The 56816-nt window shown below is 68.6% G+C and carries 48 protein-coding genes (2 of these 48 running past the window's edge); 28 read left to right on the forward strand and 20 right to left on the reverse strand.

The window, feature by feature from the left end:
* A protein-coding gene (locus WG898_RS10660) for a GntR family transcriptional regulator (protein ID WP_339602765.1) crosses the window boundary here: on the reverse strand, window positions 1-363 show its 5' portion. The gene continues 321 nt to the left of window position 1, outside the view; 363 of the gene's 684 nt are visible here — the first part of the coding sequence; its start codon is at window positions 361-363; its stop codon lies off the left edge, out of view.
* 52 nt (window positions 364-415) lie between these two features.
* Between WG898_RS10660 and uraH the strand changes: the two genes are divergently transcribed.
* On the forward strand, window positions 416-769 hold the full coding sequence (gene uraH / locus WG898_RS10665; RefSeq protein WP_339602766.1) for a hydroxyisourate hydrolase: 354 nt from the start codon (window positions 416-418) through the stop codon (window positions 767-769).
* Complete coding sequence (xdhC, locus tag WG898_RS10670; protein WP_339602767.1) at window positions 769-1590, forward strand: xanthine dehydrogenase accessory protein XdhC; 822 nt, start codon at window positions 769-771, stop codon at window positions 1588-1590. Before uraH ends, xdhC begins: the two co-directional genes overlap by 1 nt.
* Here the strand turns inward: xdhC and WG898_RS10675 are convergent.
* Together WG898_RS10675 and WG898_RS10680 are read right to left on the reverse strand one after the other, a co-directional pair.
* Complete coding sequence (locus tag WG898_RS10675) at window positions 1587-2636, reverse strand: methyltransferase (protein ID WP_339602768.1); 1050 nt, start codon at window positions 2634-2636, stop codon at window positions 1587-1589. The genes xdhC and WG898_RS10675 overlap by 4 nt on opposite strands.
* Window positions 2633-3604 carry a Bug family tripartite tricarboxylate transporter substrate binding protein gene (locus WG898_RS10680; protein WP_339602769.1) on the reverse strand — a complete coding sequence of 324 codons (972 nt, stop codon included), beginning with the start codon at window positions 3602-3604 and terminating at the stop codon, window positions 2633-2635. Before WG898_RS10680 ends, WG898_RS10675 begins: the two co-directional genes overlap by 4 nt.
* Window positions 3605-3724: 120 nt before the next feature.
* Here WG898_RS10680 and WG898_RS10685 point away from each other — a divergent pair, with 120 nt between their 5' ends.
* Both WG898_RS10685 and WG898_RS10690 read left to right on the forward strand, forming a co-directional pair.
* Complete coding sequence (locus tag WG898_RS10685; protein ID WP_339602770.1) at window positions 3725-4744, forward strand: LysR substrate-binding domain-containing protein; 1020 nt, start codon at window positions 3725-3727, stop codon at window positions 4742-4744.
* A gap of 156 nt (window positions 4745-4900) precedes the next feature.
* On the forward strand, window positions 4901-5227 hold the full coding sequence (locus WG898_RS10690) for a YkgJ family cysteine cluster protein (RefSeq protein WP_339602771.1): 327 nt from the start codon (window positions 4901-4903) through the stop codon (window positions 5225-5227).
* Here WG898_RS10690 and WG898_RS10695 read toward each other — a convergent pair.
* A complete protein-coding gene (locus WG898_RS10695; RefSeq protein ID WP_339602772.1) occupies window positions 5219-6532 on the reverse strand; it encodes an MFS transporter in 1314 nt (437 codons plus the stop codon). The genes WG898_RS10690 and WG898_RS10695 overlap by 9 nt on opposite strands.
* A 53-nt stretch (window positions 6533-6585) precedes the next feature.
* Window positions 6586-7245 (reverse strand): ArsR/SmtB family transcription factor, encoded by a 660-nt coding sequence (locus WG898_RS10700; protein WP_339602773.1) that lies wholly within the window; start codon window positions 7243-7245, stop codon window positions 6586-6588.
* Window positions 7246-7357: 112 nt separating this feature from the next.
* On the opposite strand from WG898_RS10700, the gene WG898_RS10705 reads away from it, so the two are divergent.
* The gene (locus WG898_RS10705; RefSeq protein ID WP_339602774.1) at window positions 7358-7969 is read left to right on the forward strand and encodes a hypothetical protein; all 612 of its coding nucleotides are present in this window, start codon (window positions 7358-7360) and stop codon (window positions 7967-7969) included.
* Here WG898_RS10705 and WG898_RS10710 read toward each other — a convergent pair.
* Complete coding sequence (locus WG898_RS10710) at window positions 7952-8995, reverse strand: Cj0069 family protein (RefSeq protein WP_339602775.1); 1044 nt, start codon at window positions 8993-8995, stop codon at window positions 7952-7954. The genes WG898_RS10705 and WG898_RS10710 overlap by 18 nt on opposite strands.
* Window positions 8996-9423: 428 nt before the next feature.
* The gene (locus WG898_RS10715) at window positions 9424-10506 is read right to left on the reverse strand and encodes an alkene reductase (protein ID WP_339602776.1); all 1083 of its coding nucleotides are present in this window, start codon (window positions 10504-10506) and stop codon (window positions 9424-9426) included.
* A 130-nt stretch (window positions 10507-10636) separates the two neighbouring features.
* Between WG898_RS10715 and WG898_RS10720 the strand changes: the two genes are divergently transcribed.
* From WG898_RS10720 to WG898_RS10735, 4 genes are all read left to right on the forward strand, one after another.
* On the forward strand, window positions 10637-11515 hold the full coding sequence (locus WG898_RS10720) for a LysR family transcriptional regulator (RefSeq protein WP_339602777.1): 879 nt from the start codon (window positions 10637-10639) through the stop codon (window positions 11513-11515).
* 46 nt (window positions 11516-11561) lie between these two features.
* Entirely contained in the window at window positions 11562-11738 is a 177-nt protein-coding gene (locus WG898_RS10725; protein WP_339602778.1) for a hypothetical protein, read from the forward strand.
* A 120-nt stretch (window positions 11739-11858) separates the two neighbouring features.
* A complete protein-coding gene (locus WG898_RS10730) occupies window positions 11859-13049 on the forward strand; it encodes a urate hydroxylase PuuD (protein ID WP_339602962.1) in 1191 nt (396 codons plus the stop codon).
* A 1-nt stretch (window position 13050) separates the two neighbouring features.
* Window positions 13051-14340: a glycerate kinase type-2 family protein gene (locus tag WG898_RS10735; protein WP_339602779.1), complete on the forward strand. Its 1290-nt coding sequence runs from the start codon at window positions 13051-13053 to the stop codon at window positions 14338-14340.
* On the opposite strand, the gene WG898_RS10740 is transcribed toward WG898_RS10735, so the two are convergent.
* Window positions 14337-14903 carry a hemerythrin domain-containing protein gene (locus WG898_RS10740; RefSeq protein ID WP_339602780.1) on the reverse strand — a complete coding sequence of 189 codons (567 nt, stop codon included), beginning with the start codon at window positions 14901-14903 and terminating at the stop codon, window positions 14337-14339. The genes WG898_RS10735 and WG898_RS10740 overlap by 4 nt on opposite strands.
* Window positions 14904-15051: 148 nt before the next feature.
* Here WG898_RS10740 and WG898_RS10745 point away from each other — a divergent pair, with 148 nt between their 5' ends.
* The gene (locus WG898_RS10745; protein ID WP_339602781.1) at window positions 15052-15801 is read left to right on the forward strand and encodes a Crp/Fnr family transcriptional regulator; all 750 of its coding nucleotides are present in this window, start codon (window positions 15052-15054) and stop codon (window positions 15799-15801) included.
* Here WG898_RS10745 and WG898_RS10750 read toward each other — a convergent pair.
* Window positions 15755-17863, reverse strand: a complete 2109-nt coding sequence (locus WG898_RS10750; protein WP_339602782.1) for an ATP-binding protein — start codon at window positions 17861-17863, stop codon at window positions 15755-15757. The genes WG898_RS10745 and WG898_RS10750 overlap by 47 nt on opposite strands.
* 208 nt (window positions 17864-18071) lie before the next feature.
* Here WG898_RS10750 and WG898_RS10755 point away from each other — a divergent pair, with 208 nt between their 5' ends.
* From WG898_RS10755 to WG898_RS10765, 3 genes are read left to right on the forward strand one after another with little or no spacing between them, the layout of a single operon-like run.
* The gene (locus WG898_RS10755; protein WP_339602783.1) at window positions 18072-18902 is read left to right on the forward strand and encodes an HDOD domain-containing protein; all 831 of its coding nucleotides are present in this window, start codon (window positions 18072-18074) and stop codon (window positions 18900-18902) included.
* A gap of 9 nt (window positions 18903-18911) precedes the next feature.
* Window positions 18912-21887 (forward strand): two-component regulator propeller domain-containing protein, encoded by a 2976-nt coding sequence (locus WG898_RS10760; protein WP_339602784.1) that lies wholly within the window; start codon window positions 18912-18914, stop codon window positions 21885-21887.
* 23 nt (window positions 21888-21910) lie between these two features.
* Complete coding sequence (locus WG898_RS10765; RefSeq protein WP_339602785.1) at window positions 21911-22126, forward strand: hypothetical protein; 216 nt, start codon at window positions 21911-21913, stop codon at window positions 22124-22126.
* A gap of 9 nt (window positions 22127-22135) precedes the next feature.
* On the opposite strand, the gene WG898_RS10770 is transcribed toward WG898_RS10765, so the two are convergent.
* Window positions 22136-26095: a PEP-CTERM sorting domain-containing protein gene (locus WG898_RS10770; RefSeq protein ID WP_339602786.1), complete on the reverse strand. Its 3960-nt coding sequence runs from the start codon at window positions 26093-26095 to the stop codon at window positions 22136-22138.
* A 118-nt stretch (window positions 26096-26213) separates the two neighbouring features.
* Here WG898_RS10770 and WG898_RS10775 point away from each other — a divergent pair, with 118 nt between their 5' ends.
* Window positions 26214-27386 carry a helix-turn-helix transcriptional regulator gene (locus WG898_RS10775; protein ID WP_339602787.1) on the forward strand — a complete coding sequence of 391 codons (1173 nt, stop codon included), beginning with the start codon at window positions 26214-26216 and terminating at the stop codon, window positions 27384-27386.
* Between the two features lie 52 nt (window positions 27387-27438).
* Here WG898_RS10775 and WG898_RS10780 read toward each other — a convergent pair whose 3' ends face one another.
* The 3 genes from WG898_RS10780 to WG898_RS10790 all read right to left on the reverse strand — a co-directional run bounded on the left by WG898_RS10780 (window position 27439) and on the right by WG898_RS10790 (window position 29410).
* Window positions 27439-28572: a DSD1 family PLP-dependent enzyme gene (locus WG898_RS10780; RefSeq protein WP_339602788.1), complete on the reverse strand. Its 1134-nt coding sequence runs from the start codon at window positions 28570-28572 to the stop codon at window positions 27439-27441.
* A 293-nt stretch (window positions 28573-28865) separates the two neighbouring features.
* Window positions 28866-29090: a hypothetical protein gene (locus WG898_RS10785; RefSeq protein ID WP_339602789.1), complete on the reverse strand. Its 225-nt coding sequence runs from the start codon at window positions 29088-29090 to the stop codon at window positions 28866-28868.
* A 41-nt stretch (window positions 29091-29131) separates the two neighbouring features.
* On the reverse strand, window positions 29132-29410 hold the full coding sequence (locus WG898_RS10790) for a hypothetical protein (RefSeq protein ID WP_339602790.1): 279 nt from the start codon (window positions 29408-29410) through the stop codon (window positions 29132-29134).
* Window positions 29411-29574: 164 nt separating this feature from the next.
* Here WG898_RS10790 and WG898_RS10795 point away from each other — a divergent pair, with 164 nt between their 5' ends.
* Both WG898_RS10795 and WG898_RS10800 read left to right on the forward strand, forming a co-directional pair.
* On the forward strand, window positions 29575-30768 hold the full coding sequence (locus tag WG898_RS10795) for a WD40/YVTN/BNR-like repeat-containing protein (RefSeq protein WP_339602791.1): 1194 nt from the start codon (window positions 29575-29577) through the stop codon (window positions 30766-30768).
* Window positions 30765-31022 carry a MoaD/ThiS family protein gene (locus WG898_RS10800; RefSeq protein ID WP_339602792.1) on the forward strand — a complete coding sequence of 86 codons (258 nt, stop codon included), beginning with the start codon at window positions 30765-30767 and terminating at the stop codon, window positions 31020-31022. The genes WG898_RS10795 and WG898_RS10800 overlap by 4 nt, the downstream gene beginning before the upstream one ends.
* 158 nt (window positions 31023-31180) lie before the next feature.
* Here the strand turns inward: WG898_RS10800 and WG898_RS10805 are convergent, their stop codons facing one another.
* Window positions 31181-31696 carry a DUF1801 domain-containing protein gene (locus tag WG898_RS10805; RefSeq protein WP_339602793.1) on the reverse strand — a complete coding sequence of 172 codons (516 nt, stop codon included), beginning with the start codon at window positions 31694-31696 and terminating at the stop codon, window positions 31181-31183.
* 338 nt (window positions 31697-32034) lie between these two features.
* On the opposite strand from WG898_RS10805, the gene WG898_RS10810 reads away from it, so the two are divergent.
* Complete coding sequence (locus WG898_RS10810; RefSeq protein ID WP_339602794.1) at window positions 32035-33474, forward strand: cytochrome P450; 1440 nt, start codon at window positions 32035-32037, stop codon at window positions 33472-33474.
* Between the two features lie 87 nt (window positions 33475-33561).
* A complete protein-coding gene (locus WG898_RS10815; protein WP_339602795.1) occupies window positions 33562-33918 on the forward strand; it encodes a c-type cytochrome in 357 nt (118 codons plus the stop codon).
* Window positions 33919-33940: 22 nt separating this feature from the next.
* Here the strand turns inward: WG898_RS10815 and xdhB are convergent, their stop codons facing one another.
* Window positions 33941-36283, reverse strand: coding sequence for a xanthine dehydrogenase molybdopterin binding subunit (gene xdhB / locus WG898_RS10820; RefSeq protein WP_339602796.1), 2343 nt, complete (start codon window positions 36281-36283; stop codon window positions 33941-33943).
* Window positions 36280-37809: a xanthine dehydrogenase small subunit gene (gene xdhA, locus WG898_RS10825; RefSeq protein ID WP_339602797.1), complete on the reverse strand. Its 1530-nt coding sequence runs from the start codon at window positions 37807-37809 to the stop codon at window positions 36280-36282. Before xdhA ends, xdhB begins: the two co-directional genes overlap by 4 nt.
* A gap of 91 nt (window positions 37810-37900) precedes the next feature.
* On the opposite strand from xdhA, the gene WG898_RS10830 reads away from it, so the two are divergent.
* The 6 genes from WG898_RS10830 to WG898_RS10855 are packed head-to-tail and all read left to right on the forward strand — an operon-like array spanning window position 37901 to window position 44986.
* Window positions 37901-38878, forward strand: a complete 978-nt coding sequence (locus WG898_RS10830) for a LysR family transcriptional regulator (RefSeq protein ID WP_339602798.1) — start codon at window positions 37901-37903, stop codon at window positions 38876-38878.
* 4 nt (window positions 38879-38882) lie between these two features.
* Complete coding sequence (gene guaD / locus WG898_RS10835) at window positions 38883-40202, forward strand: guanine deaminase (RefSeq protein ID WP_339602799.1); 1320 nt, start codon at window positions 38883-38885, stop codon at window positions 40200-40202.
* Window positions 40199-41731 (forward strand): ABC transporter ATP-binding protein, encoded by a 1533-nt coding sequence (locus WG898_RS10840; RefSeq protein ID WP_339602800.1) that lies wholly within the window; start codon window positions 40199-40201, stop codon window positions 41729-41731. Before guaD ends, WG898_RS10840 begins: the two co-directional genes overlap by 4 nt.
* On the forward strand, window positions 41718-42860 hold the full coding sequence (locus tag WG898_RS10845) for an ABC transporter permease (protein WP_339602801.1): 1143 nt from the start codon (window positions 41718-41720) through the stop codon (window positions 42858-42860). Before WG898_RS10840 ends, WG898_RS10845 begins: the two co-directional genes overlap by 14 nt.
* 4 nt (window positions 42861-42864) lie before the next feature.
* Complete coding sequence (locus WG898_RS10850; protein WP_339602802.1) at window positions 42865-43785, forward strand: ABC transporter permease; 921 nt, start codon at window positions 42865-42867, stop codon at window positions 43783-43785.
* A gap of 40 nt (window positions 43786-43825) precedes the next feature.
* Window positions 43826-44986 carry a BMP family ABC transporter substrate-binding protein gene (locus WG898_RS10855; protein WP_339602803.1) on the forward strand — a complete coding sequence of 387 codons (1161 nt, stop codon included), beginning with the start codon at window positions 43826-43828 and terminating at the stop codon, window positions 44984-44986.
* Between the two features lie 214 nt (window positions 44987-45200).
* Here WG898_RS10855 and WG898_RS10860 read toward each other — a convergent pair whose 3' ends face one another.
* On the reverse strand, window positions 45201-47351 hold the full coding sequence (locus WG898_RS10860; RefSeq protein WP_339602804.1) for a diguanylate cyclase: 2151 nt from the start codon (window positions 47349-47351) through the stop codon (window positions 45201-45203).
* Between the two features lie 176 nt (window positions 47352-47527).
* Between WG898_RS10860 and WG898_RS10865 the strand changes: the two genes are divergently transcribed.
* Complete coding sequence (locus WG898_RS10865; RefSeq protein ID WP_339602805.1) at window positions 47528-47929, forward strand: cold-shock protein; 402 nt, start codon at window positions 47528-47530, stop codon at window positions 47927-47929.
* On the opposite strand, the gene WG898_RS10870 is transcribed toward WG898_RS10865, so the two are convergent.
* Window positions 47926-50181, reverse strand: a complete 2256-nt coding sequence (locus WG898_RS10870; protein ID WP_339602806.1) for a TonB-dependent receptor plug domain-containing protein — start codon at window positions 50179-50181, stop codon at window positions 47926-47928. The genes WG898_RS10865 and WG898_RS10870 overlap by 4 nt on opposite strands.
* Window positions 50182-50320: 139 nt before the next feature.
* On the reverse strand, window positions 50321-51901 hold the full coding sequence (locus tag WG898_RS10875; RefSeq protein WP_339602807.1) for a serine hydrolase domain-containing protein: 1581 nt from the start codon (window positions 51899-51901) through the stop codon (window positions 50321-50323).
* A gap of 96 nt (window positions 51902-51997) precedes the next feature.
* Here WG898_RS10875 and WG898_RS10880 point away from each other — a divergent pair, with 96 nt between their 5' ends.
* On the forward strand, window positions 51998-53659 hold the full coding sequence (locus WG898_RS10880) for a DUF1800 domain-containing protein (protein ID WP_339602808.1): 1662 nt from the start codon (window positions 51998-52000) through the stop codon (window positions 53657-53659).
* A gap of 1 nt (window position 53660) precedes the next feature.
* Window positions 53661-55004 carry a DUF1501 domain-containing protein gene (locus WG898_RS10885; protein ID WP_339602809.1) on the forward strand — a complete coding sequence of 448 codons (1344 nt, stop codon included), beginning with the start codon at window positions 53661-53663 and terminating at the stop codon, window positions 55002-55004.
* 6 nt (window positions 55005-55010) lie between these two features.
* Here the strand turns inward: WG898_RS10885 and rsgA are convergent, their stop codons facing one another.
* A complete protein-coding gene (gene rsgA / locus WG898_RS10890; protein WP_339602810.1) occupies window positions 55011-56105 on the reverse strand; it encodes a ribosome small subunit-dependent GTPase A in 1095 nt (364 codons plus the stop codon).
* Between the two features lie 522 nt (window positions 56106-56627).
* Between rsgA and WG898_RS10895 the strand changes: the two genes are divergently transcribed.
* Window positions 56628-56816, forward strand: the beginning of a protein-coding gene (locus WG898_RS10895) for an MFS transporter (RefSeq protein WP_339602811.1). The gene runs 999 nt beyond the window's last position; only the first 189 of its 1188 coding nucleotides appear in the window; its start codon is at window positions 56628-56630; its stop codon lies off the right edge, out of view.

A 56816-nucleotide genomic window follows, 5' to 3' on the forward strand; every position in this document is an offset into this window, starting at 1 on the left:
GGCACGCTCCCGCTTCAGGTGGGCGCGCAGCAGCTTGATCTGCGCCGGCGTGATGCGCTTGCAGAGGCTGGCGAGCATCTGCGTCTCCAGCATCTGCCGCACCTCGAAGACCTGGCGCGCCTCTGCCACGCTGGGTTCGGCCACATAGGCGCCACGCGCCGGCGTGAGGGTGACGAGGCGGTCGCGGCTGAGCTGGTTGAGGGCCTGGCGCACCAGGGTGCGCGAGACGCCGTAGATCTCCGCCAGCTTCTGCTCGGCCAGCTTGGTGCCTGGCATCAGGCGGCGCTCGACGATGGCCTCGGTGATGGAGGCGGCGATGCGCTCCGTGCTGCTGTCTGGTGTGGCGGCGCTGCTGCTTATCATGATGTGTGCAGAAGTGTATACACTTTGCGCCAAGTTGAACGGAACAAAGACCATGGGCAAACTCACCACCCACGTGCTCGACACCATGCATGGCAGCCCGGCCGCGGGCATGGCGGTCACGCTCTACCGGCTGGCGCATGGGCAGGCCGAATTGCTGAAGCGGCTGACGCTCAACCACGACGGCCGCGCCGATGCGCCGCTGCTGGAGGGCGCGGACCTGCAACCCGGCCGTTACCGCCTGGTGTTCGGCGTGGAGGCCTATTTCCGCACCCGCGGCGTGGCATTGCCCGAGCCGGCCTTTCTGGGCGAGGTGCCGCTGGACTTCGGCATTGCCGACGCGGCCTCGCATTACCACGTGCCGCTGCTGGCGAGCCCCTGGGCCTACTCGACCTACCGAGGCAGCTGATGCGCGATTGGCAGCGCCTGGCCGCCACGCTGGCGCGCGAAGCCGCGGTGCTGGTGACGGTCGCGCAAGTGCAGGGCAGCGGGCCGCGCGAGGTGGGGGCCTGGATGGCGGTGACCGCTGCGGGCCTTCCGATCGGCACCATCGGTGGCGGGCATCTGGAGTACGAGGGCCTGGCGCAGGCGCGCGCCCTGCTGGTGCGCGGCGCCGTCGGGCCGGCGGAGGAACAGCGCTATGCCCTGGGTCCCAGCCTGGGCCAATGCTGCGGCGGCGTGGTGCGGCTGCGCTACGAATGGCTGGGCCCGGCCGACATTGCAGGCCTGCGCGCGCGCCTGGGCAGCGAGCACGGCTGGCTGCCGGTGGCGCTATTCGGCGGCGGCCATGTCGGCCGTGCCATCGTCGAGGTATTGGCGCGCCTGCCGATGCGGGTGCACTGGATCGACAGCCGTGGTGACGAGGTGTTCCCGGCCGAGCTGCCCGAGAACTGCCGTGCCGAGTACTCCGACCCGGTGCAGGCCGCCGTGCAAGACCTGACCCCGGGCAGCCATGTGCTGATCATGAGCTTCAGCCATGCCGAAGACCTGGACGTGGTTGCGGCCTGCCTCGTACGCCAACGCGCGCGCGCCGATCTGCCCTATGTGGGCCTGATAGGCAGCCGAAGCAAATGGGCCAGCTTCCGCCAGCGCCTGCTGGCGCGCGGCTTTGCCGAGGCCGAGCTGGCGCATATCACCTCGCCGATCGGCGTGCCGGGCATTGCGGGCAAGCAGCCCGAGGTGATCGCGGTGGCGGTGGCGGCGCAGCTGTTGGCCTGCCCAGCCTCCTAGCGCCGCCTGGCCTCGATGACCGAGAACTCGTGCGGCGTCGGGAACATGTCGGCGATCTCGAAGCCGGCGGGCGTGAGCAGATCGCGGTATTCGCGCAGGGAACGTTCGCGTCCACCCAGGCCGGCCAGCATGTTCAGATCGGTGCGCACCAGGGCCTCGTCGTGCACGGTGGGTCGCATGCGCTCGGCGCGTACGCGCTCGACCAGCAACAGCCGTGCTTCCGGCAGGGCCGCTTCGGCACAGCATGCCAGCACGCGGCGGCAAGCCGCGTCGTCCCAGTTGTGCAGGATGCTCTTGAGCAGGTAGCGGTCGGCATGCGGCGGCAGCGCCGCGAAGAAGTCGCCGGCGACGAAGCGGGCGCGCCCCGACAAACCCTGGGCCCGCAGCAGCGCCAGTGCGCCTGGCTCGGCGTGCTCGCGGTCGAACACGATCAGCTGCAGCTGCGGGTGCGCGGTCGCGATGGCTGCGCCCAGCGTGCCGGAGCCACCGCCCACGTCCACCAGGCTGCGCGCGCCATGCCAGCTTTCGAGCCGCGCCACCGCCGGCGCCACCAGCGAGGTCATGCCGGCCATGGCCTCGTGAAAGATCGAAGCCGCGTCGGGATGTCCGTCGAGAAAGTGATAGTGGCTGTGGCCGGTCTGGCGTGCGCGGGCGCTGTGTCCGGTGCGCACGCTGTAGCTCAGCTCGCCCCACATTGGCCAGAGCGGGCCGCCCCACCACAGGGCCATGGCGCGCATGCTGACGCCGCCATCCGGCGGATGGCGGCACAGCGCCGCGCCGGCGGCCGTCAGCTCGAAGCCGCCGTCGCGCCGCTGGCGGCAGACCCGCAGCACGCACAGCGCACGCAGCAGGCGCGCCAGCGCGTCGGCGTCGCATTGGCAGGCCTGGGCCAGGGCAGCGAGCGGGGCGCAGCCCTCGGCCAGGCGCTCCGGCAGCTCCAGCTGCACGGCGCTGTAGAGGGCCTGGCTGCGCCAGCAGGCGGTGATCTGTCTGACCAGCTGTTGCCTAGCGCTCGCGTTGCGCGGGCTCAGATCGGGCGCATTCATTCCTGGGGGATCTCGTAGTCGCGCACGAACTGCCGCCACGCGGCGCTTGCGGACTCGATGGCAGCACCCATTTGCTGGGGCGTTCCACCGCTGACGCGAAAGCCCTGGGCCTCCAGGGCCGTGCGCAGGGCAGGCTCGCCGAGCGCGCGGTTGACCTCGGCGGCGAGGGCCGCGGCCAGCTCCGGCGATGTGCCTGGAGGCGCGACCAGGCCGTTCCAGGTCGGCAGGCTGGCGGTGGTGATGCCGCTTTCGGCCATCGACGGCACGCCCGGCACCATCTCGGCGCGATCGGGCAGGGTGGCCAGCAGGCGCAGCTTGCCGCTGCGTACATGCGGCAGCGCCGGGGCCAGCGGGCCGATATTGAACTGCAATTCGCCGCCGATCAGGTCGGGCATCAGCTGCGCACCGCCCTTGTAGGGCACGCGCAAGGCCTTCACGCCCGCCGCACGCAGGTAATGCTCGGTCACCATGTACTCGCCGAGCACGCCGGTGCCGTAGGCCAGTTGGCCGGGGTGGGTCTTCAGGTGGGCGCTGAGCTCGGCCAAGCTGTTGACGGGCAGCCTGGGGTTGACGAACACGCCGTAGACCAGGTTCACCACCGGCACCACCGGTACGAACTCGGCCATGGACCGGATGGGCGATGCCTTCACCAGCAGGGGCATGCCCGTCATCGACGACTGCGCCCACAGCAGCGTCAGGCCGTCGGCCGGCGCCGTGAGCACCGCCTGCACCGCGGGTGCGCCATTGCCGCCCGGCTTGTTCTCCACCAGCACCTGGCGCCCCATGGACTTGGCCAGGGACTGCGCGATCAGCCTTGCGGCCGTGTCCGACGCGCCGCCGGCGGGCGTGGCCACCACGATCTTCAGCGGCTGCGTCGTGGGCGGCAGCGGCTGAGCCGGCAGCGGCTTGGATGAGCACAGCGCCAGCACATACAAGAAGCTGGTGAGCAGGGATCGACGCATGGGCATGAGCAGACTCCAGAAAGCGTTCGGTGCTGCCACTGTAGGCAGGCTGGGCGCACCGGGAAAGCCGCCCGCGGCTGTATCTGGCGTTAACCTTTGCTTATGGGCTGGACGAAGGCGGACAAGATGGACAAGCTCAAGGCGCTGGCGTACTTTGTGGCGGCGGCCGAGGAAGGCAGCTTGGCGCGTGCGGCCACGCGCCTGGAAATCAGCGTGCCGGCCGTGCAGAAGTTGGTGGGCGCATTGGAGGCCAGCCTGGGTCTGCTGCTGCTGGAACGCAGCGCCCGCGGGGTACGGCTGACACCCTGCGGCATCGACTACCTGGATCGATGCCGCAGCCTGCTGGCCGAAGCGGAGGAACTGGGCCACGCGGAGCGGCGCATGCGCGGCGCGGGTGAGCGCATCAGCGGCCATCTGGCGGTGGCTGCGCACCCGCAGCTGGCGCATCATGTGCTGCTGCCGGCACTGCCGCGCTTCCATGCGATGCACCCCGAGGTCGAGATCGATTTCCGCGCCGTCAACCGCATTGGCGATATCGATGCGCTGAGCGCCGACGTGCTGCTGCTGCACGGCTGGCCGGAGGTGCCGGCGGACTATGTGCACCGCAAGCTGGGCGGCGCGCGCAGCCTGATCATGGCGGCGCCCGAGCATTGGGCCCTGCACGGTGTGCCGCAGCATCCCTCGGCGCTGGCGGGCTACACCTGCCTGCTGATGCGCAACCCGGCCGGCATCTTGCTGGATCTCTGGGAGTTCAAGCGGGGCGAGCAGATGGTGCAGGTGCAGGCGCGCGGCTGGATGTCCAGCAATGCCCGCGAGGCCACCCTGGATCTGGTGCTGGCGGGCCACGGTGTCGGCCGTTTTGCCGAGCTGACCACGCGCGAGCATGTCCAGTCTGGGCGCCTGGTGCCGGTGCTGCTGGACTGGGAGGTGCAGGGCGGTCCGCCGGTGAACCTGCTGTTCAAGGGGAGCGCGCGCCGCACGCCGCGCCTGCGCGCCTTTGTCGATTTCACCCTGCAGTGCCTGCGCGATCTGCAGGTGCAGAGCGAGCCCGGTCTGCCTGCCGCCGCCACCGAGCGCCCCGCATGGCATGTGCGCGGCTACGGACGTGCCTCGGCGACGGTGCGGCGCGCCAGACGCAGCGGCTGACACTGCTTGCGGCCATCGGTGGCGACCCGCATGGCGGCAGCCGAGGAAGCCATGGCGACCGGGCGCAGCCCTGGGCCTCGGAACTCCTAGAATTCCGCCCGCCGGGCGTGTGGACGCCTGTTGAGGCCGGCGTCAAGGGCGCGGCCAAATTCTGCAATGGCTGAAGAACGCCGTAGCCCCAGCGACACCAACAACAATCCCTGCATCAGTTGCGGCGCCTGTTGCGCGCATTTCCGCGTCTCGTTCTACTGGGCCGAGGCCGCCGAGCTGGGCATCCCCGATGCGCTCACCGAGCGCGTAAGCCCGCTTTACAGCTGCATGGCAGGCACCCACAGCAAGACGCCGCGCTGCGCTGCCCTGCAGGGCGAGATCGGCACTGCGGTGGCTTGCAGCGTCTATGCGCAGCGCCCCTCGCCCTGCCGCGAGGTGCTGGCTGGCGATGCCAAATGCCTGGCGGCGCGCAGGCGCCATGGGCTAGGGTAAGTTCGCCGGGTTCAGGCCCGGATGGGTTTCTTCGCCGAACATCTGCAGTACCAGGCCCGAGAGCCCCATGGCAATCGCCACAAACCAGAACGCGGACTCGATGCCGCCGCCCAGTGCCGCCGCAGCGCCCAGGCCCAGCGCACCCAGGCCATAGCCCAGGTCACGCCAGAAGCGGTAGATGCCGATCGCCGAGGCGCGCCAGTTCGGGTGCGCTATGTCGGCCACGGCCGCGCTGAGGTTGGGGTAGAGCATCGCCATGCCCAGGCCGGCCAGCGCCGCCGCCATGCTCCACCACAGGCTGCCCGCGCCCAGCGGCAGCAGCGCCACACCGGCAGCGCAAATCCACATGCCCCAGGTGTTGAGTGGCTGGCGACCAACGCGATCGGACAACCTGCCGGTGACGAGCTGCGCGATACCCCAGGTGAAACCATAGACCCCGACGATCCAGCCGATGCCGGGCAGGCCGACGCCATGCTGGTGCAGGTAGACCGGCCAGAACACCCACACCAGCGCGTCAACGAACTTCTCCACCAGGCCGGCCTGGCAGAGCGCCGCCATGCGACGGTCGCGCCAGCTCATCATGGCAAATACCTCCGCACTGCCCGGCCGCGGGCTCAGGCCGGCTGGGTAGCGCGGGCGCGCTGCTGGCCTGCCTGGGGCGGCCGCTGCTGCTACTTGCTTCAGTTCGGCGTGAGCCCAGGGCATTGTTTCCAGCACGGCCAGCCAGGCCAGCAGCGTGGCCAGACCGATCACCGCCGCACCAAAGTACAAGAGGCCGGCGCGCGGACCCAGCCAGGCCGCGACATAGCCGGTGGCAATCGCCGCCAGCGCCACGCCCACATAGCCCGCGAACTCGTTGAGCCCGATCACCAGGCCGCGCTGGTCGGCGCGGGTGATGTCGAGCTTGGCAGTCTGCGTCATCGACCAGGCGAGACCCTGGTTGACGCCCAGCAGCACCGTGGCCAGCACGATCCAGCCCCAGCTCGGTGCCCAGTAGACGAGCGGCGGGATCGGCAGCGCCACGAGCCAGCCCAGCAGCAGCACCCGGCGCCGGCCGAGCCGTTCGGCCAGGCGGCCCGCCACGAAGTTCATCACGCCCTTGACGAAGCCGAAGGCCACGACGAAGGCCACCAGCAGCATGAAGGAGCCGCGCGGAACCCCGAACTCGCTTTCGGCCAGGGCCGGCACGACGTTGCGCATCATCCCTATGGTCATGCCCACCAGCAGCACCTGCAGCAGCTGCTGCGCCACTTGAGCGAGGTTGGCGCGCACGCCGTAGTGCAGGGCTTTTTCTTCTTCTTGCATCAGGGGAGCTCGGAAGTTATGACGCTGCCTTGCAAAGTGGGTGGGCGCCGGTTTCAGATGCTGGTCTCGACGGGCAAGCCGCGCGCCCGCCATTCGGCCACGCCCTCACTCAGATGCAGGGCCTGGCGGCCCTTCTTGCGCAGCAGGGCCACGGCGTCCCGCGCCATCAGGCAGAAGGGGCCACGGCAATAGGCGACGATGGGCAGGCCCTTGGGCAGGTCCGCGAGGCGCTTCTTCAGCTCGCCGACCGGCATCGAACGCGCATGCGGCAGGTGAGCGACGTCGTATTCCTGCTGCGGGCGCACGTCCAGGATCAGCACCTCACCCGCGGCGGCCTTCTTCAGCAAGGTTGCCTCGTTCATGCCGTGCAGCGCGTCTTGGTGTTCGACGATGCCGCTCAGCGCCAGCTGCAGTTCCGCCAAGCGCTCTTGCGCCAGCGTGCGCAGATGCACCCAGAGGTCCGCCACGCTGGTGCTGGCAAGCCGATACACCACGTACTTGCCGTCCCTGCTGGTATCGACCAGCCGCGCCTGGCGCAGCTCCTTCAGGTGGGCGCTGGCCAGCTTGACGCTGATGTCCGCCTGGGCGGCCAGCGTCTCGACGGTCTTCTCGCCCTGACATAGCAACTCGATCAACTCCAGCCGCTTTGGGCTGGCCACGGCCTTGCCAAGGCGCGCGACTTGCTCGTAGAGCTGGTTCTTCAGTTCTCTCATGCTGACATTCTAATCATCATTGGAATGACAGCATGCAAGGCCCCACTGGCCTGCCCACCTCGTTCGCATGCAGAATCGCCGGCAATCATGAATCGACGCCGTGGAGACATGCATGACGACCAACAACAAGTTCTCGACCGCTGTGGCCGCCGCCGCGCTGTTGTGTGGTTTGAGCTTGTGCGGGCTTGCGCAGGCGGCCGATGCCAAGCCCGATCCCCTGGCGGCGCTGGCGCGCTTCATCGGGGAATGGACGGGTGTCAGCAGCGGCGAGCCGGGCGATGGCGAGGTCACGCGCAGCTATCGCTACCTCATGAACAAGCGCTATGTCCAGGAGACCAACATCTCCCGCTACCCGGCGCAGGCCAAGAACAAGTCGGGTGAGGTACACGAGCACCTGAGCATGTTCAGCCACGACAAGGCGCGCAAGCTGATCGTGCTGCGACAGTTCCATGTCGAAGGCTTCGTCAACACCTTTCGCCAGGCGCTGCCGACCGAGGGGGTCGAAGGCAAGGCGACCCTGGTCTTCGATAGTGAAGCCTTCGAGAACCTCAGCAGCAGCTGGCAGGCTCGCGAGAGCTACGAATTCCTGTCCGACGACGAGTTCATCGAGGTCTTCGAGCTGGCGCCACCGGGCAAGCCCTTTTCGGTCTACAGCCGCAGTCACTTCAGGCGTAAGCCGAGCGCTGATCAACAGCTCCCCAGCCTCTCAGGCTCCCGACCCTGACGTCCCCAGCCTCCGCTTCACCGCCGCCACCAGCGGCGCAACGGCCGACGGCGGGAAGGGCGACACGCTGCTTACATTGACCTCGCACAGTACATAGCGCTCAGAATCACCGTCCGCGTGTTCGCCCAGCAGGAAGTCGCAGTCCCACAGCATCGGCAGCTGCGTGCGCGCCAGGCCGACGCTGGCGCGCAGCTGCTCGACCCAGCCGCCTTCCAGCAGGCGCCGCAGCGGCTGGAACTGAGGCAGATCGGCCGCATGGTAGAGGCGCGGGCCGGGCGTGGGTGCTGGCTCGCCGGGCTGTCCCGGCGAGCACGGGTAAAGCGCATTGACGGCCTGGTGGCCAAAGCCGGCGACGCGGTCTTCGACCAGGTAGGCGCGCACCATGCCCTCCACCAGGCGCGGCTGCCAGGCCTGGTCGATCATGTGGCCGCCGTTCTCGGGCTCGAAGTAAGCGGCCAGGCGCTGCTGCAGCGCGGCGAGGTCGAGCCGCTCTTCCTCGCTGCCGCGCAGCGCGTGGCGCACCTTCAGCAGCGCCGTGCCCGGCAGCTGCTCGACGCGCCAGACACCCATGCCGCTGTGGCCGCGGTACTGCTTGAGCACGCGCGCGCCGCGCCGCAGGCGTGCCGGCAGCTCGGCGGCCAGCTGCGCCAGGCTGTCCACGCGCACCGCGTCGCTGCCGAAAGGCAGCTCGCGCACGGCCAGCAGCACATCCTTGGTGCCCAGCTTGAGGATGGTGTCGGGATGCGTGCTGACGAAGACGCCGGCCTCAGCGGCCTCGCTCAGCAGGGCGTCGAGCCGGTCGCGCCGGCGCCCTGACTCGATCGGATTGCACCAGACCAGCACGCCGTCGACGCCGCGCAGCTGCCCGGCCACCTCGTCGGCGAACTCGTCGCTGTAGACCGCCGGTTGGGCCGCGACACCGGCCGCGGCGAAGGCCTCGAAGAGCGCCGCAAAGCGGCTTTCCTTGGGGTCGCTGCGATCGCGTGCCGCGCGGTCACCGGGGTAGAGCAGGGCGATGGATGGCATGGCGGCCTCCTGGGCTCAGGCATGACTTTTCGACCACCGGCAGCAGCTGGTCGTCGGTGTTGGCCACCCGCATGCTGCCGTGCAGGCATGAGCGCCAGCAGCGCATGCGCACGGTGACGTTTTCCGTGGGCGGCGAAGGAAGCAGCGTTAGCCGTTTCATGATGGTAGATTATACGACCCAGTGTAGTAATGTCTACTAACAGGGTGGTCGCCGCCGCTGCGGCTCAACATCAAACTGGCAACGCCAAACGCTGCCGGCCTGCCCAGAATCTTGGCCGTCTTGGCCAACCTCAGCGCGTTACCGATGGTGCTGGATTGCATAGGGGCGCCGGGCCCGCTGGGCGATGTGCTTGCTGGTCCTGCCTGCAAGCATCGTTGCCCCTCGGGGGGGGCGCGGGCAAGGTACTCCTTGGACGAGGGGGTTCATCTCAGGCGGTGGCGCCTTCCTCGGCCAGGCTGGGGTAGTCGATGTAGCCGGCATCGCCACCGCCGAAGAAGCTGTTGCGATCCGCGTCGTTCAGCGGTGCGGCAAGCTTCAACCGTTCGACGAAATCCGGGTTGGCCAACACCATCTGGCCGTAGGACTCCAGCTCGGCCAGGCCGCTGCCGATGTCCGCGCCAATCTGCTCGCGCGGCCGGCCCGGGCGGTTCAGCACCAGGGGGCCGCTCCAGCGCTGGCGGATGTCGGTGAGCAGGGCTTCGTCGCCCTGGTGCATGAGGTGCAGGTAGGCCAGCCCGAGTTGGTTCAGCTCGCTCACCAGGTGGCGGTACAGCGCCGGGCCCTCGCTGCCTTCGTCGATGCCCCACAGCGTCGTGCCGGGCGAGAGGCGGATGGCGGTGCGGTCGGCGCCGATCTCCGCGGCAATGGCCTGGGTCACCTCGATCGCGAAGCGGGCGCGGTTCTCGACCGCGCCGCCGTAGGCATCGCTGCGGGTGTTGGCGCTGGGGGCCAGGAATTGCTGGATCAGATAGGCGTTGGCGCCATGGATCTCCACGCCGTCGGCGCCGGCCTCGATCGCGCGTCGTGCGGCAAGGCGGAAGTCGGCGATGGTCTGGCGGATCTCGTCCAGCGTCAGCGCGCGCGGCTCTGGGGCCGGCTGCATGCCGCTGGGCGTGAACATCTGCGCGCCCGAGGCGATCGCCGACGGCGCGACCGGCTGGCGGTGGTGCGGCGTGTTGTCGGGGTGAGAGAGGCGGCCGGCATGCATCAGCTGGATGAAGAGCCGGCCGCCGCGCGCATGCACGGCCTCGCTCACGGTGCGCCAGCCCTTCACATGGGCGTCGGTGTAGATGCCGGGCGTCATCAGGTAGCCCTGGCCGTCGTCGGAGGGCTGCGTACCTTCGCTGACGATCAAGCCGACGCTGGTGCGCTGGGCATAGTAGGCGGCGGCGGATGGGCCGGGCGTGCCATCGTACGCGGCGCGGGAGCGGGTCATCGGCGCCATGACCAGGCGGTTGGCCAGGGTGTAGCGGCCGACTTTGACGGAGGCGAATGCTGATGCTGATGTCATGTGGATCTCGCTGGGGTGGGGCAGTGGGGGTGAGGGCTCGGGTGCGAAGGCTCGCATCTTGTATTAATCTGTCTGTGGGATAAATATGCCTATTTGAGATGCATTGATCCGAAATTGGAGCAATAAGCAGATGGAGCTCTTGAATGACATGGCGCTCTTCGTCGAGGTGGTGAAGGCCAGGGGCTTCCGGGGAGCCGCCGAGGCCACGGGGGTACCGAACTCGACGCTGTCGCGACGCATCGGCCTGCTGGAAAAGGCCGTGGGCTTGCGCCTGCTGCACCGCACCACACGCAAGGTGGAGCTGACCGAGGCGGGTCAGCTGTACTACGAGCGATGCCGGCGCATCGTCGAAGAGGCGCGTCTCGCCCATGAGCAGCTCGGCGACATGCTGGCACAACCCAGCGGCGTGCTGCGCGCCTCGCTGCCGGTGGACTTCGCCAACATCCACCTGGCGCCCATCATCACCGCCTTTGCCGAGCGCTATCCGGGCATCAGCTTCGAGCTGGACCTGACGCCACGGCGGGTCGATCTGGTCACCGAGCCGTTTGATGTGGCGATACGCATGGGCGAGCAACCGAGCTCGAACCTGGTGGCGCGCCAGATCGCCATGCTGTCGGCCCAGCTCTATGCCTCGCCGCGCTACCTGGAGCGCTGCGGCGAGCCCATCAGCCCCGAGGCGCTGTCGCAGCATGAGTGCCTGGCTTTTCCCAAGGTCGAGCATTGGACGCTGCAGCAGGGCGACGCCACGGCGCAGGTCCGCATCGGGGGGCGCTTCGTGGCCAACGGCGTGGGCATGCTGCGCCGCCTGGCCACGCTGGACCAGGGCGTGGTGCTGCTGCCGCGTACCGCGGTGGCCGCCGACCTCGAGGCCGGCCGCTTGCGGCCGCTGCTGGCGGACTGGCATGCCAAGCCGCTGCCCGTCTATGCGCTCACCGAGACGCGGCTGCTGCCCGCCAAGACGCAGCGCTTCATCGAGTTCGTGCGCGACAGGCTGGCGGAGATGGTTTGAGAGTGCGGCCGCTCTCGCCGAGCAGGTGAGCCCGCTCTGCAGCTGCATGGCCGGCACCCACAGCAAGACGCTGCGCTGCGTCGCCCTGCAGGGCGAGATCGGTGGCGCGGTGGCCCGCAGCGTCTACGCCCAGCGCCCCTCGGCCTGCCACGAGGTGAATGCCGGCGACGCCAAGTACCAGACAGCGCGCCGACGTCACGGGCTGCCGCTCCTGGTCGCCTAAAACTGTATACACTTTGGCCGCAGTCGCAGCGGCGCCGGGCGCGGCCATCGAGGCCCGGAAGGCGCGACCCTCAGCAGCCCACAGCGCCCGCCTGTGGTGGGCCGCATGCTGGAGACCCGCTTGGAAGCCTATCTGCTCGACTGGGCCAATCTGCTGCTGCGTTGGCTGCACCTCGTCACCGTGATCGCCTGGATAGGCGCATCCTTTTACTTCGTCTGGCTGGACAACCACCTCAGCAAACCCGAGGCCCCCGAGCTGTTGGCGCGTGGCGTCGACGGTGAGCTCTGGGCCGTGCATGGCGGCGGTTTCTACAACCCGCAGAAGTACATGGTGGCACCGGCCAATCTGCCCCAGCATCTGCACTGGTTCTACTGGGAAAGCTACTGGACCTGGATGAGCGGCTTTGCGCTCTTCGTGCTGCTCTATCTCTTCAACGCCGAGAGCTTTCTGATCGACCGCCGTGTGCATGACTGGAGCGCGCCGGCCGCGGTGGCAGGCGCCTTGGGCTTTCTGGCGGCCGGATGGCTCTTCTACGACCAAATCTGCCGCCGCTTTGGTCACACCAAGGCTGGCGCCATCGGCAATGACGGCCTGGTGCTGGGCCTGATCGCCGCCTTCGTGGCCGCCGCCACCTGGGCCGCCTGCCAGCTGTTTGCCGGCCGCGCCGCCTTCCTGCTGATGGGCGCGATGATCGCCACCATCATGAGCGCGAATGTGTTCTTCTGGATCATCCCCGGCCAGAAGCAGGTGATCGCCGACATGCGCGCCGGCCGGCCGGTGGATCCTGTTTACGGCCAGCGCGGCAAGCAGCGCAGCGTGCACAACACCTACTTCGGCCTGCCGGTGCTGATCGCGATGCTGAGCAACCATTACGGCATGCTCTTCAACCATGCGCTGAACTGGTTAACGCTGATCGTGTTGATGGCGGTGGGCGTACTGGTGCGTACCTGGTTCGTGAAGCGTCATCATCGTCAGGGTTTGGGCGTGAATGCCTGGGGCCTGATCGTCGCCGCGCTCCTGCTCCTGGCCGGGCTGATCGCCTGGATGGCGCCGGCACCCCGGCCCGTGATGCCGACCCCCAGCCTGGCGCAGGTGCAGGCGATCGTGCAGCAGCGCTGCGCGCAATGCCATAACGCGCAGCTGGCGCAGAAGGGCGTGCAGCTGCACACGCCCGAGCTGATCCAGGCCAACGCTGCCGCGCTCTACCAGCAGGCGGTGCTGCAAAAAACCATGCCGCTGGGCAATGCCACCGGCATCAGCGAGGACGAGCGCGCCCTGCTGGGGCGCTGGTTCGAAAGCCGGGGGCGTTGAGATGCCGGCCGAGCTGCCTGCCCGCGAGCTGCTGCGCCAGCTCTTCGACGCCGCGGTGGCGCGCGCCCAGCCGGCGCAGCTGATGGCCGACCAGTTGCCGCCGCCCCCGCAGCACGGCCGCACCCTGGTGCTGGGGGCCGGCAAGGCCGGTGGCGCAATGGCTCAAGCGCTGGACGCGCTGTGGCCCGCCGATGCGCCGCTCAGCGGCCTGGTGGTGACGCGCTACGGCCATATCCCGCCTGCGGCCCGCCCCGGGCGCATAGCGGTGGTGGAGGCCGCCCACCCGGTGCCCGATGCGGCGGGTGAACGGGCCGCGGCGGCCATGCTGGCCTTGACGCAAGACCTGACCCCGGACGATCTGGTGATCTGTCTGATCTCGGGCGGCGCCTCGGCGCTGCTGAGCCTGCCGGCGCCGGGCCTGAGCCTGGCCGACAAGCAGGCGGTGAACCGCGCCCTGCTGGCGAGCGGCGCCAGCATCGCCGAGATCAACTGCGTGCGCAAACATCTTTCGGCCATCAAGGGCGGACGGCTGGCGGCGGCCTGCCATCCCGCGCAAGTTCTGACCCTGCTGATCAGCGATGTGCCCGGTGACGACCCGGCGGTGATAGGCTCCGGCCCCACCGTGCCCGACCCCACGAGCTGTGCCGAGGCGCTGGCTGTTTGTGCGCGCCACGGCATCACCCTGCCGCAGGCCGCGCTGGCCGGCTTGCAGAGCGGCGCGCTGGAAACGCCCAAGCCCGGCGCCGCCTGCTTCCAGGGCCAGACCCTGCACATGTTGGCCACGCCGCGCATGAGCCTGGAGGCGGCGGCGGCCCGCGCGCACGCGCTGGGCCTGGCGGCGCATATCCTGTCCGACGAGATCGAGGGCGAGTCGCGCGAGATCGGCGCCATGCATGCGGCGCTGGCGCGCTCGGTGGCCCGGCATGGCACGCCGTTTCGCTCGCCCTGCGTGATCCTGTCCGGCGGCGAGACCACGGTGACGGTGCGCAACAGCGCCGGCCGCGGCGGCCGTGCCAGCGAGTTCGCGCTGGGCTGCGCGCTCGCCCTGCAGGGCCAGGCCGGCGTGCATGTGCTGGCCGCCGACACCGACGGCATCGACGGTGTGCAGGACAACGCCGGCGCCTTTGTCGCGCCCGACACCCTGGCGCGCGCCGCGGCGCTGGGCCTGAAGGGCCGCGAGCAGCTGGACCGCAACAATGCCTACGGCTTCTTCGCCGCGCTGGGCGATCTGCTCGTGACCGGGCCGACCTACACGAATGTGAACGACTTCCGGGCCTTGTTGATTGCTTAGAGGATAAGCCCGCGCCGCGCCGCCATCTCGCGCCCCATCTCGGCCTGCGCAGGCTCCGCCAGCAGGGCCGCGGCGGCCGGGAACACCAGGCCGTCCTCGGTACGCAGATGGGCGTCGTGCAGGCGCACGAAGCGGGTTGCCGCCGGGGCCAGGTCTTGCAGCAGATGCGAGTCCAGCGGGCCATTCAGTGGGCCGTCGGGCAGGCTTGCCAGCTCTTGCAGCGGCCGGCGCAGCGCCTGCCAGGCGGCAGCGATCTGCACATGCTGTTGGCGCAGCTCGGCGCAGGCCTGTTTCAGCCCGGCATCGCCGCCGGCCTCCAGCGCCGGGAACACATGCAGCTCCTCGTCCTGGTGGTGCAGCGGCGCCGCCACGTCGAAGTAGCGCAGCACATCGCGCGCGGCGCTGCGTGCGGCCTCGTCGCAGGCCTGCTGCTCCTGCAGATGCGCAAGCAGCCGCTCCAGCAGATCCAGGCTGCGCTGCACTCGCTCATGGCAGGCGCCCAGCAGCTCGAAGGGCTGTGCATAGCTGCTGCCGGGCTGCAGGGCCGGTGTGCCTGAACTCATGGCGGATTTGGGCTGAATCAAGGGCATGCGGGGATTCTCCCCGGCCTGCGGGGCGCTGGGCGCCCGAATGTGGGGGGTTTGATGCAACGCAAGGACGCCGTGCTGACCCTGGCCCACATTGCGAATCATCTCAGCACAGAACGACATCGTGGACAGTCTCAACCTCACAGCGGCGCGCCCGGCGCGCAAACCGGTGACCGGCTCGGTAGCGGTTGCCGATCTACGGCTCGGCGCCGCCGAGTGGCAGGCGGTGCTGGGTGGCGAGAGCCTGGGCAGCGCCGAGTTGCAGGCCCTCAACGCCATGGCCCAGCTGCAGCAGTTGGCGGTGGGCAGCATGGTATTCACTCGGCATCAGCCGGCCGAGTACCTGGTGGCGGTGGTGGACGGCGCGGTGGGTCTCGGCCTGGCACGCGACGATGCACCCTTCCATCTGGAGCATACGGTGCGCGGCCCGCACTGGCTGGACGTTAGCAGCGCCTGGCTGGGCGGCGGTTACGGCCAGGACGCGCGGGTGGTGAACGAGGCGCTGGTCTTGCGGCTGCCGGTGGAGGGCATGCGTCAGCTGATCGCGCGCCAGCCCGACATGTTGGACCGCCTGCTGGTGGCGCTGGCGCAGAACGTACACAGCCTGACCGGCGTCACCCATGACCTGATGCACAAGGACGCCGAGAAGCGCCTGGCCGCCTGGCTGCTGCAGCGCGCGGTGCCCGAGGCCGAAGGCGGCGCGGCGATCTCGCTGAAGGAACGCAAGCGCGACATCGCGGCCCAGCTGGCGATTACACCGGAGACGCTGTCGCGCATGATGCGTCAACTCAACCGCAAGGGCGTGATCGAGGTACAGGGCTACAGCGTCAAGGTCCTGTGCCTGACGGCGCTGCAGGCGCTGGCGCGCGATTAGGCAGTGGCGCCTCGGCCGGAAACAGCACGCGCACGCAGGTGCCGCTGGGCCAGGCCGCATCGACGCTGAGTCGGCCGCCCAGCTGTTCCTGCACCAGCACCTGCACCACATGCAGGCCCAGGCCGGCGTGGCCATGGGCGCGCGCCGTCGTCATGAAGGGCGTGAACACCTGCCCGCGCAGCTCGCTGGCGATGCCGCGGCCGTTGTCCTGCACGCACAGTTCCAGGCCCTCGGCCTCGCGGGCCAGCCTGACTTCGATGGCCGGCGCCGCCGGCAGGGGCGGCTCGAAGGCATGGGTGAGGGCGTTGTCGATGAGCTGGTCCAGGATGCGCAACAGTGCGCCCGGATAGCTGTCGACCTTGCCGATGGTCTGCAGCTGCGCCCGCATCGCCACGCCGCTTGCGCCGGCGCTGCCCTGCCAGCGCTGTAGCGCCTGCTCGATCTGCCGCCGCGGGTCGAAGCGCTGGCGCGGCTCCGGCATCTGTTGCACCGACAGCTCCTTGAAGCGCTGCACCAGATCGGCGGCGCGCGTCAGCGCCTTGTGGCCCAGCAGATGGCTGCTGTCCAGCAGGGCCAGGAATTCGTGCAGCTCGGCGCGCTTGAGCTGGCCGTCAGCAAGCCGGCGGCGCAGATCGGCGGTGGCGTCGGCCTCGGTGGAGAGGGCCAGCAGGGCATTGCCCAGCGGGGTATTGAGCTCATGCGCCACGCCCACCACGATATGCGCCATCGCCGCCTGACGCTCCTGGTGCGCCAGGGCCTGCAGGGTCTGGTGCAGCTGCTCGCTGCGTTCGCGCACGCGCCGCTCCAGCTCGTCATGTGCTTGCTGCAGCGCGGCCTCGGTGGCCTGGCGGATCGAGGCCTCGGCGCGCAGCTGGTCAAGAGTGAGGGTCAGTTCTTGATGGCGCTGCGCCAGCGCGGCCTGCAGCTCGTTGCCATGTTGTTGCAGCAGATCGTTTTGCACCCGCAGCCGCGAGAGCGAGAGCGCATCGGCCAGCAGGCGTGAGCTGAGCTCCTGGCGCTGGCGGTTGCGCCGCTCTTGCAGGGCCTGCAGCTCAAGCTGGGCCTGGTAGGCCAGCTTGTCGAGCCCGGCCTCATGCGCCGTGCTCACCAGCAGCTCGGCCACGCGCAGCTGCAGCATGCCCAGATAGCTGTTGATGCTGACGTCGCGAAACTCCGCGAGGATGGTCTGGAATCCTTGCATCGCTCGGTCGCGCTCGCCCTCGCCGAGGGCGATGAGGGCCTCGATATAGGCCATCCAGCTGGCCTGCTCTGCGCGGCTGCGCGCGCTGCTGCCTTCCAAGCCGGGGGGCCATACCAGATCCAGCAGGCCCTGCATGCGGCGCAAATACTGGCGCGCCAGCGTCAGGTCGCCGCGTCGCGCATGGCCGATGGCGAGGTTCACCGCGGCGCGATAACAGGCATGGGGCTGGCCGCCGGCCTCGGCATCCTGCTGCGAGCGCGCATGCCAATACAGGCTGGCATCGCGGTGCGCCGCCACATCGCCGGCGCCCGCCTCGGCCAGGAAGTAATGCGCCGAGCCCAGCTGGCTGCACACCAGCTGACGCAGCTCGGCGTCGTCAAGCGTCTCGGCCCGTGGCTGCAGCAGCGCGATGGCCTCAGCCTGCAGGCCGCAACGTAGCAAGGCATTGGCGGTGCTCAGGTCCAGCAGTACCCGCGCTTCGCCGTCATGCTCGCTCTGCAGCCAGGCGCGCGCGCGCTCAAAGGCGCTGAGGGCGGGTTCCTCCAGGCCCAGGCGGCCGAACACCTCGCCCAGGGTGATGGCAATCTCGGCGCAGGTGGCGGGCGCCAGCGTGCGGTTGGTGAGCTTGTCCAGGCGCTGCGCCTCGGCCACGCAGTCCAGCGCCACCGCGGGCGCGGACATGGCACGCAGCCGCAGATCCAGTGCCTGCACCGCCAGCTGGGCCGAGGCGGGATCGGGCTGCGAGGCCGCCTGGTCCTGGCACAGGGCGAGCTGGTGCCAGGCCTGGGCGGGGCGGCCCATCAGGATGTCGCGCCGCGCGCGCGCCAGCAGGTCCGCAAAGGCCGGGGCGGAGCTGGGCAAGGCGGCGGGATCGGTTGGCGCGGACATACTCGTGTGGCGGGCACCGGAGTGTCTTGCCGAGTGTAGGGCCGGCCTGGCTTGGGCGCTGGCCTGGCGATGCGGCTTGCACCCCGGGTTTTGCCTCGTTCTTCGGCGCTTTGGACCGGGCCCGCACACCCTTAGACTGGTACCAAGCAGCCTCTACCATCACCCCAGCCAGGAGCGACATGTGACCTCTGCCGCAGAACGATTTTTCGAGAAGAACAATGCCCTGCCCACCATGCCCGAGGTGGCCAGCCGGCTGATCAAGAGCTTTGACGACGAGCGCATCGGCCTGCCGCAGATCGCCGAGCTGGTAGGCAAGGATTCCACGCTTGCGGCCAAGGTGCTGCGCCTGGCCAACTCGGCGCGCTACAGCCCTTCGCACAATATTTCGAATCTGCAGGATGCTGCCGCGGCGCTTGGCATGGACACCTTGCGCAATCTGGCGCTGGCCGCCTGTCTCTCGGGCAGTTTCCCCAAGGTGGCCGGGCTGGACCGCAACAAGTTCTGGCGCCACAGCGTGGCCACCGCCAACTACGCCAAGATCCTGAGCCGCATGCTGCAGCTGGATGCCGACACCGCCTACCTGGCCGGGCTGATGCTGCGCACCGGCCAGCTGCTGATGGCCATGGTGGAACCCGAGCAGGTGGCCGATGTGGAGGCCCATGCCGCCGAACCCGGCAGCCGCTACTCGCTGGAGATGCATCGTTTCGCCTGCACCCATGCCGATGTGACGGCCGGGCTGGCGCAGCGCTGGCACTTTCCGGCCAAGATGCTGGAGGCCTTCCGCGATGCCAATGCCCCCATGGAGGTGCGACCCTTCTCGCTGATGGCGGCGGTGCTGCATCTGGCCGAGGTGTTGGCCGACGCCGCGCAGGTGCAGGCCCAGCCGGCCGCTGCGCTGCTGGCGGCGGTGCCCGAGCTGGTGGAGCACCTGCACCTCGACCTGGGGTTCCTGGACGAAAAAATCAAGGCCGCCGGCGATGTGGCGGCCGAGGTGGATCAGCTGCTGAACTGAACCGAACGCTTGCCCGCTATCCGATCTTTCCAAGGCGCGACCGGCCTGCTGCTCTTGCTGGCAGTGCTGGCCTTGCTGCCTGCGCGGGCGCAAGGGTCGCTGCTGGAGGGTTCGGCGCGGGCGCTGAGCCAGTACAAGGTGGACGTCTGGCAGACCGAGCAGGGCCTGCCGCTCAACACAGTGCAGGCGCTCTACCAGAGCCATGACGGCTATCTGTGGGTCGGTACGGCGGGCGGGCTGGCGCGCTTCGACGGCGCACGTTTCACCGGCTTCGACGCGCGCCAGGCACCCAGCATGGCCTCCGAGCCGGTGTTCGGCTTCATGGAGGATGGGCAGAAGAACCTCTGGATCGGCCACAGCAAGGGCGCGGCAATCTACCGCAAGGGCAGCTTCCAGACCATGTTCGGCAGCGAGCTCACCGATGGCCGGCGCGTCTGGGCCTTTGCGCAGGCGGCCGACGGCGCGGTCTGGGCCGCCACCGAGAACGGTCTGGTGCGCTGGAACAAGGGCGCCACCAGGCTCTACCAGCAGGCCGACGGCCTGCCCAGCAACCGCCTGCGCACGCTTGCCTTCGACCGCGCCGGCACGCTGTGGATAGGTACCTCGGGCGGCGGCCTGGTGGCGCTGGCCGACGGGCGCTTCCGCACGCTGGGCCCCGAGCAGGGCTTCCCGCATCTGCAGGTGCGCCATGTCATCGCCGACCCCGCCGGCGGCATCTGGGCCGCCACCGCTGGCGCCGGGCTGGTGCGTGTGCAGGAGGATGGCCGCATGCGCGTCTACACGGTGGCCGACGGCCTGCCCAGCGATCAGCTCACCAGCCTGGCACGCGATGCACAGGGGGCGCTCTGGATCGGCAGCTGGGGCGCCGGCCTGAGTCGCATGAGCGAGGACGGCCGCTTCAGCACCATCTCCACCGCCAACGGCCTGGCCGGCGACCAGATCTGGAGCGTGCAGGCCGACCGCGAGGGCAGCATCTGGATCGGTACCTGGGTCGGCGGCCTGAACCGGCTGCGCAACCGCGCCTTCGGCGTGCTGGGCACGCCCGAGGGCCTATCGCACGACAATGTGCGCGCGGTGCTGCATGGCCGCCAGGGCGTGAGCTGGGTCGCGACCTCGGGTGGCGGGCTCAACCGCATTGAAGAAAATGGCCAGCGCATCAGCGTGCTACGCAAGGCCGATGGCCTGCCCACCGACGAGATTTCCAGCCTGCTGGAGGACCGCGACGGCGCGCTCTGGATCGGCAGCTACACCGCCGGCGTGGCGCGCCTGCAGGGCGGCAAGATCGAGCGCTTCGGCCCGGACCAGGGCCTGCCCAGCGCCGAGGTGCGCGCGCTGTTCCAGGACCGCAGCGGCACCCTGTGGGCGGGCACGCAGTCCGGGCTGGCGCGCTTCAGCGGCAAGGGCTTCGAAGCGGTGCGCGACGCGGGTGCACCGCGCGGCGGCGTGGCGGCGATGCTGCAGGACCGCCAGGGCACGCTCTGGTTCGGCACCACCGGTGACGGCCTGGTGCGCCTGCGCGACGGGCGCTTTGAGACCCTCAGCAAGGCCGACGGCCTGGTCTCCAACTGGATCATGGCGCTCTACGAGGACGCCGACGCCAAACTCTGGATAGGCACGAACGGCGAGGGCATGAATCGCCTGAGCGATGGCCGCCTGACGGCGATACGCCCGGCCGACGGGCTGTGGGACGGCATCGCCCTGACCATTCTCGAAGACCGTGCCGGTTATCTATGGATGAGTTGCAACCGCGGCTTCTTCCGCGTTGCACGCGCGGAGCTGAACGCCTTTGCCGAGGGGCGCGTGGCGCGGGTGAAGTCCACCGGCTACGGCCCCGGCGACGCCTTGCGCAGCACCACCTTCGCTGGCGGCCTGCAGCCGGCCGGCGCCATCGACGCGCAGGGCCGGCTGTGGCTGCCCTCGTCTAACGGCCTGGTGATCGTCGACCCGGTCCGCCTGCCCGGCGCGGGGCAGCCGCCGCAGATCCAGCTGGAGGGCGTGCTGCTGGACGGCGTGAACCGGCCGCTGGATGCCGAGGTGCTGCTGCCGCCAGGCTCGGTGCCGCTCACCATCCGCTATACCGCGATGACGCTGCTGAACGCCGACCGTGTACGTTTTCGCTACCAGATGGAGGGCATCACGCGCGACTGGGTGGATGCCGGCCGCAGCCGCGAGGCCGCCTTCCCGGCGCTGCCGCATGGCCGCTACCGCTTCCGCGTCGCCGCCTCGACCGACGGCGAGCATTGGAGCGAGGCCGCGGCGCCGCTGCTGATCACGGTGCGGCCCTACCTCTACCAGACCGCCTGGTTCCAGGCGCTGGCCCTGCTGGGCACGCTGGCGGCAATGCTGGCGCTGTTTCGCCTGCGCACCCATGCGCTGCGCGCCCGTCAGGTCGAGATGGAGCGTCTGGTGGCGCAGCGCACCGAGGAGTTGCGGCTGGCCAACGAGCATCTCTCGCGGCTGTCCTTTGTTGATGCGCTCACCGGGCTGGCGAACCGCCGCCGTTTCGACGAGGTGCTGGCCGAGGAATGGCGGCGCGCGCGCCGCAACCGGGTGCCGCTGGCGCTGGTGATCGCCGACATCGACGGCTTCAAGCTCTACAACGATCGCCTCGGTCATCTGGAGGGCGACCGCTGCCTCAGCGCGGTCGCGGCGGTGTTCGCGCATGTGGTGGGGCGCGCCGGCGACCTGGCGGCGCGCTACGGCGGCGAGGAGTTCGTCGTGCTGCTGCCGGGGGCCGATCCGGCCGCCGCCGCGCGGGTGGCCGAGGGCATACGCGCCGCCTGCGAGGCGCTGGCGATCCCGCATCCGGCCGCTCCGGTGGGCGAGGTAATCACGTTGAGCCTGGGCGTGGCCTCATGCCTGCCATCGGAGCAGACCTCGGCCGAGACGCTGTTCGCGCTGGCCGATGCCGCGCTCTACCGCGCCAAGCAGGAGGGTCGCAACCGGGTCTGCGTGGGGGGCGGGCAAGACCTGACACCGACGTGACGCCGGCATCGTAATATCGCGCCATGCTCGTCTTCTACTGGGTCATGGGCCTACTCATCGTCGGCACCTTTGCGCCCGCCGTCCTCTATCTGCTGCTCTACGCCGTCACCGGCGACGATCGTGCGGCGCAGCGCGCCAAGGTGCTGTGGAACATCAGCCGCACCGCCGGCATGTTCGGCATCAACCTGCTGATCTGGGGCCATGTGCTGGTGGGGCTGTGGCGGATTTGGGGGCACTGAACCAGTGCGTCAGGCCCTGGCACTGCATGCAGAATTTGGCCGAGCGCGGCGCAGCTTGCGCCATCCGATCGCTACCAGGCCCAGCAGCCACAAGGCCCAGGTCTGCGGTTCCGGCACCGGCTGAGCCTGGAATACCGCGCCGGCGTCCGCACTGAAGCGGAAACTGCTGAACAGGTAGCTGTCGCTGCTCGCGCTGTAGCTGGCGCCGGACAGCAGCTGGTGGTTCAGTGGTGTGCCTGCTTGGCTGAGGAAGCGGTCGATCTGGAAGCCGCCGCTGGCCTGGAAGGCATTGGGATCGGTATGGCCAAGAAAGCGGAAGTTGATCTGAAGGCCGTCCAGCTGCGGTGCCACGCCGAAGATCAGCTGGTCGGTGATGAAGCCGCCCTGCCCATCGGACGCCACCTCCAGCACCAGCCGCCCGCCCAGCTGGCTGACGAAGCTGCCATTCACCGTCAGCGTGCCGGGTGAGTTGCCGGGGCTGAAGATGCCGCGGTTGATGATGTTGGCATTCAGCGTGCCGGTGCCGCCGACAAAGCCCATGACGCCGATCTCGATGGTGTCGGCGTTCACGCTGCTGCTGTCCTGCACCAGCAGACTGCCCTGGCCGCCGGTGTCCGCGCCGTTGTGGGCTGCCACGCCGATGTAGTTGGTCGTCAGGCTGCTGGCGCCGCTGATGCTGAGCGTGCCTGCGCCCGCTGGCGTCGAACCCAGCAAGACCTGCCCTCCACCGCCGCCCGTGACACTGACGCTGGAACCCGAGCTGACGGTCAATGTGCCCGTGCCGCCGGGCGCAAAGTAGGCGCCGCCTACGCTGAGGTTGCCGCGCTCGGTGCCATCCGCGTGGATGGACAGTTGGCTGTGCTTGGCGAGCGTCATCTCGCCCGTACCTCCACCATCGCCCACGGCCAGGCTCGCGCCGACGTTAACGCCATGGCGCCAGGCACCATCCAGTCGCAGCGTGCCGGCCTCAAGGTCGACAAGGCCTTGTGCGCCGTATTCGCCCACCCCCATCGCGGTGGTCGAGACCAGGCCGCCCTGGAAGATGCGAAGCCTGCCATGGCTTTGGCTGCCGGTGCCGACGATGATGAATGAATTGCTGCCTGGCGCGCTGACCAGCAGCTCGCCCGTCCCGCCGACCTTCACCGTGCCATTGGACCCAGGCATGCCCACGATGAGGCGGCCATTCGATGCGCCGCGAATAGAGGTGCGCGCCTCCGGACCAATCTCCAACACGCCGGTACCGCCGTTTTCGCCCACATGGATGCTGGCTTCCTTGCCGATCACGTTCAGGCTTGCGCCCTTGTCCCTGAGTTGCAGGGTCGATGTACCGCCTCCAAGCGCAATGCGCAGATGGGCCTCGCGTCCAGCCGCGGCCTCGATGCGCAATTCGCCGCCATCAAGTACCTCCCAGTTGGCTGTGCTGTTGGGCCGGGTGGCGGTGCTGACAAGCGCATCGACGCCGGCAGTGCCGTCGCCGGTAATCAGCCATCTCGACCCTTCGCCGCTGATACGCACGAGCGATGGCTGCAGCGCCCCGTCCGCCAACGCAGTATTTGAGCGCACCTGCCCTTTGTCGCTGATCAGCAGCGTGCCCTTGCCGCCCGCGCCCACGTTGATGCGCCTCGGCCAGGACAGCTCGCCGCCAGCGACCAGCACCTCACCGGTCGAACCCGGCATGCCGATGTTGACGTAGCTGTCGGTGACACCCTGGACGAAGGTCTGTGCACCGGTCTTGATCGTCAACGTACCCGTACCGCCGTTTTCGCCCACATTGATGCTGGCCACCTGGCCGATCAGGCTGAGCCGCGATGCATGGCTGCTGTCCAGCGGGCTGACACCCTTGACCAGAAAGTCTGACGTGCCGCCGCCATGCGCGATGCGCAGATGGGCCTCGCGCCCGGTCGCGGCCTCGATGCGCAGTTCGCCGCCATCAAGTACCTCCCAGTTTGCCGTGCTGTTGGGCCGGGTGGCAGTGCTGACAAGCGCATCGACGCCGGCAGTGCTGTCGCCGGTAATCAGCCATCTCGACCCTTCGCCGCTGATACGCACGAGCGATGGATGCAGCGCCCCGTCCGCTAACGCAGTATTTGAGCGCACCTGCCCTTTGTCGCTGATCAGCAGCGTGCCCTTGCCGCCCGCGCCCACGTTGATGCGCCTCGGCCAGGACAGCTCGCCGCCAGCGACCAGCACCTCACCGGTCGAACCCGGCATGCCGATGTTGACGTAGCTGTCGGTGACGCCCTGAACAAAAGTTTGTGCGCCGGCCTTGATCGTCAAACTGCCGGTGCCGCCGTTCTCGCCGACATTGATGCTGGCCACCTGGCCGATCAGGCTGAGCCGCGATGCATGGCTGCTGTCCAACGGGCTGACACCCTCGACCAGAAAGTCTGACGTGCCGCCGCCATGCGCGATGCGCAGATGCGCCTCCCTGCCGGTGTCTGCATGGATCAGCAGCACGCCGCCCTTGCTGATCTTCCATTGGGCGTCGCTGGGCTTTTGCGTGGCGCTGCTGACGAGCGCGTCCAGTCCCGCCGATGTACTGCCGGTCACCCACCATTGCGAGCCGTCGCCGTCGATGTTGAGTGTCGATGCGCTCGATTCCAGTCCGGTGGCGGTAGAGGGCCAGCCGCCCACATGAACCTGCTGGGTCCACAAGGCCCCGCCGTTCAAGACCGACACGCTTGCATGAGTCTTCCCGCCAGGGGTGCCGCCGCCCTCCCAGGCGTAGCTAGTCAGGCCCGTGCCGCCGACGTTGAAATTGCCTAGAAAGCGGGCTTCCGATCCCGGGCCCGTGACGTAGAAGTCGGCGCTGCTGCCCGCAAGGGCGCCGATGACGGCCCCGCAATCGCGGCCGACACAGGCGTCGGCCTTGCCCTTGGCATCAAGCATGGCGCCGCCACGCACGATCGCGACGCCGATGCCGCCCTTGCCCAGAACGAAGCGAGAGGCTCCAACGGCGTCCAGTTCGACCCGTGAGCCCGGACCGTCCAACATGAGGTTGCCCGTGCCAGCCTGCATCCCGAACGACATGCTGTGGGCCTGCAGCGTTGATTTCGACAACACATTGAGCCTGCCCATGCTGCCCGCTTCGGTGCCGACCTCGATACGTTCGAAACCCAGCAGTCCGGCCTGATTGCTCAATTCGATGGTGCCGTCGCCGCCCGACCTGGCGATATAGGCCCAGGCGTTGGTGCCCAAGCCGTTGAGCAATGATCCGGGGCCATCGACCATCACGGCACCGTTGCCGCCCTCGGCGCCGACGGCCAGCATCGTCGGCGCGAGCAAGCCCGTATCCGTGATGTCCACCCGACTGTTTCCGGTCATGCCTACGGTTATCGGACCGCCGTACCAGCTCGAATCCTTGCCCTGAACCAGGACGCGCGAGGGGCTGCTGCCGGGACTCCTGGCGTCGGAGAGAGCGACATCATACGATGTCTCCATGGCGCCGCCGTTGATGACACGAACCTGGGCACTTGTGAGGCTGAGCCAAGAGAAGCGTGCGCGAGATCCTTTGCCGGATACCGTCAACTCCCCTTGCCCAAGGTATTGGGGCCAGCTGGCTATGCCTGAATAGCCGGCTATGAGTACAGCGCCGTCGGTGACGGACATCGAATTGAGCAAGCCGAAGTTGCGGCCCACCCACATGCGCGTGCCAACGCCCCCCAGCGACACATGGGTTCCCGCATTGCCGCCGCCGCCTGTCGAAAAGGAATCTAGCTCGACGCGAGACCCCGCCATGGCCGAGAAACTGCCCGGCTGCACACTTTGTTCGTAGGTGATGCCGATGGCCAACGCCAGGCTTGGATCGACCAAATCTTGACGTGGAAAGCGCGGCAGATACCCGTCGCTCCTGCCGTAGAAGGCACCTGTGACAGTCACTAAGGGATGCGCAGTGGGCGCTGCCAGCAGCAGGCTTGCGGCCAGCGCAGCGGGGCGCAGCGCAAACGGAAGGTGCAGCTTCGTCGACATACGCATTGCCTGGTCCTTTCGGTTGTTGCGGCATGCCCTGCGCCCCCCCCCTGGCGGCATCGCCAATGCCTGCAGGAACGATAGACAAGCGGGACGCGCTTCTGCATCATCCGTACGGATGAAAAAGAGCGATTCCGCTCGCAACGTCGAGGCATATGAAGGCCTGGTGGATGCGATCTACCAGGCTGCAGTTGACCCGCAGGCCTGGTCGACCGTGCTGGTGCGGATCGCCGACGCGGTGCATTCGGCGGGGACCACGTTGTGGACGCACGACTTCAGCTGCGGAGGCGTGCATGCCGATGGGGAGGCCGAGAAGTTCCGTGCGGTTCGATTCGCGCCCGAAGCGCTCGAGAGCTATGCAAGTCACTACAGCCAGACCAATGTGTGGGTCGCCAACGAGGACACTCTCAAGCCGGGCAGGGTGGTCACCTCATCGCTGCTGTTTCCCGATGAGCAATTGCCGTCTACCGAATTCTTCGGCGACTGGCTGCGGCCGCAGGACCTGTTCTTTTCGATAGGAGGCGTGCTGGCACGGAACGGGGCGCTGGCCGTTAAGCTCAGTGCGCTACGCTCACGCAACAAGGGCCCATACAGCAGCAGCGAGCTGCAATTCCTCGGCAGGCTCTACCCTCATATCCGGCGCGCTTGCGAGCTCAACCAGCGTTTGGAGAGCGCCGCCGCACTCGAACGCGATGCCGCCTTGGGCCACGGTGCGCTCTCGGTCACGCATCTCGGCATCATCGTGCTGGGTTCCGCGGGCCGCGTGCTGCACACGAATCGAAAGGCAGATCAGCTCTTGCGTGCCGGAACCACCTTGGTCCTCCGGCAAGGGCAGCTGCATGCCGGCAGTGCCGGGCGCGATGCGGCCCTGATGGCGGCGATCCGATCGGCAGCGCAGCAAAGACGGCCTGTGAACCTCCATCTCGGTGATGCGGTGTTGGCTGACAATTTCTGCCTTACCTTGATGCCGATGCCGCGGGCCGGCATCTTGTTGTCCACCGCGGGTATAGAGGCGTCGGTGGTGTGCCTGATCAGCACCGGCAGTGGCCAACGCGCGGCGACCATAGCCCAGTTGCGCGAGCTGTTCGGCCTGACCCCCGCGGAGGCGCGCGTGGTTCGAAACCTGGTCAACGGCGAAAGTCTTGCCGAGGTGGCCCAGGCGCAGGGCCTGTCGCGCAACACCGTCAAGACCCAGTTGCACAGCGCCATGAGCAAGACAGGCACAGCCAGCCAGCGCGCCATGATTCGCTTGCTGCTCTCCATTCCTGCTGTACGGGAACACGGCCTCTGAAAAGCAAGATACCCGCGTGCCGCAGCAGCGTGCGGCGTTCGGCTGCTTCGATCTAGCGGCTGAGTCCGCGCGCCGCGATCTCCCACAGCGCCTCGACCCGCCCGGCGCGCACCGCCACCAGCTGATCGTGCAGGTTCAGCGTCGGGTCGCAATGCCCGGGCACCAGCAGCAGCTGGCTGCCCAGCGCGGGCGGCGCCATGTTGTCGCTCTCCAGGATGCCATGCTCGTCATTGGCCGACACATAACGCAGCTGCGGCTGGCCCCAGACGGCGGGCAGGCCCGAGTCGGTGGCGAGGGACTTGAGGCCGGCGTCGAGCACGCAGCGCCGCCCATGGGCCCAGCTCGCCACGCTCATCACCGTGCTGGCGAGGAACAGGCTGTGCTCGAAGCGCAGCGCGCCCGCAAGCTCATTGCGGCCGTAGTCACCGTCCATGAAGACATAGGAGCCCGGCTGCACCTCGGTGTAGACGCCGCTGGCCAGGTCGAACTCGACGCTGCCGGTGCCACCACCGGTGACGAGCTCGCAACGCTGCCCCGCGGCCGCCAGCGCCGCCACCACCGCCCCCGCGCGCTCGGCGGCCAGCGCCGCGGCGGCGCGGCGTTCGGCATGGCTGCGCAGGTGCTGGATAGCTCCCTGGTAGGCCTGCAGGCCGGCAAAGCGCAGCTGCGGCTGCGCCGTCAGGGCGTCGAGCAGGCGCAGCACCGCGGGCGCATCGTCCACGCCGCAGCGGTGCTGGCCGATATTGATCTCCACCAGCACATCGAGCCGGCTGGCGGCCGCGCGCGTGGCGGCCGCCAGCATCTCGATCTGCTGCAGATGGTCGACGCAGACGCTCATGCGCGCGTGCAGGGCCAGCTGGGCCAGCAGGGCCGCCTTGGCGGCGCCGCCGATCTCATTGCTGATGTGGATGTCGCGTACCCCGGCCTGCACAAAGGGCAGGGCCTCGCTGACCTTCTGGCAGCAGATGCCCTGCGCGCCGCGCTGCAGCTGGGCCAGCGCGATGGCCGGGCATTTATGCGCCTTGGCATGCGGGCGCAGCGCCACACCGGCGGCGCTGGCGGCGGCCTGCATGCGATCCAGATTGCGCTCGAAGGCATCCAGCTCCAGCAGCAGGGCGGGGGTGTCGATGGCGGCGAGCGGGTCGCCGATGCGGGCCGGGGGCGGCAGGGTGAGGGCTTGCGTCATGTGGCTGCGCCCAGGGGCGACTAGGGCCTGTTAACACTAAGTTTGCCCGTGCGAACGGGGCCGGCAGGGCCCAGGTCTAGGCGGACGACGAAGCCCAGGCTGGTTGCCTGGGCGAGGAGTTCAACGACGAGATGGGCCCTGCCAGCCCCGTTCCCTTCGGGTTGCCACCAGAAAAGCCGTGCACGTCGTTGCAAAGCCTCGCCGGGGGAGCTACCCCGGCTTCGATTTGCGCCTAGTTCACGGCTTTTCTGGTGGCAACGCATCGGGCAAATTTAGTGTTAACAGGCCCTAGTTCAGCTCGCCATTCTGCGCTGCCCCGGCAGCCCCAGCACCAGGCTGGAGAGATAGCTGTCGGGGTGGCGCGGCAGCAGGCGCAGCTCGCAGCTGCCCGGCACGCGGCTGGCCTGCGGGTCACGCCGGCGCGCTTCGGCCTCGGTGAGGCGGCACAGCGATTGCCTGCGCCGGCCGGTCTCAGGGTCGCGTAGCAGCCAGTGCCAGAATTCAACGGTCTTGCTCATGGGGCTATCTTCGTGGCCGGCTGGCTCATGGCGTGAGCCAGTCAGAGCATCAGTTCGGGCGCGCGTTCGGGCTGGTCTTCATCGGCCGCCGTCTGCCAATGGCCGGCCGGGCGCAGCGGCGCCAGGGCTGCCTCGGTCAGGCCACGCTCGAACAAGGCGTTCAGGCTCGCATCGGCGCGTATGCGCTGCAGTGCGGCCTGGATGCCTGCGGCGAACTGCGGCCGCAGCCGCGCCAGCACCAGCAACTGCGAACCATGGCGCTGGGGCAGGACCTGCCACCAGGCCAGGATGCTGGCGGGATCGTTCAGATTCAGGATCATGTTGGCGCTCCTCGAACGGGGCGGCACGGTGGCCGCGTTGATGCTGTACGAATATACAGTAGTTTGCGAAGGAGTGAGAATCTCTTCGCGCCGCGGGTCGAAACAGGCCGTGCGGCTGCGTCGTGAGCCGAGTCCCATCCGTCTGCCCTCAGCAAGGAGCCGCCATGAGCCGAACCGCCACTTCCTCATCCCCTGCCACCGAACGCAAGGCCGCCACGCGCCTGCTGCTGCTGGTGGCGACGCGCAAGGGGGCCTGGCTGTTCCACAGCGATGCCAGGCGCAAGACCTGGACGGCCGATGGCCCGCATTTCCTGGGCCACACCATCAGCCATCTGCAGCTGGATCCACGCGACGGCCGCACCCTGCTGGCCGCGGCCAAGACCGGCCACCTCGGCCCGACGATTTTTCGCTCCACCAATCTGGGGCGCAGCTGGAAGGAGGCGCAGCAACCGCCCGCCTTCGCCCAGACCAGCGCTGACGGCCTGCCGGGCCGCGCCGTGGACCATGTGTTCTGGCTGACGCCTGGCCACGCCAGCGAGCGCGGCAGCTGGTATGCCGGCACCTCGCCGCAAGGCCTGTTTCGCTCGGAGGATGGCGGCGTCAGCTGGCTGCCGCTGCCCGCCGTCAATGACAACGCGCAGCTGCGCGAATGGATGGGCACGGTGCAGGACGGCACGCCGGACGGGCCCAAGCTGCATTCGGTGATCGTCGATCCACGCGATCCGAAACACCTGTACTTCGGCATGTCGGGTGGCGGCGTGCACGAGTCGCGCGACGGCGGCGCCAGCTGGTCCACCCTGATCCAGGGCCTGGAGGTGGTGGAGGGCTTCGATCCCGCCACCGTCACCTTTCACGACCCGCATTGCCTGCGGCTATGCCCCAGCATGCCCGATCGGCTCTACCAGCAGAACCATTGCGGCATCTACCGGATCGACCGCTCGGACGGCCCGGCGGGCGATATGTGGCAGCGCATAGGCCGCAAGATGCCCAAGCGCGTGGGCGACGCGGGCTTCCCCATGGTGGTGCACCCGCGCGATGCCGACACCGCCTGGGTCTTCCCCATGGATGCCGCCACCGTCTGGCCGCGCACCAGCCCGGCCGGGCGGCCGGCCGCGTATGTGACGCGTAATGCCGGCAAGAGCTGGCAGCGGCTGGACCAGGGCCTGCCGGAGAGCCAGGCCTGGTGGACCGTGAAGCGCCAGGCCATGACGGTGGACGCGCAGGCCAGGCCGGCGCTCTATCTGGGCACCACCAGCGGCGAGTTGTGGATGGGCAGGGACGAAGGCGCGCGCTGGAGCAATATCGCCCGCCACCTGCCCGAGATCTACGCCGTGGAAGTGGCCGAGCTGCGCGTATGAAGGTCTTGATCCCCGCAGCGCTGCGCTCATACACCCGCGAGCCGCTGCTGGAGGCCCAAGGCGATTCGCTGCACGCCATGTTCGCGGACCTGGAGCGCCGCTACCCCGGGCTGCGTTTTCGTGTCGTCGACGAACGCGGCCTTCTGCGGCCCAATATGCGCATCTTCGTCAACGGGATCGGCGTACGGGAACTCCAGCATGCCTTGAAGCCGGAGGACGCCGTGGCCATCGTGCTGGCCCTCAGTGGCGGTTGAATCGTGGGGGTGAGGTGCACTTGAACGCGCCGGCCTCCAGCGACGGGACTGCTTCGAACCCGCGGGCAGGCTTGGCAGCCGCCGCGGCCGAGCCTGGAGGTGACACGTTATGTGCAGGTCGCATGGCCAGAACCTCGGCCAGCAGCTTCTCCCCGCCATCACTTCAGGCCGGCAGCGCCCTTGGAACTGCGCGGCATACCGGACCCGGCGGTGGCCGAGTTCGGGCGCCGGGAGCGCTGCTTGGCTGAGACTGCTTTCACGATGGTGGTCAGAGCCGGCGCCGCGCTGAACGCCGACTCGTAGGGTGCGACGGCCTGCGCAATGAGTGCCTCGACCTCAGGCGTATTGAGCGTGGCCGGCTGCTTGAGCCGTAAGCCCCTGACTTGCTTGCCCTTGCCATCGAGCAGACCGCTCGGGTCGTGCAGGGACGCACCGTGGAGGAAAAAGAGCGTGACCCAGCTTGGGTAGGCGGTCACGGACAGGAAGGCGTCTGGCGTGCGCTCGGAGGGGCTGATGGCGAACACAAGCGCGTTGTAGTTGTCGTAGACCAGCTCAAACCCACGCGGAAACATGGCTCGAAGCCGAGCCCGAGCATCGCGCAGCTGTGCCTCGATGGAAGGCGTGTACCTGGCAAGGAAGCCGGCAATCTGCGACTCAAGGGCCAGGGTGCTCATGATGCTCTCGCTGTGCGGATGGCTGCGAGCATAGGCCATCGTCCAGCCGTGCATGCGAGAAGGCCGGCGGCAGTTGTTCGCAGAGCGCGATGGTCCAGAGGCTTGTGGGCAGCAGGAGCAAGCCGCAATTCAAAGCGTAGTGCCGGATTGGAGCGAACTTCATACCACACCACGCAGGCGTCAATATCCTTGCCGAAGGCGATCGAGGCGTCGGGCCCGGTGAGCGGAAGCCTCCTTGAACTTGAGGATGCCCTGATCTCTGGCGCGGTGCACATTTTGATGGTTTGCTAGCGTCGATGGACCCGCTCTGGCAGGCCTTAGGTACATGGGAGACAGCCATGGATAGCGTTGCAGCCGTTCGCGAATACAAGGACCTGCCCGGACCGCCGGGCCTGCCGTTGCTGGGCAATGCGCTGCAGATCGAACCTGCGCGCTATCACCGTCAGCTGGAGGACTGGGCGCGCGAGTTCGGTCCTATGTACCGGCTGCGGCTCAACGACAGGCGTCTGCTGGTCGTGGCCGACCACGAAGCCGTTGCCGCCATACTGCGCGAGCGCCCAAACGGCTTTGTGCGCTCGCGCAAACAGCTGGCGATCTGGATCGAGCTGGGCCTGCCGGTGGGCCTGTTTGCGGCCGAGGGCGAGGTCTGGGCGCGTCAACGCCGCATGGTCATGGCTGGCTTTGACCCCGCCCATGTCAGGCACTACTTCCCCGCCATGCGCAGGGTCGCCGCGCGGCTGGTCGAGCGCTGGCAAATGGCAGCGCTTGAGAGACAGGCCATCGAGCTGCAGGCCGACCTGATGCGCTACACGGTGGACACCATCGCGGGCCTGGCCTTTGGCGAAACGGTCGACACCCTGGGCGAGGGCGAAGACGTGATCCAGCGACATCTGAATCTGATCTTCCCCTCGCTCTTCAAGCGCATCCTCGCGCCGCTGCCGCTGTGGCGCATGCACAAGTCGCGCGCCGATCGCCAGCTCGATACGGCCGTGGCCGAGGTCATGAGCGCGGTGGTCGGCTTCATCGCCAAGGCCCGCGAACGCCTGGCCGCCGACCCGGCGCGCCGCGCGCAGCCGCCCAATCTGCTCGAGGCCATGCTGGTGGCGGCCGACCAGCCCGACAGCGGCATAGACGACCAGCAGGTGGCCGGCAATGTCCTGACCCTGCTGCTGGCCGGCGAGGACACCACGGCCAACACGCTGGCCTGGATGCTGCACCTGCTGTGGCACAACCCTGCGGCGCTTGTGCAGGCGCGCCAGGAGGTGCGCACCGTCATCGGCGCGACGCCGCCCGGCGAGATCACGCCGGAGCAACTCGCGGCGCTGGATTACGTCGAAGCTTGCGCGCATGAAACCATGCGGCTCAAACCGGTGGCGCCGGTGCTGCCCTTGCAGGCTGCGGCCGACACCGTCATCGCCGGCGTGCTGGTGCCGGCCGAAACCGTAGTCGTGCTGGTGATGAGACACGACAGCATCAGCGCTGAGTACTTCGCCGAGCCAGACCGTTTCCTGCCGGAGCGTTGGCTGGGCGGCGCGGGCGGCCATGGCGCGCTGGCCCACGATGCCAAGCGCATTGCAATGCCGTTCGGCGCGGGGCCGCGCATATGTCCGGGGCGTTACCTGGCGCTGCTTGAAATCAAGCTGGCCATGGCCGCATTGCTGAGCCGCTTTGACATCACATCGGTTGCAACGCCAGACGGCCGCGAAGCGCAGGAGCTGATGGCCTTCACGATGCAGCCGGTGGGGCTGACCATGAAGCTGCGAGCGCTTGCGCACTGAGTCTGCAAGCGGCAATCCCTGAGCGACATCAAGCATTTGATGCGCCGGCAGGGCTTACATTGATTGCTGGCCTTAGGAGACATCGCGATGAAGCACGCCCGTCGGATTGGAACTCTTGCTGCAGCCAAGCTGTCGATCCTGGCAGCCACGAGCCTGTTGCCTTGCGGCGCCCTGGCGCTGGACCCCGCAGCCGCCGAGCAGACGGCGCGCCGCAACGAATGCTTCAAATGCCACGAGACCGGCAGCCTGAAGGAAGGGCCTTCGTTCAAGTACGTCGCCTGGAAGTACAAGGGCGATGCGGGCGCCGCGTCCCGCATCAACTACCACCTGACCTCGGGCGAGCCCGCCAAGGGCACCGATGGAAAATCGGCGCCGCACAAGATCGTCAAGGTCGAGAACGATGCCGAACTGGTCAATCTGATCGAGTGGGTCCTGTCGCAATAGCTGCGACCGAGCCCAGCGCCGCCTACGCCATTCCCAGACCGCCCAGCGCCCGCAACACCGCCTCCGCCGTCGCCGGCGCGCGCAGCGGTGGATCGCAACGCTCGTCAGGCCCGCAGGCCGCGATCGCATCCTTGATCGCCAGCAGCACCGAGAAGGGCAGCAGCAGGGGCGGTTCGCCTACCGCCTTGGAGCGGTGGATGCTGTCCTCGCGGTTCGGCTGATCAAACAGCGCGACACGGAAATCCAGCGGGCTGTCGTTGGCGGTGGGGATCTTGTAGGTGCTGGGGGCGTGGGTGCTCAAGGCCCCGGTCTTGGGATGCCAGACGAGTTCTTCCGTGGTGAGCCAGCCCTGGCCCTGCACAAAGCCGCCCTCGATCTGGCCTATGTCCAGCGCCGGGTTGAGCGACTGGCCCACATCGTGCAGCACATCGGCGCGCAGCACGCGGCTTTCGCCGCTGAGCGTGTCCACCAGCACCTCGGCCACCGCCGCGCCATAGGCGTAGTAGTAGAAGGGCCGGCCCTGGAGCTTGGCGCGGTCCCAGTGCAGGCCGGGGGTGGCATAAAAGCCATCGCTCCAGAGCTGGATGCGCTGGTGGTAGGCCTTGGCCACCAGCTCCTTGAAGGCGATCGCCTGGCCACCGCCGCTGACCCGGCCGCCGGCAAACTGCAGCCGCTCGGCCTGTTCGTCCGCCAAGCCCAGCAGTTCGGCGGCCAGCTTGGCCAGGCGCCGCTTGATCTGGCGCGCCGCGTCCTGCGCGGCCTTGCCGTTCAGATCGCTGCCGGTGGAGGCGGCGGTGGCCGAGGTGTTGGCCACCTTGTGCGTATCGGTGGCGCTGGCGCGCACCTGGGCCAGATCCACGCCCAGCTCATGCGCCACCACCTGGGCTACCTTGGTGTTCAGGCCCTGGCCCATCTCGGTGCCGCCATGGTTCACCAGCACCGAGCCGTCGGTATAGACATGCACCAGCGCGCCGGCCTGGTTGAGGTGCACCACATTGAAGGAGATGCCGAACTTCACCGGCGTGAGCGCCAGGCCGCGCTTGAGCACCGGGCTCTGCGCATTCCAGGCCGCGATGGCGGCACGGCGCGCGTGGTAGTCGCTGCTCTGCACCAGGCGATCGGTGAGCGGCCGCAGGATGTTGTCGCTGACCTGCTGGCCGTAGGGGGTCAGGTCTTGACCGTCCTTGTAGAAGTTGCGCTGCCGTACCAGCAAGGGGTCCAGGCCGAGGCGGCGCGCCACCGAGTCGATGATCATCTCGATGGCCAGCGCGCCCTGCGGGCCGCCAAAGCCGCGGAAGGCGGTGTTGCTCTGGGTGTTGGTGCGCGCCGCATAGCCATGCAGGGCCACATGGGGCAGCCAGTAGGCATTGTCGAAATGGCACAGCGCGCGCGTCAGCACCGGGCCCGAGAGGTCGGCCGAATGGCCGCAGTTCGAGACCATCTCGACCTCGGCCGCGAGGATGTGGCCGGCATCGTCATGGCCCACCGTCCAGCGGTAGTCAAAGCCATGGCGGCGGCCGGTGATCAGAAAGTCGTCGTCGCGGTCCAGGCGCAGCTTCACCGGCTTTTGCAGCTTGTGCGCCGCCAGCGCCGCCACGCAGGCGAACAGCGCGGACTGTGATTCCTTTCCACCAAAGCCGCCACCCATGCGCCGGCATTGCACCTGCACCTGGTGCGCCTGCCAGCCCAGCGCGTGGGCCACCAGCTGCTGCATCTCGGACGGATGCTGGGTCGAGCAGTGGATCAGCAGGCCGCGGTCCTCCTGCGGCAGGGCGTAGGAGATCTGGCCCTCCAGATAGAACTGCTCCTGGCCGCCCACGCTCCATTCGCCTTCCAGCCGATGCGGGGCCGAGGCCAGTGCCGCGGCCGGATCGCCGCGCGTCAGATGCATGGGCGGGATCACATACTGGCCCAGGGCATGGGCTTCCCTGGCCGTCAGCACCGCGGGCAGGGCTTCGAACCGGACGGCCTGTTTTGCAAGTGCTGCGGCGCGGCGCGCCAGTTCGCGATCCTTGGCAATCACCGCGAACACCGGTTGGCCCAGGTAGCGCAGCTCGGCGTCGGCGAGGATGGGGTCGTCGTGCAGCAGCGGGCCGCAGTTGTTCTCGCCCGGGAAGTCGGCCGCGGTGAACACCGCCACCACGCCGGGCTGGCGCTTGATCAGCGCTATGTCGATGGCCAGCAGCCTGCCATGCGCCACCGGCGAGAGGCCCAGCGCCGCGTGCAGGGTGCCCTGGGCCTCGGCGATGTCGTCGATATAGCGGGCCTCGCCACTCACATGCAGGTGGGCGGATTCATGCGGGCGGCTGGTGCCGATCTGCGCTTCGGCCATCAGCGGGGCGAACTCAGGCGGCTTGTTGTTCATGGCAGGCTCCGCTCGAAGGCCACGGCCTGCCAGACGCTGGTCTGGGCGGCGCTGAGTGGCGCGTCGGGTCTGGTTTCCAGCCAGCAGCGGCGCAAAAGGTTCTGCGCCGCCTGCAAGCGGTAGGCGGCGCTGGCGCGCATATCGCTGAGCGGCGTGAAGTCCTGCGCCAGCGCGTCGGCGGCGGCGCGGGCGCTGGCCTCGCTCCAGGGCCGGCCCAGGAGGGCGGCCTCGGCCCGCGCGGCGCGCTTGACGATGGCGGCCATGCCGCCAAAGGCCAGGCGTGCCTCGCTCACCACGCCAGCCTCCTCGCGCAGCGCGAACACGCCGCACACCGCCGAGATGTCGCTGTCGTAGCGCTTGGCGATCTTGTAGGCGCGCAACCGCGTTCCCGCCGCGGGCAGGGGCAGGTGCAGGGCCTCGACGAACTCGCCCGGCTGCAGCGCGTTCTTCATGTAGTCGAGATAAAAATCCTGCAGCGGCAGGCGGCGCTGCGCGTCACCGCGGCGCAGCACGATGTCGGCGCCCAGCGCGATCAGGGCCGGCGCGCCGTCGCCGATCGGCGAACCGTTGGCGATATTTCCGCCCAGGGTGCCGGCATGGCGCACCGGCGGCGAGGCAAAGCGCAGCCACAGTTCGCGCAGCGGCGGCAGCTGTTCGGCCAGCGCGCCCCAGGCGTCTTCCAGGCTGGCGCCGGCGCCCAGCCACAGGCCCGGCAGGCCCTGGAAGGGCTCGGCGCGGATCTCGCGCAGCTCGGGCACGGCGCCCAGGTAGATCACATCGCCCAGCTGTTGGTGCTGCTTGTTGACCCACAGGCCCACGTCGGTGGCGCCGGCCACCAGCCGCGCGGCGGGCTTGCTGATGCGCAGGGTGGCCAGGTCGGGCAGGCTGCGCGGGATATGAAAACAGTCCTCGGCGCCGCTGGCCGGGTTGGGGCCGCGGTAATGCAGGTCCTCATCGGCGCGCAGGGTTTGCAATGCCGCGACGATGGGCGCGCGCTCCAGCGTGGCCGTCGGCGCATCGAACATGCGCTCGCCCGCATCGAGGATGGGCCGGTAGCCGGTGCAACGGCACAGATTGCCGGCCAGATCGTCGGCGATTTGCTGGCGCGTCGGGCGTGTGCCCTGCGCCTGGTGGCGCTCATAGACGGCCTGCAGCGTGATCGCAAAGCCGGGCGTGCAGAAGCCGCATTGCGAGCCATGGCAGTCCACCAAGGCCTGCTGTACCGGATTCAGTGCCTCGGCCGAGCCCAGGTCTTCCACGGTCAAGAGGGCGCGGCCGTCCAGGCTGGGCAGGAACATGATGCAGGCATTCACATTGCGCAGCCGCAACTCGTCTTCGCCCTGCAACTCAGCCACCAGCACCGTGCAGGCGCCGCAGTCGCCCTCGGCGCAACCCTCCTTGCTGCCGCATTGATGGGCATGCTCGCGCAGCCACTGCAGCACCGTGGTGGTGGGTGGCAGGCCCTGGACCTCCTGGATCTGGCCGCGGTGATAGAAGCGCAAGGGACGGCTAAGGCGGGTGTTCATCTGAAATCAGGCTCCGGACAATCCCGAACGGTAATGGCTTTGCTCATGGACAATATACGACCCCATGCATGGACTTCATAAAGAGTTGCGTATGAGCCTGAGGGCGGACTTCGACAAGATCGAGCTTCAACTCGTGCGGGTTTTGCATACCGTGATCTCGGAGCGCAGCGTTTCCAAGGCGGCCCTGCGCCTGCATAGTACGCAGCCCGCTGTGAGCGCGCAGCTGCGGCGCCTGCGTGCCCTTACTGGCGACGCGCTCTTGGTGCGCAGCGGCGCCGGCATGACGCCCACCGCCACCGCCCTGGAGCTGCTGGAACCCGCCGCGCGCCTCCTGCGCGAGGCCGATGCGCTGTTCGGCGCGCGCCAACGCAAGAGCGGCTTCGAGCCCGCCAGCGCCCAGCTGCGCTTTCGCATCGCCGCGAGCGACTACCTCGACCCCTTTTTTCTGCCCGAGCTGGCCGCGCAGCTGCTGCGCCTGGCGCCGGGCGTGCGGCTGGACCTGCAGCCACTTTCGGCCGATTACGACTACCGGCGCGCGCTGGCGCGTGGCGAGGTGGACCTGGTGATAGGCAACTGGCTGGAACCGCCCGAGGAGCTGCACCTGGCGCGCCTGCTCAGCGACGAGGTGGTGTGCCTGGTGAGCGAGCAGCATCCGATGGCCAAGAACAACGGCCGCGGCTGGACCGTCGAGCGCTACCTGGCCAGCCAGCACCTGGCGCCGATGCCGCTCTCGGCCGGCCTGCCCGGGGTGATAGACCAGCATCTGGCCAAGCTGGGCCTCTCCCGCGAGATCGCGGTGCGCAGCGCCCATTTCGGCCAGCTGCCGCAGATGGTGGCCGGCAGCCTCTTGGTGCTGACCACCGGGCGGCTGTTCTGCTCGCGCTACCTCGATGCCTTGCCGGTGCGCGTGCTGCGCTGCCCGGTGAACTTCCCGCCCATGGCCTACTACCAGCTCTGGCACGATGTGAGCCATGCCGCGGCGCCGATGCGCTGGCTGCGCGAGCAGGTGCGCGAGGTGGCGCGCCGGCTGGTGGCGCGGGCGCCCGCCAGCTCCAAGGTCCGATCCTGAAACGATGAATAACAACAACGCCTCTAGCCAAACCAAGCTCGCCCTGCGCGGCGACCTGCTCGACTTCACTGCCACCCCCGCCTGGGGCCAGTTGGACAGCCCCGCCGTGCGCTTCCAGCCCGATCATTGGCTCTTGATCGACGCGCAGGGGCGCATTGCCGGCACGCAGCGGGAGGAGCCCGATGCCAGCTGGACCAAGCAGGACCACCGTGGCCGCCTGATCCTGCCCGGCTTCATCGACACCCATGTGCATGCCCCACAGCTGGACGTGATCGCCTCCTATGGCGCCGAGCTGCTGGACTGGCTCAATACCTACACCTTTCCGGCCGAGCTGCGCTATGCCGACCCGGCCGTGGCGCGGCAGGGCGCGGCGCGCTTTCTGGACGCGCTGCTGGCCCATGGCACGACCTCGGCGGTGGTGTTCCCGACCGTGCACAAGGTTTCGGTCGAGGCGCTGTTCGAAGCCGCCGAGGCGCGCGGCATGCGCCTGATCGCCGGCAAGGTGTTGATGGACCGCCATGCGCCCGAGGGCCTGCGCGACGATGTGGCCCAGGCCGAGCGGGACTGCGTGGACCTGATCAGCCGTTTTCATGGCCGAGATCGCCTGTCCTATGCGGTGACGGTGCGCTTTGCGCCCACCAGCACGCCCGCCCAGCTGGCCATGGCCGGTGCGCTGTGCCGCGCCGACGCCTCGCTCTATATGCAGACCCATGTGGCCGAGAACCGCAGCGAGGTCGAGTGGGTGGCCAAGCTCTTCCCGGCGGCGCGCAGCTATCTGGACGTTTATGCCGGCGCGGGCCTGCTGCACCCCAGGGCGGTGCTGGCCCATGGCATCTGGCTGGACGAGGCGGACCGCCGCGCGCTCGCCGCCAGCGGCGCGCAAGTGGCCTTCTGCCCCTCGTCCAACCTGTTCCTGGGCAGCGGTCTGTTCGACTGGGTGGGTGCGCGCGCGGCCGGCTTTTCAGTGAGTGCGGCCAGCGATGTGGGCGGCGGCACCAGTCTCTCGATGCAGCGCACGTTGGCCGACGGCTACAAGGTGCAGGCCCTGGCCGGCCAGCGCCTCACCGCCTGGGTGGCCCTGCATGCGGCCACGCGCGGCGCCGCCGCGGGGCTCGACATTGAGCATGAAATCGGCCACTTCGGCCTGGGTACACTGGCCGACGTCTGCATCTGGGACTGGGCCGTGGGCCCGGTGGCCGAGGCCCGCTTCGAGCGGGCGCGCGACTTGCACGAGAAACTGTTCGCCTGGATGACGCTGTCCGACGAACGCAATCTGGTGGCGAGCTTCGTGGCCGGCCAGGCCCGCCATCAGCGAAACACATGAGCGAAACTTTGCGCCTGCAACTCAGCGGCATCAGCAAGCAGTACCCGGCCGTCAAGGCCAATGACGGCATCGACCTTGCCGTGGCGCCGGGCCAGATCCATGCGGTGCTGGGCGAAAACGGCGCGGGCAAGAGCACCCTGATGAAGATCATCTACGGTGCGGTGCAGCCCGACGAGGGTCAGGTCTTGTGGAATGGCCAGCCGGTCAGCATCAAGAGCCCGGCGCAGGCGCGGCAGCTGGGCATCAGCATGGTCTACCAGCATTTCTCGCTGTTCGACACGCTCAGCGCCGCCGAGAACATCTGGCTGGGCCTGGACAAATCGCTGACCCTGGCCGAGGTCACGGCACGCATCAGCGCGGTGGCCGAGAGCTATGGCCTGGCGGTGGACCCGGCGCGGCCGGTGCACACGCTCTCGGTGGGCGAGCGCCAGCGCGTCGAGATCGTGCGCGCGCTGATGACGAACCCTCAATTGCTGATCCTGGATGAGCCCACCTCGGTGCTGACGCCGCAGGCGGTGCAGACCCTGTTCGTCACGCTGCGCAAGCTGGCCGAGCAGGGCTGCTCCATCCTCTACATCAGCCACAAGCTCGACGAGATCCGCGCGCTGTGCCAGCAATGCACCGTGCTGCGCGCCGGCCGCGTCACCGGCGAGCTAGACCCGCGCACGCAAAGCAATGCCGAACTCTCGCGCCTGATGATCGGTGCCGAGCCGCCGCAGCTGCGGCATGGCCGGGCACGCGAGGTTGGCGCCCTGGCCCTGGAGCTGCGGGCCCTGAGCCTGCCCAAGGCCGAGCCCTTCGGCACCAGCTTGCAGGATATTGCGCTGCGGCTGCATGCCGGCGAGATCCTCGGCGTGGCCGGGGTCTCGGGCAATGGCCAGCAGGAGCTGATGGCCGCGCTCTCGGGCGAGGACGCGCGTGCGCCGCGCGGCTCGGTGCAGCTGTTCGGCCAGGACATCGCCCAGGCCAGCGCGCGCCGTCGCCGCCGCCTGGGCCTGCATTTCGTGCCCGAGGAGCGCCTGGGCCGCGGCGCCGTGCCCACGCTCTCGCTGGCGCAGAACACCTTGCTGACGCGCACCGAGGCGGTCAAGGCCGGCGGCTGGTGGATCAGCCAGGGCCAGGTGCAGCGCCTCGCGGAGGAGCTGATCGCGCGCTTCAAGGTCAAGGCCGGCGGTGCGGGTGCCGCGGCCAAAAGCCTGTCGGGCGGCAATCTGCAGAAGTTCATCGTCGGCCGCGAGATCGACGCCAAACCCAGGGTGCTGATCATTGCCCAGCCCACCTGGGGCGTGGACGTGGGCGCGGCGGCACAGATACGGAGCGAGCTGCTGGCGCTGCGCGATGCCGGCTGCGCGCTGCTGGTAGTGAGTGAGGAGTTGGACGAATTGTTCGAGATCAGCGACCGGCTGGTTGTGATGGCCAAGGGGCGCGTGTCGCCGGCCATCCCCATGGCCGAGGCCACGGTGGAAAAGATTGGCGCCTGGATGAGCGGGCTCTGGCAAGAGGAGGGCGCGCAGCATGCTCAGGCTTGAGACACGCCCGCAGCCGTCCAGGCTGATGTCGCTGGCCTCGCCGCTGCTGGCGCTGGCCCTCACCACCTTGCTGGGGGTGGCGCTGTTCCTGCTCTTGGGCAAGGACCCGGTGCGCGGCCTGCAGATGTTCTTCTGGGAGCCGATCAGGAGCGCCTATGGCTGGAGCGAGCTGGGCATCAAGGCCACACCCCTGGTGCTGATCGCGCTGGGCCTGGCGCTGTGCTTTCGCTCCAATGTCTGGAACATCGGCGCCGAGGGCCAGTTCGTGGTGGGCGCGCTGGCCGGCGGCTGGGTGGCGATGCAGGCCGATGCCGGCACGGGCCGCAGCATCGTGCTGTGGATACTGCTGGCCGGCGTGGCCGGCGGCATGGCCTGGGCCGCCATCACGGCGTGCTTGCGCGACCGCTTCAATGCCAACGAGATCCTGGTCAGCCTGATGCTGGTCTATGTGGCCGAGCTACTCTTGGGCTATCTGGTCTACGGGCCCTGGAAGGACCCGCAGGGCTACAACTTCCCGCAAAGCATCAGCTTCCTGGCAGTGACCAAGATCCCCAGGCTGGTGGAGGGCTGGCGCGTCCATATCGGCGTGCTGATCGCCCTGGGGTCAGTGCTTGCCTGCTGGCTGCTGCTGTTCCGCAGCTATGCCGGTTTTGCCCTGCAGGTGGGCGGGCTGGCGCCGGCGGCGGCGCGCTATGCGGGCTTCAGCTCGCGGCGTTCGCTCTGGCTGGCCCTCATGCTCTCGGGCGGCATGGCGGGCCTGGCGGGGGCGCTGGAGGTGGCCGGGCCGCTGGGCCAGCTCACGCCCTATGTGCCGGCCGGCTACGGCTTTGCCGCCATCATCGTGGCCTTCGTCGGGCGGCTGCATCCGGTGGGCATCATCTTCTCGGCCATCTTGATGAGCATGTTCTATATCGGCGGCGAACTGGCGCAATCGCGCCTGGGCCTGCCCAAGTCCATCACCGGGGTGTTCCAGGGCCTCTTGCTGTTCACGCTGCTGGCCTGCGACACCTTGATCCACTACCGCCTGCGCTGGGTCATGGCGCCCCCCGCCCGCGGGTACACGGGCGGCCCCCCGAGGGGGCCAAGCCGTTCTTGGGAGCGGCCCGGCGAACGACTTGATGGGAGCTGAGGCCATGGAATCCATCGCACTGCTGATCGCCGCCACGCTCAACGCCGGCACCTTGCTGGCCATCGCGGCCCTGGGCCTGCTCATCAACGAGCGTTCGGGCATCGTCAACCTGGGCGCCGAGGGCATGATGCTGGTGGCCGCGATCGCCGGCTTTGCCACCGCCGTGCACAGCGGCAGCGACTGGCTGGGCTTTGCCGCCGGCATGGGCGCGGGCGCGCTGCTGGCGGCGGCCTTCGGGGTGCTGGTGATCTGGCTCAACACCAACCAGTACGCGGCCGGCCTGGCGCTGAGCCTGTTCGGCGCCGGCTTCTCGGCCTTTGTGGGCATTTCCTACACCCAGGCCAAGCTGGGTCCTCGGCCCAGCTTCGCGGTGCCGGGTCTTGCCGACATCCCCTTCGTCGGCCCGGCGCTGTTCCGCCAGCATCCGTTGGTGTATGGCGCGATTGCGCTCACCGCCTTGCTGGCCTGGTTTCTGTACCGCTCGCGCGCCGGCCTGGTGCTGCGCGCGGTGGGCGAATCGCCCGAGTCGGCCCATGCCCTGGGCTATCCGGTGCGGCGCATCCGCCTGGCCGCGGTGATGGCGGGCGGCGCGCTGTGCGGGCTGGCGGGGGCCTATGTGTCGGTGGTCTACACGCCGCTGTGGGTGGAGGGCATGATCGCCGGCAAGGGCTGGATCGCGCTGGCACTCACCACCTTCGCCACCTGGCGGCCAGCGCGCGTGCTGCTGGGCGCCTACCTCTTTGGTGGCGTGACCATGCTGCAGTTCCATCTGCAGGGGCAGGGCGTCGAGATCGCCAGCCAGTTCCTCAGCATGCTGCCCTATCTGGCCACCATCGCCGTGCTGGTGCTGATCTCCAGCAATGCGCAGTTCATACGCGCCAATATGCCGGCCTCGCTGGGCAAGCCCTTCTTTCCAGGCTCATAATTCCGGCGCTCATTCGCAGCCCCCAACCCTCGGAGTCCCCATGCAAAGCAAACGCGATCTTTTTTTGCTCAAGCTCGCCGGCTGGTCTGCCCTGGCCGCCAGCGCCGCCCTGCTGGGCTGCGGCAAGCAGGAGGAACAACACGCCGCCCCGGCCGCGTCCGCATCGGCCACCACAAGCAAGCCCGAGCCGCTCAAGATTGCCTTTGCCTATGTCGGCCCGGTGGGCGACGGCGGCTGGACCTTTGCGCATGACAACGGCCGCAAGGCGGTGGAGAAGGAGTTCGGCGACAAGGTCGTCACCAGCTTCGTTGAAAAGGTGCCCGAGGCGGCCGATGCCGAGCGCGTGTTCCGCGACATGGTGGGCCAGGGCAACAAGCTGATCTTTGGCACCACCTTCGGCTATATGGAGCCCATGCTCAAGGTGGCGGCCGACAGCAAGGACGTGAAGTTCGAACACGCCACCGGCTACAAGCAGGCCGACAACCAGCGCACCTACGACTCGCGCACCTACGAGGGCGCCTATATGGCCGGCGTGGTGGCGGGCAAGATGAGCAAGAGCGGCACGCTGGGCGTGGTGGGCTCGATCCCGATTCCCGAGGTGATCCGCAACATCAACAGCTTCACGCTCGGTGCGCAGACCAGCAACCCCAAGGTCAAGGTCAAGGTGGTGTGGGTGAACGAATGGTTCAACCCGCCCAAGGAGACCGAGGCCGCGCAGAGCCTGATCAACGGCGGCGCGGATGTGCTGATGCAGAACACCGACTCCTCGGCCGTGCTGCAGACCGCCGAGAAGAACGGCAAGTACGCCTTCGGTTGGGATTCCGACATGACCGCCTACGGCCCGAAGGCCCACCTGGCCTCCGCCGTGATCAACTGGGGCCCCTACTACGTGAAGGCCGTGCGTGATGCGCTGGACGGCAAGTGGAGTGCCGGCGCGGGTGCCCACAGCTGGTGGGGCGTGAAGGAGGGCGCGATCGATCTGGTCTCGCTCAACGAAGCCGTGCCGGCCGACACCAAGGCCCAGATCGAGACCATCAAGGCCGGCCTGAAGGACGGCAGCTTCGCGATCTGGAAGGGCCCCATCGTTGGACAGGATGGCAAGGAGATCCTGAAGAAGGACGAACTCGCGGACGACAAGTTCCTCTCCGGCATCAACTTCTACGTCAAGGGCGTGGAAGGCAAGGTGCCTAGCGGCAAGTAGGCGCGTCTTTCCATCCGCCAAGGGCTGCCATGCGATGCATGGTGGCCCTTTTCTTCGTGGGCAGCTGTCGGCACAAAGCAGCCGAATGCAAAAGGCAACCACAGAGGCACTGAGGCACAGAGAAACTCCATACTGAATTGGCTTTACCTCTGTGCCTCCGTGCCTCTGTGGTTGCAATTGGATTTCAGCAAGGTGCCGAATACCGCCGCACGCGTCAGGCCAGATCCGTGCGGCGCTTCTTCATCGCCGCCTTGGCCTCGTACATGCGCGCGTCGGCCTGGGCCACGCAGCTGTGCAGCGATTGCGTGGCGCTGGCGCGCATGGCGTGGCCCAGCGCGGCGCTGGGGCTGATCCAGGCGCCGGGCGCCAGTTCGCGCTGCGTCTGCTGGCAGCGCGCCCGCAAGGCCTCCAGCTCGGCCAGCACCTGGGCCTCGCCGATATTGGGCAGGATGAAGACGAATTCGTCGCCGCCGATGCGAAAGGCGTCGGCCTGCGGCCATTGCGCACGTGCCGTCTCGGCGAACAGGGTGATCAAGGCGTCGCCCGCGGCATGGCCATGGGCGTCGTTGACGCGCTTGAGGTTGTTCATATCGGCCACCACGATGGCCTGCGGGTAGTCGCCCGCGGCGGCATCGGCGCGCTGGCTGAAGTAGTTGCGGTTGTGGAAGCCGGTCAGACTGTCGGTGTAGAGCAGGTGCTCGCGTTCGCGCAGGAACTGGGTCTTGGCGCGCTGCTCGATCAGCTTGCGCACGATGCGCACCGTCACCGCCAGAATGCCCAGCAGCACCAGGCCGAGGCCGCCCAGCAGCATCAGCAGGCGGCGGTTCGCCTCGTTGCGCAGCGTCGGCACGGTCTGGATGCCGGCGTACTTCATCTCGTCGAACTGGATCAGCGGGATCACCTTGTCCATGATGCTGGCCAGCTCGGGCTGGCGCTTGCCGACGCCGAAGTAGATGAAGGAGTCCTTGGAGGTGATGCCGCGCTTGACCAGGTCGGTATAGCCCAGGCCGTTGATGTAGAACTCGACCACCGTGGGGTTCTCGATCATGTAGGCAGCGCCGCCATCGCGCAGCAGCTGCAGCGATTCCATGATGTTGGCGGTCTTGACGATGCGCGGGTGCTTGAGGTTCTTGCGCAGGTATTCCTCGTGCCAGAAGCCGTCGATCACCGCCACCGGCTGGCCGTCCAGGCCATAGACATCCTGCACCGGTGCGCTGCTCTTGGTGCCGACGATGATGTCGCGCTCGGTGCTGATGGCGCGCGGGAACAAAAAGTCGGCCAAGCGGTCCTCGGTCTTGGCCATGTTCAGCACATCGACCTTGCCCGCGCGCAGCTGCTCGATCAGCTGGGCAAAGGGCCCGCTCACCACCTTGAAGCGGATGCCGACGATCTCGCCGATGCGCTGCAGGGTGGCGCCGGCAATGCCCTTGTACTGGCCCTCGTGGAAATAGTCGAAGGGCAGATAGTCCTCGGCCACGCCCACCACCGCCTCGCCCTGCTGCTCCAGCCAGCTCAGCTCGGCCTCGCTGAGGCGCAGCACCTTGCGGTTGTACTGGCGACCGGCCTCGCGCGCGAGCTGCTCGATATGGGCCTGCCTTTGCTCGATATAGCGGTTGATGATCTGGCCCAGCAACTGCTGCTCGCGCGCCACCGCGAAGGTCATGTCCGAGGTGATGGACTTGAGCTCGGCCACCAGGGTCAGCGTGGGGTGCTCGTGCAGGAACTCGTATTCGACGCCGCCGCCCGAGGTCACGAAGCCGTCCACCTGGCCGGCGGCCAGCGCCTTCAGGCCGGCCCCCTGGTCTTCGTAGTTGCGCGTCTCGAAGCGGATGTTGGGGAATTCCTTGGGCAACTGCTCGATCACGAAGTCGTTGGCGAGAAAGCCGACGCGCTTGCCGTCCAGGTCGCCCAGGGTCTGCACGCTCGAGTCCTTGCGCGCGAACACGGTGTAGGGGTACTTCTGCGCAGCGCGCGTGAAGCGCATGATCTTCTCGCGCTCGGGGGTGACGTTGGCGCCGTAGAGCACGGCGATGCGGCCCTGCACAAAGCGGCTGTAGGCGTCGTCCCAGCTCTTCACCTCAGCGGGCACCAGGCTCAGGCCCAGCTGGGTGCGCATATCGTCGAGCAGCGCGGGCAGCAGGCCGATGCGGCGGCCACGGAACTCGAAGCTGTCCATGCCCGCGAAGGGATCGAAACCGACCGTGAACACCTGTTGCTGGTGGGCCGCGATCCAGCCGCGCTCGGCCTCGCTCAACTTCACCGCACCGGCCGCCGTGGCGCTGGCCCCCGCCATGCACAGCAGCAGCGGCAGCAGGGCGCGCGCGCACCAAAGCCTCAGGATTTCAGCAGCAACAACAAGCAGCAAGGGCAACTCACTTGGGACGCCGTCAGCGGCGCGCTGATGCTAGCCCAGTTTGCACGGCTTACAGGCTGTTGCACGCCGGCCTTGCAGCGGCCTCATGATTCATCCCATGAGGCCGCGTCGACGGCCTCCCGGAGGCGGCTCCCATCCGGAGCGCCCCAGCCACGTTGGGGAACACCATGAGATTCGAAGGCAAGTTGCAGGTATGGAATGCGGAGCGCGGCCACGGCATGATCGCACCGCTTGGGGGCGGGCAGCCGCTGTTCGTGCATGTCTCGGCCTTCCCGCCCGATGGTCCACCACCCGTGCAGGACGAAACGCTGAGCTTCGAAATTGTGACCGGGCGTGACGGTCGCAAGCAGGCCGCCAGGGTGCGGCGCAGCCAGCCCAAGCTGGCGCAGGCCTGGGCGGCGCCGTCGCGGCGCGCGCCGCCACGGCGCCGCGGCTGGAGCCTGGCGCTGGGCCTGGCGCTGATGGCCGGCGCCGGGGTGCTGGCCTGGCTGCAGCTCTCGCATGCGCAGCAGCCCGAGAAGCTGGCGCAGCTGGCACCGGCCAAGGCGTCGACCGCTGGCAAACACTAAACCTTCAGTTCCAGGCGCAGCTGCCATTGCGTGTAGCTGCGGCCCGCGCTCTCGCTGGCGATCTGCTGCGTGGCGGTGTTGAACAGGCTGCTGCTGCTGTAGTCCAGCGGCGCCACATTGCTACCCGAGAGGCGCAGCTGCGCCTGCGGGTTGAAGCTCCACATCGCGAAGGCGTCGACCACCAGCTTGCGCGTGGTCTGGCTGAGCTGCAGCGCGCTTTGCTGGATGGTGTTGGCGGGCGTCCAGTTGAGCGTGGCGCCCAGGGTCAGCGGCAGGCCGCGCAGGCGGTAGTCGGCGCCCAGATTGGCGCTGGCGCGCGGCTGCTGGTCGAGCCGGTTGTCGGGCCCGGGGATGCCATCCACGCTGGAGCTGAACAGGCTCAGATTGCTGCGCACCGCCACCGGCCAGGCCTCGTCCCACCATTCGTCGAGGCGGAACTTGGCCTCCAGCTCCAGGCCCATGGTGCGGGCCTGGCCGATATTGCGCGGCCGCGTGATCCAGCGCGGCTCGCTGGCCCAGCCCACCGTCTCGAGCTGCGGATTGCTGCGTATCAGGTCCTTGATGCGGCGCAGGAACAGGTTGGCGCTCAGCACCCCGCCCTTGCTGAGATAGCTCTCGTAGGCGATGTCGATGCCGGTGGCCAGCTCGGGCCGCAGCTCGGGGTTGCCGGCGCGGTCGGGCTGGTCGGGCGTGTTGGGGCCGCAGGGCTGGCCCGGCAGGCCGACGATGGGGCAGGAGCCATTGCTGTTGTTGACGCTGGGCTTGGCGATCAGGTCCTGCAGCTGGGGCGATTTGTAGCTGCGCGTCAGGCTCATGCGGATCTGGTCGCGGCTCCTGCCCTCGTCAAACTTCCACACCGCATGCAGCAGCGGCGTCCACACGCCGGAATTGTTGCTGGCGCTGTAATTGGCGGCGCTGCTTCGGGTGGCGATGCCCTCCCAGCGCAGGCCGGCGTAGAAGGCCCATTGCTTGCCCAGGCTCCACTCGTCCTGCGCATAGGCGGCCAGGCGCAGCGTGGAGGCCGCGAGCTCGTCGCCGAAGTCCAGCAGGTTGCGGCAGGGTAAACCGTTCTCCAGGCAGATGCGGGTCTGCTCGCGGCGCGTGCTCTCGGCCTCCAGGCCGGCCACCAGGCTGTGCTCGTTCTCCAGCTGGCGCGCGAGTTTGGCGTTCAGGCTCCAGCTGCGGTCATCGCTGTCGCTGCGGTCATCCTGGCTGCGCGCGGGCAGCAGGCTGCCGTCGGCGGCGCGCAGGCTTTCCTGCCGCAGGCTGTGGCTCTTGCTGCGGGCGGCGCCGATGCCGGCGCGCAGCTCCAGCCTGGTGTTGTCGTCCAGCCGGGTCTGCCATTGCGGGCCCAGGCGCAGCATATGGAAGCGGCTGTGGGCGCGGGTGTCAACCAGGTCGAAGGCCTGGGTGGGGGTCTGCAGCGCATGGCTTTCGCTGTCGCTCTCGTTGGCGTTCAGAAAGCTCTGCAAGGCCAGCATCTCGCCGGCGCCCAGGCGCCATTGCAGACGGCCGCCGGCTTGCAGGCCGCGCGTTTCGCTGGCGGTATGGCCGCTCAGGCTGCGCAGGCTCTGCTGGCCGCCGGCCAAGTCGCGCGTGTATGTGCGGTTGTCGATCTCGTCCAGGCGCCGGCCATTGAGCAGGTTGATGTTGAGCGTGTAGGCGCCGCCATGCTCGTCGAGCTTGTCGTTGCGGCTCCAGCCCATGCCGGGGCTGATGCGGCCGCGCTCGGCGCCGAAGCCGAGCTTGACGTCGTTGATGCGCTTTTGCAGCGCCTCGCGCAGCACCACATTGATGGTGCCGGCCACCGCGCGCGCGCCGTATTCGGCGGTGGGCGCGCGCATCACCTCGATGCGCTCGACCTGCTCGGGCGGCAACTGGTCGAGCGCGAAGCCAGGCGGCATGCGCTCGCCGTTCACCAGGATCTGGGTATAGCCGCCGCCCATGCCGCGCATGCGGATCTCGCCGCCGCGGCCGGGCCGGCCACCGGTGGTGACGCCCGGCAGGCGCTTCAGCACCTCGCCCAGGGTGGCGTCGCCATAGCGCTCGATTTCCTCGCGGCCGATGACGATCTTGGCGGCGGTGGCGCCGCGGCGCAGCGCTTCGTCGCTGGGGCCGCCTTGCACCTCCACGCGTTTGAGCTGCTCGGTCTTGGCGGCTGGCGCGCTGGCCGCGGCCGCGGGCGCTTCGGCCTGCTGTGCCAGCGCGGGTGCGCAGGCGAGGGCGAGGGGAAGGAAGGAAAAACGGCGCATCGTGCGTGAGTGAATGACTGACTGACTGACTGGGTGACTGCGGGGCGTGGGCCGGCAGGGTGGCGAAGCATCGCACGCAGTGGCGCCGGCGCCCGAAGGCCAGGCCGGGCTTTTTAACTTCTTTACAGTGCTGTCGCGTTCACGGCAGCGGGCTGAAACGCAGGCCGCGGATGCGGCTGCTGTCCAGGCTGAGGCCGATGATGCGGCCATCGGCGCCGCGCTCGGCCACGCGCAGCAGCTGGCTGCTGCTCATCCAGTAGCCCGGCGCGCGCAGCTCCATCAGCGTGTCGGTCAGGCCCAGCAGCTGCCAGGGCTGCGGGCTGCGCATCAGCGGGCCATGCACGCTCACCTCGCCCTCGGCCGTGATGTCCCAGTGGCTGGCGATGTCGGCGCAGTGCCAGCGTCCCGCCAGGCCCGCGGGCAAGGGTTCGCGCCGGGCCAGGCGCTGCAGCTCATGCTGCCGGCCGGCGCCGGTCTCCAGCAGCAGTGTGCCCGCGGGACCGGCGCGCAGGCGGAACTCGTAGGCGCCGCGCAGCGGCAGCCAGCTGCCGTCGGCCTCGGGGTAGAGCTCGAAGCACTGCCCCCATTGCCGCGCCGTCAGGCGCGTGCCGGGGCCGCGCTGCAGGCCCAGCAGCAGGCCGGCCTCGGCATTGATCCAGTCGCCCGCCCAGTCCGGCGCCGGCGGCGCGGTCGGCTCCGCCATCGCCGTGGGCGGCAGCAGCAGGTCCAGCAGCTCGCGCGCGAGCTTGTAGGGGTTGCTGCCGCTGTCGTTGCTGATCACGACGATGCTCAAGCCCTCGGCCGGCAGCAGCAGGAACTCGCTGCGGTAGCCCGGCCACAGCCCGCCATGGCCCACGCAGGCATGGCCGCGCCAGCGGCTGTGCTCGAGCCCGCGCGCATAGGGCGAGGGCTGGGCGCCGCTCAGCAGGGTGGGCGCCATCAGCGCCTCGGCCAAGGCCGCCAGCTCGGACCTTGGCGCCAGCAGGGCCTGGGCCCAGCGCGTCAGGTCCAGCACATTGGAGACCAGGCCACCCTCGCCGCCATGCTCGAAGCCGTGCAGGGCGCGGCGGTAGCCGCCGTCATCCTCCTGGCGCAGATAGGGCGCGGCCAGGCCCGGCAGGACCTGGTCGCAGGCCGGCACCATGCGGGTCTGCGTCATGCCCAGCGGGGCGAAGAAGGCCTGCTGCAGATAGTCGCCCAGGCTCTGGCCGCTGAGACGCTCCACCAGCAGGCCCAGCAGCAGGTAGTTGCTGTTGCAATAGAGAAAGCGGCTGCCGGGCTTGCTGTTGAGGTGGCGGTTGCGCGCCAGTGCCGCGGCCATGCTGGCGCGGCGGGTCAGCTGCTCAAGGCCCACGCCGCCCAGGCGCAGCAGCTCCAGGAAATCGGGCAGGCCGCTGCAGTTGCGCATCAGCTGGTCCACCGTCACGGCCTGCGGCAGCTGCGCCAGCTCGGCCAGCAGGCCGCGCGCATCGGCCGCCAGGTCGAGCCGGCCCTGCGCGGCCAGCCGCAGGCCGGCCGCCACGGTGAATTGCTTGCTCACCGAGGCGATGCGGAACAGCGTGTCCGCGCCTATGCCGCTGCGCTGCTCCAGGCTTGCCAGGCCATGGCCGCTGGCATAGAGCAGCTCGCCATGGCGTGCCACGGCCACCGCATGGCCGGGGCTCTGCGGGCGGGTGAGGGTGGCCAGATGGCCGTCGATGCGGGTCTGCAAGTTACTCATGTGCATGGGGCCATGGCGCGACTTCACACATCATTACACCTTGGGCCGTGCCAGCCGTCGCCGTCCTTTCTAACATGCGCACAAACGGAGGCGCCCATGAGCTTGCTGCTGAAGACCCACCGCGCGATCTGCTGCGCAAGCGCCCTTGGCGCAATGATGATGACGATGTTGCTGGGCAGCGCCCAGGCGGCCGCCATGCTTGACGAAGACGCGGCGCGGCGCTTCCTGGCGCAGGCCAGCTTCGGGCCCACCGAGGCCAGCACCCAGGCCCTGATGGCCAGCGGCAAGGTGGCCTGGCTGCAGGAGCAGTTCGCCCAGCCGGCATCGGACTTCTCCGGCATCGTCGCGGTGGACGCCAACCCCAAGATCGGCTGCCCGGAAGGGTCGCCGCCCGCCTGCAAGCGCGACAACTACAGCCTGTTCCCGCTGCAGGTGCAGTTCTTCCGCAATGCGCTCAACGGGCCCGACCAGCTGCGCCAGCGCACCGCCCTGGCGCTGAGCCAGATCCTGGTGGTCTCGGGCCAGCAGATCAGGCTGCCCTATGCGATGGCCAACTACGAGCGCATCTTCCTCAACCATGCCTTCGGCAATTTCCGCGACATCCTGCGCGAGGTGACGCTGAGCCCGGCGATGGGCCGCTTTCTCAATATGGCCAACAACGACAAGCCCAATCCGGCCAAGGGCATAGAACCCAACGAGAACTATGCGCGCGAGGTCCTGCAGCTGTTCAGCATCGGCCTGTGGCAGCTGAACCAGGACGGTAGCCGCCAGCTCGACGCCAAGGGCCAGCCCCTGCCCAGCTACGACCAGGACACGGTGGAAGGCTTTGCCCATGCGTTCACCGGCTGGAGCTATGCGCCGCGCGCCGGCGGGCGCGACAGGTTCCCGAATCCGCCCAACTTCAGCGGCCCCATGGTGGCCTATGCCGCCCACCATGACCTGGGTGCGAAGAAACTGCTGATGGGGCAGACCCTGCCGGCCGGCCAGGGCGCCGCGGCCGATCTCGAGGCCGCCATCGACAACATCTTCAAGCATCCCAATGTTGGCCCCTTCATAGGCCGGCAGCTGATCCAGCAGCTCGTCACCGCCAACCCCAGCCCGGCCTATGTGGCGCGGGTGGCGGCGGCCTTCAATGGGGCCGCTGGCGGTGTTGGCGGGTCAGCACGCGGCGACATGAAGGCCACGCTGCGCGCCATCCTGCTGGACGCCGAGGCCGGCAGCCCGCAGCAGCCGCAGAACTTCGGCAAGCTGCGCGAACCGATCCTGCAGCTGACGCATTTGTTCCGCGCCCTGGGCGGCGAGAGCGATGGCCTGTGGCTGCGCAGCCAGGCCGCGGCGCTGGGCCAGCCGATCTACAGCCCGCCCTCGGTGTTCAACTTCTTCCCGCCCGATTACGACCTGCCCGACGACCCCAGCCTGGACGGCCCGGCCTTCGGCGTCTTCAATGCCAGCGCCGCCTTCAAGCTCAGCGGGGTGCTCGCTACCGCCTTGAGTGGCAAGGCGGTGGCGCCGGATGCGAGCGTGGCGGGCAGTACCGGCAGCAAGATCGACCTGACACGCTGGCAGGCCCTGGCCGCCGACCCGGTGGCGCTGGTGAAGGACATCAAGCGCGTGCTGTTCGCCGGGCGCATGAGTGCAAGTCTGGAGCAGGCCCTCCTGAAGGCGGCGCAGATCGCACCCGCGAGCAAGCCGCTGGAGCGCGCCAAGGCGGCCTTGTTCCTGGCCGCCATGTCCCCCGAATACCTTGTGGAGAATTGATATGGCCATCCAGTCCCTGCATCGCCGCCGCTTCTTGACCCATGCTGCGGCCTTGGCCGCAGGTGGCCCGCTGGCGCTGGGCTCAGGTCTTGCCGCACCGCTCTCGGGCAGCGACTACCGCGCCCTGGTCTGCGTCTTTCTCTACGGCGGCAACGATGGCAACAATATGCTGGTGCCCATGGATGCGGCCGGCTACGCCGCCTATGCCAAGGCGCGCGGCAACGCCGCGGCGGGCGGGCTGGCGCTGCAGGCCTCCACGCTGGCGCCGCTGGAGGGCCTTAACCTGGGCCTGCACGGTGCGCTGGCGCCGCTGGCCGAGATCTTCAAGCAGGGCCATCTGGCGCTGCAGGCGAATGTGGGCACGCTGGTGCGCCCCCTCAGCAAGGCCGAATTCCATGCCGGTGGCGCCGGCCTGCCGGCCAATCTGTTTTCGCACAGCGACCAGCAGGCGCAGTGGCAGCAGGGCGGCTCGGGCGCGCCGAGCAGCAGTGGCTGGGGCGGGCGCATCGCCGACCTGCTGCCCGCCAGCACCGTGCCCGCGGTGATCTCGCTGAGCGGCAACAACGTGTTCATGAATGGCGCTCGCAGCGATGGGCTGGCGCTGTCATCGGGCGGCAATTTCGCCATCAAGGGGTTTGGCGCCAACCCGGCGCGCAACCCGCTCTACAGCCTCTACACCAGCCTGCTGCAGCAGCCCTATGCGAATGCCGAGGAGCGCGCCGCCGCCGCGGTGCTGAACCAGGCCCTGCGCGCCAGCGAGGCGCTCAACGGTGCGCTGGCCTCCGCCGGCAGCGTCGCGGGCCTGTTCGCCGGCCAGAGCAGCAGCATCGCCCAGCAATTGCTGACCGTGGCCAAGCTGCTGGAGGCGCGCAGCAGCCTGGGCGTGACGCGGCAGATCTTCTTTGTCTCGCTGGGCGGCTTCGACACGCATAACAACCAGCTGGCGCAGCAGGATGATTTGTTCGGCCAGCTCGGCTCGGCGCTCAAGTCCTTTTACGACGCGACGCTGCAGCTGGGCCTGGCGAACCAGGTCACCACCTTCACCGCCTCGGACTTTGCGCGCACCATGCAGCCGGCGGCCGGCGGCGGCAGCGACCATGCCTGGGGCAATCACCAGCTCATCATGGGTGGCGCGGTCAGGAGCGGGCTCTATGGCCGCATGCCGCAGCTGCTGCTGGGCGGCCCCGACGATGTCTCGGACGAGGGCCGCTGGCTGCCCAGCACCGCGGTGGACCAGATGAGCGCCACGCTGGCGAGCTGGCTGGGCGTGAGCGCGGCGGACCTGCCCGCGCTGTTCCCGCAGCTGGGCAATTTCGCCACGCCCAATCTGGGCTATTTCGCCTAGGCACAGTTAGGCACCGCTTTTCGCCTTCATGCGGATGCGCGCCTCGCGCGAGCGCGACTTCCACTCCGAGACTTCGGCCTGGCGCTGCAGCGGTGTGCGCTGCTCGCGGCCGAGCTCGCGCTGCAGCTTGTGATAGCTCTTCAGGCGTGCCGCGCTGAGCGCATCGCGCACCGCGCAGCCCGGCTCGTCCTGGTGGCTGCAGTTGCGGAAACGGCAGTGCGGCGCCAGTGCGCCGATGTCGTCGAAGGCCTCGGCCAGCTGCTGTTCGTTGACGTCCAGCTGCAGGCCGCGCAGGCCCGGGGTGTCGATGATGCAGGCGCCGCAGGGCGCGCGATGCAGGCTGCGCACGCTGGTGGTGTGGCGGCCACGGCTGTCGTCCTCGCGCACGCCGCCGGTGTCTTGCAGCTGCGCTGCGCACAGGCTGTTGGTGAGCGTGCTCTTGCCCGCGCCGCTGGAGCCCAAGAGCACCAGGGTCTGGCCCGCGCCCAGCCAGGGCCAGAGCGACTCGCGCGCGCTCGCCTGCGTGCCGTTCACCGCCAGCACCGCCTGCGGCCCCTCACGGCAGGCGCGCAGATGCGCCTGCACCTCGGCCAGGCGCGCCTGCACCTGGGCGCAGCGGTCGGCCTTGCTCAGCACCACCACGCTGGCGATGCCGGCGGCATGCGTCAGCACCAGGTAGCGGTCCAGGCGCGCCAGGTTGAAGTCGTGGTCCAGCCCCATCACCAGCAGGGCGGTGTCGACATTGGCCACCAGGGTCTGGCGCAGGCCCTCGGGGTTGCGGCGGGTCAGCGCGTTCAGGCGCGTGGCCTGGGCCTGCACCCAATGTCCGCCAAAGGCGTCTTGCGCGGCCAGCACCCAGTCGCCCACGGCCAGGGTCTGGCCCTCGTTGCGCAGGCACTGCAGCAGCTCGGGTCGCAGGCGGGCGTCGCAGCCGCCTTGCGCGCCCAGCAGCTGGACGCGGTCGCGCTGCACTTCGACGACGCGCATCGCTGCGCTGTGGGCCGGCCAATCGAGGCCGGCGAGATGGCAACGGATGCTTTGGTTCAGCCCCAGGGTTTGGAGCAGGGTCAGGTCTTGCGTGGTGTGGTTTGCTTCGAGCATGAGAAGAAGAATGACGTTTCCAGGCATGTGGAGACTCGGCCACGCGAGAAGGCGCGTAGCCGGTGACAGCGGGGAAATGTCGGCCGCGAAAAGGACTGTCGCGGCGTGCTCGAAAAACTCGGGCCACGCGGGCTGCGTGGCGGGTTCAACTCAAGCGTGGCGGCAGAAATGTGCGGCCGACAGGAGGCGGGCAATATCAGTCTTGGCCATGGAGTTCTCCTGTTGTTTGAATGGAGCCGCGAGTGTGCTCGCACGCTCAAGCCGCGGTCAAGTGACTTGCGGCATGGCGTCAACGCCAAGCCACAAAGCGCCGTCGTGCAAAAGCAAAGGGCCACCGAGGGTGGCCCTGCTTTCCGGACAAGAGGTGAATATAAAAAAACACCCCGAGACGGTTCCCTTGGCGCTGGTGACGGGTTCCAGTGTTCTGCCCAATCTGCAGCCGGTTTGTCGCCTTGGATGCTTTGCATTGTGCACGCTCTGTGTGACAGTGATTTGACGAACAACAAACATTTGACGGCGCATATGAAAACTGCGGTCGCAAGTACCAGGCCGCGCCTGCCGGCCGGCATCTGGGTGCTCGGCTTCGTGAGCCTGCTGATGGACATCTCCTCGGAAATGATCCACAGCCTGCTGCCACTCTTCATGGTGGGTGGGCTGGGCGCCTCGGTGTTCACGGTGGGCCTGATCGAGGGCGCGGCCGAGGCCACGGCC

The sequence above is a fragment of the Paucibacter soli genome (assembly GCF_037482845.1).
Lineage (GTDB): Bacteria > Pseudomonadota > Gammaproteobacteria > Burkholderiales > Burkholderiaceae_C > Paucibacter_B > Paucibacter_B soli.

Excerpts from the sequence above, each read along its gene's own strand:
- WG898_RS10830 (WP_339602798.1), top strand. The coding sequence starts at position 37,901 with ATGAGCCTGAGGGCGGACTTCGACAAGATCGAGCTTCAACTCGTGCGG.
- WG898_RS10715 (WP_339602776.1), bottom strand. The coding sequence starts at position 10,506 with ATGACATCAGCATCAGCATTCGCCTCCGTCAAAGTCGGCCGCTACACC.
- WG898_RS10840 (WP_339602800.1), top strand. The coding sequence starts at position 40,199 with ATGAGCGAAACTTTGCGCCTGCAACTCAGCGGCATCAGCAAGCAGTAC.
- WG898_RS10790 (WP_339602790.1), bottom strand. The coding sequence starts at position 29,410 with ATGATCCTGAATCTGAACGATCCCGCCAGCATCCTGGCCTGGTGGCAG.
- WG898_RS10805 (WP_339602793.1), bottom strand. The coding sequence starts at position 31,696 with ATGAGCACCCTGGCCCTTGAGTCGCAGATTGCCGGCTTCCTTGCCAGG.
- WG898_RS10780 (WP_339602788.1), bottom strand. The coding sequence starts at position 28,572 with ATGACGCAAGCCCTCACCCTGCCGCCCCCGGCCCGCATCGGCGACCCG.
- guaD (WP_339602799.1), top strand. The coding sequence starts at position 38,883 with ATGAATAACAACAACGCCTCTAGCCAAACCAAGCTCGCCCTGCGCGGC.
- WG898_RS10710 (WP_339602775.1), bottom strand. The coding sequence starts at position 8,995 with ATGCCATCCATCGCCCTGCTCTACCCCGGTGACCGCGCGGCACGCGAT.
- WG898_RS10850 (WP_339602802.1), top strand. The coding sequence starts at position 42,865 with ATGGAATCCATCGCACTGCTGATCGCCGCCACGCTCAACGCCGGCACC.
- WG898_RS10870 (WP_339602806.1), bottom strand. The coding sequence starts at position 50,181 with ATGCGCCGTTTTTCCTTCCTTCCCCTCGCCCTCGCCTGCGCACCCGCG.
- WG898_RS10795 (WP_339602791.1), top strand. The coding sequence starts at position 29,575 with ATGAGCCGAACCGCCACTTCCTCATCCCCTGCCACCGAACGCAAGGCC.
- WG898_RS10680 (WP_339602769.1), bottom strand. The coding sequence starts at position 3,604 with ATGCCCATGCGTCGATCCCTGCTCACCAGCTTCTTGTATGTGCTGGCG.
- WG898_RS10810 (WP_339602794.1), top strand. The coding sequence starts at position 32,035 with ATGGATAGCGTTGCAGCCGTTCGCGAATACAAGGACCTGCCCGGACCG.
- WG898_RS10785 (WP_339602789.1), bottom strand. The coding sequence starts at position 29,090 with ATGAGCAAGACCGTTGAATTCTGGCACTGGCTGCTACGCGACCCTGAG.
- WG898_RS10685 (WP_339602770.1), top strand. The coding sequence starts at position 3,725 with ATGGACAAGCTCAAGGCGCTGGCGTACTTTGTGGCGGCGGCCGAGGAA.
- xdhA (WP_339602797.1), bottom strand. The coding sequence starts at position 37,809 with ATGAACACCCGCCTTAGCCGTCCCTTGCGCTTCTATCACCGCGGCCAG.
- WG898_RS10695 (WP_339602772.1), bottom strand. The coding sequence starts at position 6,532 with ATGCAAGAAGAAGAAAAAGCCCTGCACTACGGCGTGCGCGCCAACCTC.
- WG898_RS10770 (WP_339602786.1), bottom strand. The coding sequence starts at position 26,095 with ATGTCGACGAAGCTGCACCTTCCGTTTGCGCTGCGCCCCGCTGCGCTG.
- uraH (WP_339602766.1), top strand. The coding sequence starts at position 416 with ATGGGCAAACTCACCACCCACGTGCTCGACACCATGCATGGCAGCCCG.
- WG898_RS10775 (WP_339602787.1), top strand. The coding sequence starts at position 26,214 with ATGAAAAAGAGCGATTCCGCTCGCAACGTCGAGGCATATGAAGGCCTG.
- WG898_RS10720 (WP_339602777.1), top strand. The coding sequence starts at position 10,637 with ATGGAGCTCTTGAATGACATGGCGCTCTTCGTCGAGGTGGTGAAGGCC.
- WG898_RS10865 (WP_339602805.1), top strand. The coding sequence starts at position 47,528 with ATGAGATTCGAAGGCAAGTTGCAGGTATGGAATGCGGAGCGCGGCCAC.
- xdhC (WP_339602767.1), top strand. The coding sequence starts at position 769 with ATGCGCGATTGGCAGCGCCTGGCCGCCACGCTGGCGCGCGAAGCCGCG.
- rsgA (WP_339602810.1), bottom strand. The coding sequence starts at position 56,105 with ATGCTCGAAGCAAACCACACCACGCAAGACCTGACCCTGCTCCAAACC.
- WG898_RS10735 (WP_339602779.1), top strand. The coding sequence starts at position 13,051 with ATGCCGGCCGAGCTGCCTGCCCGCGAGCTGCTGCGCCAGCTCTTCGAC.
- xdhB (WP_339602796.1), bottom strand. The coding sequence starts at position 36,283 with ATGAACAACAAGCCGCCTGAGTTCGCCCCGCTGATGGCCGAAGCGCAG.
- WG898_RS10845 (WP_339602801.1), top strand. The coding sequence starts at position 41,718 with ATGCTCAGGCTTGAGACACGCCCGCAGCCGTCCAGGCTGATGTCGCTG.
- WG898_RS10880 (WP_339602808.1), top strand. The coding sequence starts at position 51,998 with ATGAGCTTGCTGCTGAAGACCCACCGCGCGATCTGCTGCGCAAGCGCC.
- WG898_RS10725 (WP_339602778.1), top strand. The coding sequence starts at position 11,562 with ATGGCCGGCACCCACAGCAAGACGCTGCGCTGCGTCGCCCTGCAGGGC.
- WG898_RS10690 (WP_339602771.1), top strand. The coding sequence starts at position 4,901 with ATGGCTGAAGAACGCCGTAGCCCCAGCGACACCAACAACAATCCCTGC.
- WG898_RS10675 (WP_339602768.1), bottom strand. The coding sequence starts at position 2,636 with ATGAATGCGCCCGATCTGAGCCCGCGCAACGCGAGCGCTAGGCAACAG.
- WG898_RS10800 (WP_339602792.1), top strand. The coding sequence starts at position 30,765 with ATGAAGGTCTTGATCCCCGCAGCGCTGCGCTCATACACCCGCGAGCCG.
- WG898_RS10855 (WP_339602803.1), top strand. The coding sequence starts at position 43,826 with ATGCAAAGCAAACGCGATCTTTTTTTGCTCAAGCTCGCCGGCTGGTCT.
- WG898_RS10765 (WP_339602785.1), top strand. The coding sequence starts at position 21,911 with ATGCTCGTCTTCTACTGGGTCATGGGCCTACTCATCGTCGGCACCTTT.
- WG898_RS10885 (WP_339602809.1), top strand. The coding sequence starts at position 53,661 with ATGGCCATCCAGTCCCTGCATCGCCGCCGCTTCTTGACCCATGCTGCG.
- WG898_RS10740 (WP_339602780.1), bottom strand. The coding sequence starts at position 14,903 with ATGAGTTCAGGCACACCGGCCCTGCAGCCCGGCAGCAGCTATGCACAG.
- WG898_RS10815 (WP_339602795.1), top strand. The coding sequence starts at position 33,562 with ATGAAGCACGCCCGTCGGATTGGAACTCTTGCTGCAGCCAAGCTGTCG.
- WG898_RS10875 (WP_339602807.1), bottom strand. The coding sequence starts at position 51,901 with ATGAGTAACTTGCAGACCCGCATCGACGGCCATCTGGCCACCCTCACC.
- WG898_RS10705 (WP_339602774.1), top strand. The coding sequence starts at position 7,358 with ATGACGACCAACAACAAGTTCTCGACCGCTGTGGCCGCCGCCGCGCTG.
- WG898_RS10700 (WP_339602773.1), bottom strand. The coding sequence starts at position 7,245 with ATGAGAGAACTGAAGAACCAGCTCTACGAGCAAGTCGCGCGCCTTGGC.